Raw genomic sequence first — 57,671 nt, 5'->3', positions numbered from 1 at the left:
CCGCCTCGAAAAAGGGTGAAGTCGCGCAGGGTGACGTTGCGGCAGTTTTTCAGGGCGATCGCCTTGTTTCCTTGGAACGGCGTTTCGGCGAGGTCGTAGTCGTGAAAATCGTCGATGGCGCCGTGGTTTTCTCCCTGGAACGGACTGGGCGGCTCTCCAGGCAGGCCTACGTGGTGAGCGCCGACGAGGGCAAGTCCGTCGATCGTTCCGAATCCCGTGATGGAAATGGAATCCAGATCTTCCCCGTAGATAAGGCTATTGCGAAAGTGACTGTGCCCAAAGTCCTGATACTGCTTTTCTCCTGTCTCGCTAGCTTCGGGCAGGTCGTATCCAGCCTGCTTTTCTGGATTGGGATAGTCCGCGAGCAGCCTTGAGCCAGGTTCCAAGTGGATGGCCACCCGCGAGCGCAGGTGCAGGGTGAAGCTTGGGAAAGTGCCGGAGGGAAAGAGCACGGTGCCGCCTCCCGCTGCTGCCGCTGCGTCGATGGCAGCTTGAATGGCGGCGCCGTCATGGGCTTCACCGTTGCCGAGGGCTCCGAAGGTGCGGACGTTGAAAAAGGCTGGGGACATTGAAGCTTTTTATCGGGCGGAAGTTGGGAGCTTCGAGCCTTTTCAGTCCGTACAGTCTGAAGAAGCGTCGTGAGGATGAAAGGGAAGTGGGATCGGTCGTCGTGCCTAGGCTCGTCTCTGCATCCGCGGTTGCACGATTTGGAGCTTGTATCGCCAGCGAGATTATCGTCCAGGACCCGTCTGCTCGCGAAGCCTGATAGGCGTCGATTTTCTTCAGTGGGTCATTAATAGGTCAATTATTGCCATCTATCTTTTGTTCCCCTCCCGTGGCGCATCAGGTGCTAGGTGCGCGCATGTCGAGTCTGCGCCTGCTTAGCATCATAATTGCAACTGCCATTATCGCGTGTGGAGTTTGCGCCCAGGGCCTCTCCACTTGGCAGGGTTCTCGTTTGGCGGAACCGCCGCGAATCGATGGGATATTGGACGATGTCGCTTGGCAGGGTGTCGAACCCATCGTGTCGTTTTGGCAGGTTGAACCGAGACCTGGGATGGAGCCAAGCATGCAAACTGAAGTGTATATGGCGTTCGACGACGACAAGATCTACTTCGGTTTAGTCGCGAGCGATCCTGAAGCGGAATCGATCGTCGCAACCCAGCTCAAACGCGACTCGGATCTTAACGGTGACGATTTTTTCGCTCTGGTACTCGACCCGTTTCTCGACCTGCGAAATGGCTACTATTTCGCGTTCAACGCGCTCGGGGCGCGTCGCGACGCCTTGATTCGGGGTGGGGCGACATTGAATGCTGACTGGGATGGTATTTGGGATGTGGTTACAAACCGAACCGCAGGAGGTTGGGTGGCCGAGGGCTTCATTCCGTTTTCTACGCTCTCCTTTAAATCGGATGTGGAGGCTTGGGGCTTGAACATGGAACGCGTCATCGCGCGCTCCGGCGAGCGATTGCGTTGGAATGGGACGCAACGGCAATTCGAGGTGAACAACCTCGCGAATGCGGGGCGGCTACGAGGATTGGCTGGTTTGCAGCGAGCGGCCGGTTTCGAGCTACGCCCGTCTCTTTCGATTACCTATTCCGAAGACTCTAGAAGCGATACGGATTTTTCGAACTTCAAACCGAGTTTCGACTTGTTCTACAAGCTCACCGAATCGACCACCGCGGTGGTTACGGTGAATACCGATTTCGCGGATGCTGAGGTGGACGATCGAGTCGTCAACTTGACGCGGTTCCCGGTGAAGTTTCCGGAAAAGCGAGCTTTCTTCCTGCAAGACGCCGGCGTTTTCTCGTACAGCTTGATCAACAACAATCCCTTGCCGTACTACTCGCGTCGCATGGGTTTGGGACGTCGCGGCGAGATCGTCGATATCGTGGCGGGCGCCCGTATTTCTGGCCGAGAGGGGCCGGTAAACTTCGGGGTGCTCGGGGTGCGTACGGAGGCGGCGGGGGAGATCGAAGCCAAAGATCTGGCGGTGGCTCGCGTGTTGCTGAACCTTTCGGACGAGGCGGGAGTGGGGGTGATCGCGACTTCGGGGGATCCGTTGAGCAACGGAAACGCCACGCTGTTCGGGTTAGACTTGAACTACACGACGGGCGACCTGTTTGGACGTCCGGCGAACTTGCTGGATAGTTCGCTGTACTATCAGACGACGAGCTCGACCGGTCGCGACCAAGACAGCGAGGCATACGGCTGGGGCTTCAAGTTCGACAGTCCTACCTGGGGATTCGTGAGCTACTTGGATCGCGTTGGCATCGATTATTTTCCCGCCTTGGGTAGCGTGCGGCAGACGGGCGTTTCGACTTTGACGGGCAGGCTGGATTACGAGTTCAATCCTGAGTCCCTCAAAAGCGTGGTCCCAACGGTGACCTACGTACAGCGTGATAATTTGGTAGACCATGAGCTCGAGCTCGAAACCTATGGGTTTGAGGTGACGGCGGAAACGCAGCGCGGCGAGACGCTATTGCTGCGGGTGCGAGAGGAGTGGGAGCGATTGCCGAGCGCTTTTTCGGTGGGACCGGGCGTTAAGGTCTTGCCGGGCGCGTTTTCTGGGCAACGTATCGAAAGCTTGGTGACAACTTCGAAGTCGCGTCCATTCTCCGGAACGCTGGGCTTTGCCCGGATCCCATACTACGGAGGGTATCAGACCGAGTATTCGAGCAGCTTTACATGGCGCCCAAATCCGCTGTTCAACGTCGACTCAACCTTCGAATATACGGACGTAGCGCTTCCTTATGCTCAATTTCCCGTTCGCTTGGTGAAAGCAGGCGCCACGCTGCAGTTTTCAAAGGAGCTTATCTGGTCTGCCCTCGGGCAGTTCGACAACATCAGCGAGTCGATAGGATTCAATACGCGACTGCGTTGGACTTACGCCCCGGGGAGCGATGTTTATCTCGTTTTCAATCAAGGAATCGATGCTTCCGGAGACCGCTGGGATTACTTCCGCTTTGATCTCAGCGCCAAAGTGGGCGCTACCTATCGGTTTTGATTCCCTTGGAAATTGGCAGTTTTGATCGGGTGAATCGCTGATAGAAGCGTGACGAGCAGGTCCCGCGAAAGCTATATCAGGAAAGCGGATCGATTCGCGAAACGGACGAGGTTCCAACTCAAGTATCAAGGCTGGATGTTTTGCCCTTGGAAAACGATGGTGCAGCTATCGGGACGGATTTCGGGAGGGTCGCGATAGAGGTTGATGCGCCGTTGGATACGAGCTTCCTGGGGGTCGAGGGAGAGTTGAGCTTGGTTCAGCTTCCAGTCGAGCCACGCGGCCTCGCCTTGTAAGGTTCCGTAGTCGGTGGCGTAGTCGATTCTGCAAAGGGCGTAGTTCTTGCGGTCGATCCACAAGGTCATCGATTTGTAGCCCTCGATCTTCAATACATGGCAACGTAGCTTTCCCAGCTTTCTCGTGCCGACGAGTTCTATGTCGTTTGCCAGCAAGTCGCCATGAAAGGATGGATCGAAAAAGTCTCGAAGGACGGCAGTGAAGCGGAAGCTGGAGAACTCTGAATAGTCGATCGCTTGATTGAGGTTTTCGTATTGATCGGGTTCTTCGGTCAGCTCTGGTTTTTGCGGGTATTGATGGGCCAAGATGTAGATGTCCTCTGCGGTGCTGATGCTGCCCGTTCGGGCGATTTGCTGACTTCCGTCGACGATGTTCCAGCGGGCAAAGAGCAGGTCGGGGCGGGTGTATTGTAAGGAGGCAGTATGGACGAGGGTTATCCTTTCAGTCTCGAAGCCGCGCTCGAATTCTATGCTGTTGACGTAAACTTCGACCTCCTCTTGGATTTGCACGTCGCATGAAATGTATCCGGCAGAGCCATACAGGTTTAAGGTGTGGCGGAGAATCTCTTCCCCGTCCTGTTTCGCCGCGGAGAGGGGGTTCGCCGCGAGGCAAGCTAGGCCTAGCCAAACGAGAGCTCGCTGCAGTGGGGGGTGGGTGAGGGGCGATTGGAGCATTTGACAGGAAACCTAGCGATAAATAGCCGATTCGACAAGGTTGGGCTGTCGTTTTCGCTTCCTTCGCCTTCACTGCGGGCAACAACTAGATCTATCCTTCTTATACCCACGGTGGCGAGGTAGGGCGGTCTGGCCCAGACCGCCGTGTTGGGTGGGTGAGTTGGAGTTGGAGTGGTGGGAGGATTTGATCGGGTTGGCGCGGCGGACTGGGCCAGTCCGCCCTACCTTCGGAATTGCCATTCGCTGGGGCTCTGGCAAAGTCCGGCGCGTACGGGGTTGTTCAATACGTAGCTCCATTTTTCGTCGCGTTCGGCTTGGTTGCGGATGCGGTGCTCGAAGTAGTCGTCCTGCCAGCGTATATGCAAGCTACGTGCTGTGAATCGCTTCCAATCTTTGATCGTTTTCTTTATCGCTTGAAAGGACGAGAAGACTACGAACGCGTGTAGGTGGTCGGGCATGAGAAGCATCAAGTGGACGTTCCACTGGAGCAGCTTCTCGCGGTAGGCAACGGTTTCGAATAAGGCGTCTGCTACCTTGGGATTAGCAAGGGTATTGATGTAGCGTTGGGCGCAGTTGATTGTGATGAAGTAGATTGCGTCGTCGGACACCCACGGGGGTGGTGTATGCGGCAGCGTCTTGCGTTGGGGTAACATGGCAAGGTAGGGCGGTCTGGCCCAGGCCGCCGTGTTGGGTGGGTGAGTTGGAGTTGGAGTTGGAGTGGTGGGAGGATTTGATCGGGTTGGCGCGGCGGACTGGGCCAGTCCGCCCTACCTTTTCCCTGTTTTAAAGCGCAAATTCCTTCAAGGTCGCTTCGAGCTCTGCCACGTTGGCTGCTCCACCCATGGCGAAGTCGGGCTTGCCTCCGCCGCGGCCATCGAGCTTGGCGGTGAGGTCGCGGATGATGTCGCCGGCCTTGTGGCCCGCGGATATCGCGCTCTGGCTGCTGAAGGCTACGATGCTGACCTTGCCTTTGACTTCGGCTCCGAGCACGACGACGCCTTCGCCGAGCTTGCCGATGAGGTTGGCTCCGAGCTGGCGCAGGGCATTCGGATCGGAGGCGTCGACCTTGGCGGCGACGAGCTTGAGGCCATTGGAATCCTTGGCTGACTTGAGCAGGTCGTCGGCGAGATTGCCGCTGGCTTTCTGCTGGAAGCTTTTGAGTTGTTTCTCCAGCTCGGCATTTCGTGCGAGCACGGAGTCGATCTTCTTCAAGAGATCGGCTGGCGCCGCCGATAGGCTCTTCGCTGCGGTCGCCAAAGTACTCTCCATGTCGTTGATATGCGAATACAAGCTATCGCCAGCAATCGCTTCGATGCGACGCGTTCCAGCGGCGATACCTGATTCGCTGGTGATCTTGAGCAAGCCGATTTCGCCAGTACCGCGAACGTGGGTGCCGCCGCAAAGCTCCTTTGAGAATCCGCCGATGTCGACCACGCGCACCACGTCGCCGTACTTTTCGCCGAACTCGGCCATGACGCCTTTCGGCTTTTGGTCGAAAGGCGTTTCGAACCAAACGACCTTGCTGTTGTTGAGCAGCTGCTCGTTGCAGAGTTTCTCTACGAGATCGAGTTCGTCGGGCTTGACGGCTTCGAAGTGGGAGAAGTCAAAGCGCAGGCGTTGGTCGTCGACGTAGGAACCGGCCTGACGGACGTGGGTGCCGAGGACCTTGCGCAGCGCCCAGTGCAAAACGTGGGTGGCGGAATGGTGGCGCTCGATGGACTTGCGGCGGTCGTGGGCGACGATCAAGTTCGCTTCGGCCCCGATGGTGATCGAATCGACATCACCGGAAACCTTATGCAGGAAGCGGCCATTGGGATCTTTGATGGTGTCGAGCACGTCGAAGTGCACGTCGTCAAAATTGATTTCGCCGGTGTCGCCCACTTGGCCGCCCATTTCAGCGTAGAAGGGCGTGTGGTTGAAAACCAAATACGAGGCTTCGTCCGTTTTTACGATGTCGATGAGCTCGGCTTCGTCGGCGAGGGTGTCGAAGCCGACGAACTTGGTGGCTTGGGCGGGCGCGTCGGAATCGGCGACGAGGATGTCGGTTTTCTTCTGGGATGCGCGGGCCTTGGTGCGCTGCTTTTCCATCTCGACCTCGAAGCCGGCGGTATCGACGGAGATGCCTTTTTGCTTGGCCATGAGCTCGGTGAGGTCGAGCGGGAAGCCGTAGGTGTCGTAGAGGGTGAAGGCGTCGAGACCGGAGATCTTTCCCTCGTCGGCTGCGATTTTCTCGAAGAGCTGGATGCCGCGGTCGAGGGTCCTCCCGAAGGCGTCTTCCTCGGACTTGATGATCTTTTGGATGATTTCTTGCTGCTGCTTGAGCTCGGGGAAGACGTGCCCGAGTTGCTTGACGACAACCGGTACGAGATTGGCGAAGAAGCCGTTTTCCAGGCCGAGCTTGCGTCCGTACATGACGGCGCGGCGCAGGATGCGGCGCAGGACGTAGTTGCGGTTTTCGTTTCCGGGCAGGATGCCGTCGGCGATGGAGCAGCTGAGGCAGCGTATGTGGTCGGCCAATACGCGGAAGATGACGTCCTTCATTTCGACCTCGGAGATGTTGTCGAGGTCTTCGGGAAGGGTACGTTGGTAGGTGTGGCCGGAGAGCTTTTCGAACTCTTGGAAAAGGGTGTCGAAGAGGTCGGAGTTGTAGTTGCTCGGCGGAGTGGAGAAGTCGGTGAAGTTCTTGGAGGTCGCCATGATGCCGGCGACGCGTTCGAAGCCCATGCCGGTGTCGATATGCTTGGCCTTGAGCGGTACGAACTCGCCGTCGGGGGTGGCGTTGTACTGGATAAAGACGAGGTTCCAGATCTCGATGCAGTAAGGGGAGTCGGCGTTGACGAGCTTGCCTTTGGTGTCGCCGGCGGGAGTGAGATCGACGTGAAGCTCGGAGCAAGGGCCACAAGGACCGGTGTCGCCCATCATCCAGTAGTTGTCCTTCTTGTCGCCGAATACGATGTGGGTTTCGGGATCGAGTCCTTCCTTTTCGAATACAGCTTTCCAGAAGTCGTAGGCTTCCTGGTCGAACTCGCCGGGGTCGCCTTCGGAAGGCTTGTAGACGGAGGCGTAGAGGCGTTCCTTGGGGAACTTCCAGACGTCGGTGATGAGCTCCCAGGCCCATTCGATGGCTTCCTGCTTGAAGTAGTCGCCGATGGACCAGTTGCCCAGCATCTCGAAGAAGGTGTGGTGGTAGGTGTCGAGGCCCACGTCTTCGAGGTCGTTGTGCTTGCCGCCGGCCCGGATGCATTTCTGGGTGTCGGCGATGCGGCGGTTAGCAGGTTCCCGTTCGCCGAGAAAGTAGGGAACGAACTGGTTCATGCCGGCGTTGGTGAAGAGCAGGTTCGGCGCGTCCGGCATGAGAGAAGCGGAGGGCACGACGGCGTGCTGCTTGGAAGCGAAGAAGTCGAGGAATGACTGGCGAATTTCGTTAGATTTCATGCTGGAAGTTTTTTGCCCACGAAGGGCACTAAGGGGCACGAAGGATTGGAAAGTACGGCTAGTTAACTAGCCTTTTCCACTCTAGTTTTCCTTCGGAGCCAAAGTTGATAAGGAGGCCTAGTTTTCTTTTGGTGGCGTTTAAGTAGTTGATGACTTGGGACTCTTCGTTGCTGGTAAGCTTTTCTATTGCTTTGATTTCGACGAGGATGTCGTCATGGACGAGGAAGTCGGCGATGTATTCTTTTTTGAGGACGTACCCTTTGTAGTGGATCTGCAGTGGCTTTTGCGCCTCGAAGGGAATGGATTGGTCTGCAAACTCCAGCTCTAGGGCTTCCTGAAAAACGGCTTCGAGAAATCCGTGTCCGAGCTCTTTGTGGACCTCGATCGCGGCACCGATGATTTTGTAGGTTTCTTCTTTGTAGTATATTGGGGTCATTGGATTCCTTGGGGTTGTGATTGCCGAGAAGGGCAGAAGCAGAGTCGAAGTAACAGATTTCAACTTGGTGAAGCTTCGTGCCCTTCGTGGGCGAAAAAAACTACAGCCTTTCGATGATGGCGGCGGCCATTTCCTTGGTGCCGATGCTGGGCTTGCCGAAGGAGATGTCGCCGGTGCGGAAGCCGTCCATGACGGCTTGCTTGACGGCTTTCTCGATCTTTTCCGCGATCTCGTTTTCGCCGAAGCTGTAGCGAAGCATGAGGGCGGCGGAGAGGATCTGAGCGCAGGGGTTGGCGATGCCTTTGCCTGCGATATCCGGAGCGGTGCCGCCGGATGGCTCGTAGAGGCCGAAGGGAAGGTCGTACTTGTTCTTGCCGGTGCCGAGGGAGGCGGAGGAGAGCATGCCGAGGCTGCCGCAGACGATGCCCATTTCGTCGGAGATGATGTCGCCGAACATGTTTTCGGTTACGATAACGTCGAACTGGTTCGGATCGCGGGCCATCTGCATGGCGGCGTTGTCCACGTACATGTGGCTGAGCTCGATTTCGGGAGCGTGCTTGGCGACGTATTCCGTAGCGGTCTTGCGCCAGAGCACGGAGGTGGTGAGCACGTTGGCCTTGTCGACGGAGCAGATCTTGCCGGAGCGGGCCTTGGCGGAGGCGATGGCGACGTCGAGGATGCGCTCGATCTCGCTCTTTTTGTAGACCATCTCGTCGGTGGCTTGAATGTCGCCGTCGGGCAGGGTTTCGGTGCGCTTGGGTCCGAAGTAGATGCCGCCGGTGAGTTCGCGTACGCAGACCATGTCGATGCCTTCGGGGATGCGCTCGGTCTTGAGCGGGGAGGCGTCGGTGAGTTCCTTGTAGAGGAGTCCGGGACGAAGGTTGGCGAAGAGGTTGAAGTGCTTGCGGATGGGGAGCAGGGCCGCGCGTTCGGGCTGTTCTGCAGGTGGGAGGTTTTCCCACTTGGGGCCGCCGATGGAGCCGAAGAGGATGGCGTCGGCTTCTTCGCATATCTTGATGGTCGACTCGGGGAGGGCCTTGCCTTCGTTGTCGATACCGGCTCCGCCGACGTGGGCTTCGGTATAGTCGAGGGTGATGCCTGCGGGCTCGGTGGCGGCCTTGAGGACGTCGAGCGCGACGGACATTACTTCCGGGCCGATGTAGTCACCGGGGAGAACTGCGAATTTGAGCGTTTTCATGAAGCGGCCCATTGAGGGGGAAAACGCGGCTTTTTAAAGCGTATTTTTAGTGGCTTTGGAAAAGGCGATTTCTCGGCCCCAAGTTGAGCCGGCCGAATGGGGGGCGGCTTACTTGGAATCTGCGGTGAGGAGATACTTGGTCAGGACGGAGATGAGGTCCTTGGGGCTGAAGGGCTTGGAGAGATGCTCGTTGGCTCCGGCTTTTTGGGAGCGCGCGATGTCCTCGCGCATCGCGTAGGCGGACTGGACGATGATGGGGACCGCGGGGGAGACCTCGCGTATCTGTCTGGCGACTTGGTAGCCGTCGACTTCAGGGAGCTTCAGGTCCAGGAGCACAAGGTCGAAGGATCCGTTCTTGAAAACTTCGATGGCTTCGCCGCCGCGGTTGACCCAGCGAATGTTGATGCCGGTTTTTTTGAGTACGCGCTTGATGTACTCGAAGTTCGGAGTCTCGTCTTCGACGACGAGGAGATTGAAATGGGAGAAGTCGGCATGCAGGAAGGACGCCTCGCGACCGGATGGGGTGGAGCCGCCCTGGGAGTCTTCCAGCTTGCTGAAGAAGGGGAAGGTCACGAAAAACTCGGTGCCGACGTTCGGCTCTGACTGCAGGGTGATCTTTCCGTCCATCAAGGAGATTAGGGTGTGGGTGATGGTCAGTCCCAATCCAGTGCCGCGGTAGAGCTTCTTTCCTGCTTCGTCGAGCTTGTGGAACCGATTGAAGATGCGTTGGTGCTCTTCCTGGGGGATGCCGATTCCGGTGTCCTTGACGGCGTACTCGATCTCCAGGCGACCGCCCGGTTCGCTTTCGCGGATGGTGATGCCGAGCCGAATCTCTCCTTCCTCCGTAAATTTGAGAGCGTTAGAGAGGAGGTTCCAGAGGATCTGCTTGAGGCGAAGAGGGTCGGTTACGACGGTGAGCGGGGCGTTGCTATCGAAGGAATCCGGCAGTCTTCTCTCTAGCTTGAAACTGACTTTCCCCTTCTTTTGGGCCAGTACGGATTCGCGGAAGAGGGCGCCGAGCTCTTCGCAGATTTCGTCCAAGTCGCAGGTTTGCAGGGCGATTTCGGCCTCTCCGGCCTCGATCGCCGACAGGTCGAGGATGTCGTCGATGAGGGACATGAGCGACTTGCTGCTTTGGTTGATGATGTCGTGGAAGTGTTGGCGTTCCTCGGGGGTGAGGTCCGAGCTCTCGAGCATGTGCAGGAAACCGATGATGGCGTTCATCGGGGTTCGAATCTCGTGGGACATGTTGGCGAGGAAGGCTGATTTGAGGCGGTCGGAGTGCTCGGCTTTTTCTTTGGCGATCTTCAGTTCCTTGGTCCTTTCGCGTACGGTCTTTTCCAGCAGCTCGCCGTGGGATTGGGTTTTGGCGTTCGCCTCTGCCAACCAGATGTTGGCTTGCTTGAGGTCTTTGGTTCGCTCTGCCACGGCGATTTCCAGCCGCTTGGCTTCGTTGCGGATCGCTTTGATGCGCCAGAAGAAAATGGCGACCGGAATGGCGATGACTAGGAAGACGATCAGCAATCGAAACCAGACGGTGCCCCAAAACGGAGGGGTGATCTGGATGGCCAGCGAATCGCCCTGCTCGTTCCAGTAGCCATCGATATTGGCTGCCTGTACGCGGAAGACGTAGTTGCCGGGGGGAATGTTGGTGTACACGGCTTCCGCCCGCGTGCTGGCTTGGGTCCAGTCGCGGTCAAATCTTTCGAGCTTGTACCTGTACTCGTTCTTGGCGGGATTCTTGAAGTCGATGGCAACGAATTCGAAGACGAGGGCGTTTTGGTCGTGGTTTAGCTTTACGCGAGAGGTGTTGAGCAGGCTTTTGCTCAATGGGCCCTCTTCGTCGACCCGCAGCGGTTCGCCGGAAACGCGTATTCCTGTGATGAATACGTTTGGGATATCGGTGTCGTCGACGATTTCGCTGGGGTCGAATCGAGTGAGCCCTTGGTTTTGTCCGAAATAGAGAATGCCACCTTGTGCCTTGTATGCGCCCGTCTCGAAAAAGTCGTCGCTGACGAGTCCATCCGTCGTGTCAAAGGCCTTGGCTCGCTCGGCGACGGGGTCGAAGCGGGCAAGTCCGCCCAAGGTCCCGATCCAAAGGTATCCTTGCTCGTCTTCGATGATGGACGAGATGGAGCGGTCGGGCAATCCCTCGGCCAAGGAGTAGCTCTTGAAGCTTTGGGTTTCGGGTAGGAAGCGGTTGAGCCCGTCTTTGGTGCCTATCCAGATGCGTCCTTTCGAATCCTCGAAGAGATCGGTTGTGCGTGAGTTTGAGAGAGAGCCTTCGTCGGTGACATCTGCCAGGAAGTGGGTGTAGCTTGAGCGGTCGGAGGCGATTCTCACCACTCCGTTGCGGGCGCTGAGCCAGATGGCTCCTTCACGGTCGATCAGGAGCGTGTTGATCCAGTCGTTTTGCACGTAGAAGCCGGTGCGCTCGCGATTGGATTGCGTGTAGTTGGTGAAGCGTTCGGTGCTCGGGTCGAAACTGACGACGCCGCTGCCGTGGGTGGCGAACCACAGAGTGCCCTCATGGTCCTCCACGATCGCTCTCACGTCGTGGCCACCGATCGAGTAAGGATCGTCCGGATCGTGGTGGAATCCGGCAAGTTCGCCGGTTGTTGGATCGTACCGGTAAAGTCCTCCGCGATAGGTTCCGATCCAGATCTGGCCGCGCGAATCCTCGAAAAGGCTAAGGATGGGTTGGTCGGTGAGGGAGTCTGGGTTCTCGGGGTCGTGCGTAACCTTCAGTACGTCGTCACCGTTTTTAGGATACATGGCGAGTCCTGATTTGGGATGACCGACCCAGAGGTTTCCTTCTTTGTCCTCCAAGAAAGCGAGAGCAGGGGCGAAAGGGCGTACGTCGGTGTTGCGCTCGTGGAGGGCCAAGGTTTCGAAGCGCTTGTAGCTGGTCGCCTTGCTGACGCCGTCGTAGTTGCTTCCCGCCCAGATAGTCCCTTGGTGGTCGACGAAAAGGGTGTTGATTCCGCTCGGTGGCGAGTTGATTTCGCTCTTGTTATCTTGGGGGCTGCTTATTCGCTTGCGGCTGGCTTGGTCGATTAGGGTCAGTCCGGCGTTGTTGGCGACCCAGACGCGACCTTTGGGACCGACTCGGACCTCGTTGGCGTAAGCCTCGGGCTGCGAGTCGTAGGGGATTTCTTCGTAGCTGCCGTCAGAGGGATTGAGCACGACCACTCCTTTCACGGTGGTCGCCAACCAAACCTCGTTGTCATCCACCGCGCAAATCGAGGTTACGTAGTCGATCGTTACCCGGTCTTTCGACGCAACGGCGTCCTTGAACGCTTGGAGTTCGTATGTTTGGGGATTGAAGACGTAGACGCAGTCGCTGGAGCCGATCCAAAGGCGGTCTAAGGAATCTATGGAGAGGGACTTTATGGCTCCGAGTCGGTGCTCGCCGATCTCCGCGAAGTCGCCGAGATCCTCGTCGAACCGGAAAATACGGCCTGCTTCGTTGGCTGCGTAGATGGTCCCTTGGCTGTCGTGGACGATTCCGTTCACCTGGGTCGCGATCGGGATGTCACCCGTGTCCGCAGGTTGCAGATAATGAATAAACTCCTCGGTGTCGGGTTTAAAAAGCGCAGCGCCTTGCTCTGTGCCGATCCACAAGCGCCCTTGCGCGTCGACGTGCAGGGTCGTGACGCTTTCGTTAGGGAGGCTGGATGGGTCGCGCGGATCGTGGAAAAAGGTGCGAATACGACGCCCGTCAAAACGAAAGAGGCCTTGGTGGCTGCCTACCCAGATGAGTCCGTTGTTGGTTTGGGTGATTGTCTGGATACGTCCCGCGGAGCGGTTGCCGAACAAGTTGACCGTTTCCAGGCGCAGGTCGGTGAGCTTCCAGCTGTCGTCGAGTTTGGCGAAGTCCAGGTTTCTCCCGCCGCAGGAGCAGGCGAATGCGAGGCATAGGGCCAGGGACGCGATCAGAGGGCGGAAAGCGGTCGTAATCTTGGGAGTCGTTCGGGAAAGCACTTGAGGGCGGAAAACTGCGGAGAAAACGTGAGTCTGAGAGTCGTGTAACGACGATGGGGGAGAATCCGTAGAGCGCAAGCGCAGCCTCTTGCTTTGGGGTAAAGGATTTGTTGGTGGTTGAATTTAGTCGGCGAGCGCCTATGCCGTGCCTTCATGCCATTGAACGTTAGAATCTTTCCCGCGGGTTCGATCCAAACCAACGCTTTTCTTATAACGGATACTGATCTCGGGGAGGCGATCCTCGTGGATGCTCCCAACGACGTCAGCGAATGGGTGGATCCTGCCTTGGCCGAGGACGCTTGCGAACTGAAGGCGGTGCTGATCACCCACGGGCACTACGACCACATCGGGGGCGTGGCTACCTTTGCGGATCGCGGGATACCGCTCTATGGACACAAGGCCGACCAGGAAATGTTCGAAACCCCGGAGATCATGCGATCCTACGCCTATCCTCCGGACCTGGAGCTAAGGGGCTTCAAGATCGACCATTGGGTGGAAGAGGGGACGCGGCTATCGTTCCTCGGCCTAGAATGCGAAGTTAGGCACGTGCCGGGCCACTGCGCGGGGAATGTCTTGTTCTATTTCCCTAAGGTGAAGGCAGCTTTCGTCGGCGATGCCCTCTTCGCGGGAGGGATCGGGCGAACCGATTTGCCGGGAGGCGACTTCAGGCAGTTGGAACGTTCGATTCGACAGAGAATCTATACCTTGCCCAAGGATACGACTGTGCTGCCGGGGCATGGGCCCAACACTACGGTAGGAGAAGAAATCTCCTACAATCCCTTCGTATCGGGCGAATAGGGCATTGCGCGCCTCAGCAAAATTCGTTCTAAGAGAAGACGTTAGCCGATTCCTCAAGAGTTATGACCCAGTCCGAAAAAGAGACTTTCATGAGAGTTGCCCTCGACGAAGCCCGCAAGGGCTGGGGCAGTACGCATCCGCAATTGATGATCGGGGCCGCCTTGGTCGAGCAAGGCGAGGTCGTGGCAACGTCCTACGTCGAGCAACCGAGCTCTAGCGCGCCGGAAATTCGGCTTTTCGAGTCGCTCGGGCGCAAGCCCAAGCCGGGCGCGTGCCTTTTCCTGACCATGGAGCCCGGGCCGAGCTCGAATCGCCTGGATTCCGGCGTTCGCGCCGTGAAGGAGGCAGGGGTCGAGTACGTGGTGATAGGGGCAAGCGATCCGGTCTCTGAGCATGCCAACAAGGGCGCTGACGCCCTGAAGGAGCAAGGGATCAAGGTAGAGCGCCGCATCCTGATCGACGATTGCGAAGATCTCAATTTGATATCCAACTTCTGGGTACAGAACCGAATTCCCATTTTCGCGGCTAAGTCGGCCACGACCTTGGACGGAAAAATCGCTTGCCGCACCGGCGAGTCCAAGTGGATTACCGGAGAGCAGGCCCGGCAAAACGTGATGAAGTGGCGGCGCCTGTTCCCCTCCATCGCGGTGGGCGCGGGAACCTTGGTCGAGGACGATCCGTGCTTGACCAGCCGTATCGAAGGGCAGCCCGAGTGGTGCGGCATGCGTTTCGTTTTCGACGGCTTGTTGCGAACGGCGATGGAACGTTACCTGCCCACGATATACACGGACGACTTTCGCGACAATACGATCGTGGTGACCACGGACGCGGCGGGAACCGGCTACATCCGCCGTCTGGAAACCGAGGGCGTGAATGTCTGGGTATTGCCAGCCGAGAACATGAAGGTTCCGTTCTCCGTATTCAGAAAACGCTGCGCGGACGTGGGAATCACCGGCGTCTATTTCGAAGGCGGCAGCCGTCTTGTCAGCGAGTTGCTGCACATGCGCGAGCTCAACTACCACTTCAACTATCGCGCCCCTATTCTCATGGGCGACGATAAGGCCAAATCCGTCTATCGCGGCTTGCGCACCGAACGTCTTGCTCAGGCGATCCGGCTCGAGAAAGTGCGGCACGAGGTTTTTGGCGACGACCAACTCATGCGTGGCTTCGTAAACTATCCTGCTCGTCTCGACGTCGATGAAACTGTATTTAGCAACGGGTAACGCCCACAAGATCGAGGAGCTGCGGGCGATGTTGGCCGCGGCAGGCCTCGCGGTAGAAGTGTTTGGCCCTTCGGAAGTCGGAGGCATGCCTGAGGTCGTGGAGGATCAGGATAGCTTTGCGGGGAACGCGTTGAAGAAGGCTCGGGCTCTCGCTGCTCTCTTGCCTACCGGCGCCTACGCCTTGGCGGACGACAGCGGCTTGTGCGTCGATGCCTTGGACGGGGCTCCGGGAGTCTACTCGGCGCGATACGCGGGAGAGGACGCCACCGACGATGACAATACCAACAAGCTGCTGCATATTTTGTCTGCCTTGGGCGATGTCGATCGTTCCGCGGGATTTCAATGTCACCTCGCCCTCGTATCCAAGGGCGGCGACGAGCAAGTGTTCGAAGGCGAATGCCGCGGCAGGATCATCGAGCGCAAAATGGGGGCGGGCGGTTTCGGCTACGATCCCGTTTTCGTGCCGGACGGCTTCAGCGAGAGTTTCGCGCAGTTGACGCGAGCCCAGAAAGCGGGGCTTAGCCATCGGGGCAAGGCCATGGCGAAATTGATCGGCTGGTTGGAAGGCGAACTGGCTTAAGAGTCCGTTTTTCTGATTTTTTGGGGACTTGTCCCTAGCCTAGCTAGGGAGCTTCTTGTGAACTGAAAGATAATCTGACCCAAACCAACAAAGTAGCCTCAGTTAAGGGCAGTCTTGGTCGAATGGGAGTTTACCACTACCTCGGAGCTAGGGGCTCGGAAGGGTGTAATCCATTGATAAGATCAAATGCAACTGACTCTAAAACAGAAACTGATTGGCGGTTTTTTAATCGTGGCCTCGACGGGCTTCGTAATTGGACTCGTGGGACTCTACGGATTGAAGGAGTCGCGCAGAGCCATGACGGAAATCAGCTCAGAAATTTACGAGCGAGGGGTGTTTCTGGTGGACGCTACCGATCTCGCTCGTTCAGCTCAGGTAAACTTCAAGATACAGGTGCAGGAGTGGAAGAATACCCTGCTTCGCGGCAACGACCGGTCCCAGTTCGACAAGTATTGGACGCGCTTTCAGGAGCGAGAGAAGGTTGTGCAGGAAAACTTGAAAGAGCTTCGCTCGTTGCTGGAGGCCAATGGAGTTCCTCATGCGACGGTTGTGGCGGCAGGAAAGACCCATCTCGGTCTCGGCAAGTCCTATCGCGAAGCGATCAAGAGCTATGATTCCGAAAACGTCCTCGCCCATCAGGTGGTCGACAAGCTCGTGAAGGGCATCGACCGGGCCCCGACGCAAGAGATCGACGCTATCGTGGACATGGTTCGCGCTTTCGAAGCGGAAGCGGCTACGGGACGCATTCGGCAGTTCGAAGCGGATGCCTCTCAGCTAGCATGGTTCACTACGGGAACCATGCTGCTAGGATCGGCTTTGGCGGCGGCTTTGGGAATCTGGCTCGGGGGATCTATATCCGGTCAAATCCGACGCATCACGCTCTCGCTGCGTGAAGGAGCCGAAGTGGTCGACACCGCCGCCCGCGAAGTCTCCAGCTATGGCCAGTCCTTGGCTGACTCCACTAACCGGGAGGCTGCGTCCATCCAGGAAGCGAGCGCCTCGCTGGAAGTCTTGGCTGAAAACACCGGTCGCAATGCAGACTCGGCGAACGCTGCGACGAATATCGCCAACCAAACCCGCGAGGCTGTGAACGCCGGCAAGCAGCAAATGGATCAGATGGAAGCGGCAATGACTGCGATTCGCGACTCCAGCGACGGAATCTCGCAAATTCTGAAGTCGATCGACGAGATCGCATTCCAGACGAACATCCTCGCCCTCAACGCGGCCGTTGAGGCGGCCCGCGCTGGCGATGCCGGGTCCGGCTTCGCGGTGGTCGCAGACGAAGTTCGCAACTTGGCCCAACGCAGCGCCAAAGCCGCCCAAGAAACGTCGGTGCGGATCGAAGACTCGATCGCGAAAAGCCAGCATGGAGTGGAGCTCAGCTCTCGTGTCTCCCACAGTCTCGAGGATATTTTAGCCAAGGCGGCGGAGCTGGATGAGCTCGTGGCGAACATTGCCCAGTCGGTTTCGCAAAACCGCGACGGCGTAGGGCAGGTCAACGCTGCCATTCGGGAAATCGAAAACACTTACCAGTCCAACGCGGCGATCACGGAGGAAAGCGCTGCCTCAGCCCAGGAGTTGAGCCAGCAAGCTCTGTCCTTGAACCAGGCGGTCAGCGACCTCGCGGATCTCTGCGGAAACGTCTCCGCCCCCGCTCGCAAGGCGCCAGCCACCCGCTCCGCGCCAGCGCGCCGCTCCGCACCCAGCAATGGGAACGCTTTCGATCGGCCACGCGTGGAGGAGGACTCCGAACTGACGCTTTGGAACTAAGTACCTTTGCAAATAAATCGCAAAAACTGAGGAGGCGACTGGAATTTCCGCGAAACTGGCTTAACTATGTGGCGTCGGCAACGATAGTGGTAAATATGCAAACGGATGATCGGGGTATAAACCCAGAGTAAACCATTAGCATAGCAGCAGTTTTTCTCTAATTTGGACTGCGCGGAAACGCGCTAAGGTTCAGGATCAAGGCAACAATAAAGGGATAGCTGGCTTGGAGGGGGGCCTCCGAGCCAGCACTTTTTTTGGTACATCACCACTTTGCGGGGAGAGGCTCTCGAGCACAGGGCTGGCTCTCTCTATCAGGATATTCGAGATAGGATCTGCAGCACGTCGCCATTCGGCTTCGCTCAAGATCCATGGCAAGCGACGGCCCGGGCCTACTGGCAAACGGCAATACCGCTGCTTTCTGCGATGAACCTCAAGATAGGCTTTTGCATTGCGGACCGGGTGGTGCCGAGCGTAGCGACACAATTACCGGTCCCTCCAGAGCGATTAAAATGGAGCGGCGACCTCCGTGTCGTCCGTGTTGCAGGAGCGACCCACGGAATTTGGTTATGAACCAATAAAAAGGCCTGCTCCGAGCGAGTCGAAGCAGGCCAAAGTACTAAAGGTCCTTCTTAGCGAAGGAGACCGACTAGAAGCTGTGCGAGAAGGAGAGGCCGCCCCAGAGGTTGCCGTCTGGAGAGAAGCCGAGATCCTTGTCGTTTGTGCTGTAGCGTACGCCTACGGCTACGTCGGTGTTGTCGCTGAGCGTGTAAACGTAGTCAGCAGTCGCACCGTAGTAAGCGTAGTGGCCGGCGTTGTCGAAGTCCACGTAGCCAGCTGTGAGGCCCAAGTCCACGCGGGATACTTCCGTTACGTCTACGCTGTGACCGATGGAGCCTTCGAAAGTGAAAGCGTCGAGGTCGAAGTCGTGATAGACGTAGAGGCTAGGAGCGAGGGCCGTATCGAAAGCGGCGCCCACGTAGGCTTCGAAAGTGTCGTCACCTTTGAAGTCTGGGTAGTGGTAGAGCGTGCCTCCGAAGTCGAGCGTCACCGCGTCGTTGAGGGCGTAGCCCCAACCTGCGTAGAAGTCGAATTCGCTGGCGTTGCTTCCGAAGTCGTCGAGAGCTTCGTTAGCCCATACGCCGATGTAGCCATCGCCATAAGTGGCTTCGATGCTGCCTTGGAGGCTTTCGCTTGCGATTTCTACGCCACGGAAGACGTATTCGGACTCGATGCCGTAGCTTACAGAGTAAGCGAGTTCTTGCGCATTCATGCTGGCAGCAGACACGAGGCCTGAAGCCGCCGCTAGAGTAGCGAGGATTCTAGTATTCATTTTCTGATTTGTATTTTGTAGTTTGTTTGACTCGGGCCGATGATAAGGCGGCCCGGGACTTAGTTTCAGAATTTCCACGAAAGTTCCCAGATTTTCTGAAAGTCGACGAACCATGGGCGTTCGAGGTCAGTTTGAAAGTAAAAAATGAACGTATTCATATTTTACTTATCTTCCGTACTAGCCCCTATGGATAGGGGATCCACCTCTCGCTGGAGTTAGTGTTTTCTCGCCTCTAGAAAGGCCTCTAATGACCACTTTCCAGCACTGTAGAACGGAAGCATCGCGCAGACTCCCAGAAGGCAGAGGTTCTTGACGAAATTGCTCCGCTGGAGGGTATCCCACATCCATTGGTCCTCCGGGCAGGCGACGGGCGAAAAGTGGCCTTGCAAGGCTGGAGCGTGAACCAGGGCTGTCACCGCCACGAGGAAGGTCCCTAGGATGAGCGCGGCCGCCTTCAAGCGGTAGCCGATAGCGATCATGCCTCCTCCGACGAAAAGAACGAGTCCGCAGAAAATGGATACGAGCCGCGGACTGGGGACCCACTCGGGCATCAGTTTTTGTATCAAATCGTCGCTTACAAGGTGTTCGCCGCCCAATCCGATGAAGATCAGGCTAAAAAGGATGCGGAATACCAGGTCGGAAAAGTCTTTGCTCATGTTTTTAGGCCTTGCTGTTGGGACCCCACTCCTTGACGCCGGGCAGCGTTCGGTAAAGCAGCTTGTGGTACAGGAAGCGGGGCAGGATGCGCCTCAAGAAGTAGAACAGGATGGCGTCGGGAGTGCCGGCAGCTCGAAGGGGAGGGCGCTTCATTTGGCAAACCTTGTAAATGCGTCTGGCCACGTCCGTGGAGGTGCATGGGGTACGGGTCATTATCTTTTCCACGAAGGCCTTCATGTTTTCGTAGTGGCGGTCGTATTCCTGCGACGATTCTCCGGACGCTTTCTTTTTCGAGAAGAGAACCTTGGTGAAGGCCAGCGAATTTATGAAGCCCGGGCGCACTAGGCTGACATGGATGCCCCAGGGCTTGAGCTCGTACCAGAGCGATTCGCTGGCTCCCTCCAAGGCGAACTTGGAAGCTGAATACGACGCCATGGTGGGCATGGCCATCATGCCGCCTACCGAAGAGATATTCACAATCCGTCCGCTGCGCCGCCGCCGCATGCTGGGCAGGCACTCGCGTACGAGGTGCATGGCTCCGAGATAGTTTACTTGCAGTTGCTTCTGCTCGTCCTCGATCGTCATGTCCTCGACGGTGGAGCGATACGAGATGCCGGCATTGTTGACGAGGATGTCGACCGGGCCGATCTCTCTTTCTACCTTCCGAACCAGAGCTGTGCTGCCGGCGTAGTCCGCGACGTCCAGAGGCTCCACCGATACCTTTTCGCTCTGGGCGACTGGACGCGAGAGGAGCTCTTGCACGGACGACGGCAAAGCAGTCGCGACGATGCGGTAATGACCCTGCTCGAAGAGCTTGATCAATTCATAGCCGATGCCGGAGCTGCAACCGGTGACGAGGACGATGGAGGGAGCGGAACTCAAGTTTCGATTGGAACCCTAATTGATTTTCCGAAAACGTAAAGCCCTCGCTCGCGAGACGCGCAAGCTCGAGAAACGTTCAAAAATAAATGCGATTTTTGTGATAAAAAAGTGTAGTTGAGAGCTTGATACAGGGCGTGTTTTGCGCATCTGGAATCGACCTCCCCTAGGTAGTCTGGAAGGCTTGTCTACGTATAAGCAGGGTGGGCTAAGGCGAAGGCAGTAGGGGGCATTGCGGGATACTGTAAATGGGCTGTTATACGCTTGTAACTATTCTATCAATAGGGGCCTAGGATGTTGAAAATAAGGATTTTGCGGCGATAGTATTAGCACCTCAACGTTCTATGAAAGTGACTCCGAAAAACATAAGAAACAGCCTAGTTTGCCTAGGCTCAGCATTAACCTTTTGTTTTTCCGTTCACGCTCAAAGTACCTTGCATTGTCTTGAGGACGGAGCGTGGTTGCCGGTGTACGAAGTGCGGGGGAACTTTCCGTATTGCTTTATTGGAGACGGGCTTTTGAAGAGCTCCAGCGATAGGGTGACCATGCTATCCAGCAAGGCTTTTGCGGACGGTTACTTGGAGGTGGAGATTTTGGAGAACACGCGTTCTGGCGTAGTGCAGAGCGATGGGGTTCCCCGGTTCACGGCGAACGCAGGCTGGTTCCAGTTTACGGCGCGGGTGACCGCTATGGACGATGTCTCGGACGCCTATTTTGTGATGCGCTACGACAAGCTGGGTGAAGCTGCCTTCAGTTGCCGTTCGATCGGGGATATGAAGGCGGGGCAATCGAAGGTGATCACGCTCTTCAAGAAGCTCCAATACGAAATGCCGGAGCAGCTCCACTTCTATACGGGGATGGAAGAGATCCGAACAAATTTGGTGCCGTCGAGCTACACCTACCGCTTCGGCGACTTTTATCTGGAACCGACGGCTGAGCAAGTGCCCCCTGACATGGTGGCTTCGCTGCATTAGCCGCCAGGGATTAAGGGCTCGTTGGATTGGGATAAAGAAAAGGCGGATCGCCTACCCCTAAGCGATCCGCCATAGTTTTCTTTGTTACCCCATAAGTGGACTCGCTAAGCGATGTCCATCTGCCTTTGTAAGACGTCCTAGGCTTCAAAATGTTCAGTAGAATTCGGACTTTTTTTTTCTCAGAACGGTGAAGCTGGGTAGGAGCACGTACGCCGAAGGCGACGCGGGAGGGTGAATCGCGGTCAAGCGCTAGGGTCGTCTCGGACCGCGGGGGCGAGAGGAGCTCAAGGGCCGCGACCGCAGCGGCGGCGGTCGAATCCGCCTTACTTTTCGGTGAGCTTTACGCCGCCGGGAACGAATTCGATGAGGCGTTGCTTATAAAGGTTTCCGAGAGCTTGCTTGAACGCTTTCTTGCTGACGTCGAAAGCCTCTCGGATGGCTTCCGGGGAGGAGCGATCGTCGAGATCCAGGCTGCCGCCCTTGGCTTTTATCGTATCGAGAATTTGTTCGGCGAGGGGGGCGACTCGAGTGTAGCCGGAGAGGTCGCGGCGCAAGTCGATGTTTCCATCGGGGCGGACTTTGTTGACGTAGCCCTTGAAGCGTTGGCCTACGGAGAGGGGTTCCGACAGTTCGTTGTCGTACAGCAAGCCGATGTGGGAGCTGTTGATGATGGCCTTGTAGCCGAGCGGCGTCTCGCCGACCACGATCAAGTCCACTTGCTCCTGGGGCTTGTAGGTTGCCCGGTACTTGCTGAGGAAGCGGGCGTGCTTTTCGCTGGCGACGATGCGGCCGCTCGCGTCGTCGACATAGATGCGAACCACTCGCGTATCGCCGACTTGCACCCGGCCCTTTTGTTCGCGGTAGGGCAGGAGCAGGTCCTTGCTCAGCCCCCAATCCAAAAAGGCGCCTACCTTTTCGTGGACTTCGACGACTTTGAGGGCTGCAAATTCGTCTACTTCAGCCAGCGGTTCTTCAGTCGTCGCCACGATGCGGTCTTCCGAGTCGAGGTAGACGAAAACGGAAAGCTTCTGGCTGGGCGTAAGGCGCTTTGGAACGAAGGCGTTGGGCAGGAGGATATCGCCGAGCTCCTCGCCGTCGAGATAGAGGCCGTGAGGGGATTCGTTGAGGATGGACAATGTATTCCGTTTGCCGAGTTCTGCCATAGAGGGTTGGGACGGTGAGGAGTCGGGGCCTCGTCTGCAAGCTTCCTCAGCGCCGGCTTTTCGGGCGCAGACCGGACTTCGGATTTTCCCTTGGCCTTCCGGCTGGCGAGCGGCAGATTTCGGATCGGGATGGAAGAGGAGACAGAAGACGAGAAACTGGCGATAATCGGCAGCTACGCTTCGGCGAGAATGGCCCACGAGGCGGGGCTTTCCGTTTTGGCTTGCGGACAGCCGTATTGGGTGAGGATCGTGGAAGGCCGCTACTTGCTGGTGGTTTTGGGGGAGGACGCCCGGCGGCTCAAGCGGGAGGTGGACGAAACGGAGGCGAAAAACCGGTTTTGGCCCCCGCGCGGGCTCGACCTTTCGGCGCCGTCTACGGCGAAATGGCCTACGGCGGGCTTGGTGGGATTGCTGGTTGTTATGTTCGCTTTGCAGAACGAATTTCCCGCATTGGCGGATGCCGGGCTGAACAGTCGCGAGGGCTTGATCGCTGGCGAGTGGTGGAGGGTCTTGACGGCTGTAAGCTTGCACGCGGACGTAGGGCATCTCGCCGGCAACTTGATGGGGCTTTCGCTCTTCGCGTATCTTTCCTGTCGATACATGGGAAGTGGCTTGGCTTGGACTCTGGTCTTGCTCAGCGCTGGCCTTGCGAATCTCAGCAACGCTTTGTTGAGAGCGAGCGAATCCTTCTCCTCCCTTGGCGCCTCCACCGCTGTGTTCGCGGCCTTAGGCTTGCTCGCTGGCTACCCGGTGGGCAGCTACCTGAGAGCTCGCGTGGAGATTCAGACTCGCGATTGGTTGGTTCCGTTCTTTGGCGGGTGCGTGGCCTTCGCTTGGATGGGCGGAGGGGAGTTCCCTACCGATGTCGCGGGGCATGTTTGGTCCTTTGGATACGGCTCCCTATTTGGAGCGGCGGCGGCGTGGAGCGGATTGTCCAAGCGACTGGGCAAAGTTGCCCAAGGAGGCTTGCTGGCGCTTGTCGGCCTTGGCCTGCTGCTTAGCTGGCTGCTCGCTTTGGGGACGATTTAGCCTCGATCAAAAGTCGATGGTGTAGGGTGTGTTCTCTTCAGCCACGGTTACGGGCCAGTTGAACTCCTCCCGGATGCGAGCTTGCAGGGCGTTTGCTGCCTCGGGTTCGCCGTGGGTTAAGTAGACTCGCTTGACCGGCTTGTTGAAGGCCATGAGCCAAGCCAGCATTTCCAAGTAGTCGGCGTGTCCGGAGAAGCCGTCGATCGCGTCGATATGGGCCCTCACCTGGACATCTTGGCCGAACATGCGGATGCTTTTCTTCCCGTCTCGCAGGGCTCTGCCGCGAGTGCCCTCCGCCTGGTAGCCAACGAAGAGGACGGTCGCGAGCGGATTGGGAAGGTTTTGGCGGAGGTGGTGCAAGATGCGTCCGCCGGCGACCATTCCGCTTCCGGCGATAATGATGCAGCGATCCGTGGTTTTGCAGAGGGCTTTCGAGTCACGTTGGTTGGCGATGAGATGAAGCTTTTGGGGGCGAAAGATATCGATCCCGGACAAGGCCTTGGCCCGGCAGCTGAGGTTTAAGTCGCGCAAATGGTTCTGGTGGGTTTCGAGAGCTTTCAGGGCCATCGGGGAATCGAGGTAGATGGGAACGGAAGGGATTGCTCCTTCAGATTCCAGTTCGCGGATGAGAAACAGCAGGCTTTGGGAGCGGCCGACCGCGAAGGAGGGAATCATGACAGGCGCGTTGCGGCTGAAGGCCTTTTCCAGTGCCTCGGCAAGTTCCGACTTGATGTCTTGATGCGAGTGCAGGCGGTTTCCGTAGGTGGACTCCATGACTAGGTAGTCGACGTTGTAGGGCTGGGAGGGCGGCCTGAGGATCGTGTCAGCGGGCCGACCGATGTCGCCGGAGAAAAGCAGCTTCTTGGTCCCGTCCTCGCGGTCCATGGCCTTAAGGCTCAGGAATCCGGACCCAAGGATGTGCCCGACGTCCCGGTATTTGCCGGCAATGCCCTCGATTGGGGAAAACTCGTCGCCGAACGAAACGCCGTAGAGCAGGTCTGCGGCTCTTTCCGCGTCTCGCTGGTTGAAGAGGGGAAGCGCTGGATTGTGTTTGGAGTAGCCTTTCTTGTTGGCGAATTTGGCCTCTTCTTCCTGGAGATGGGCCGTATCGGCTAAAAGGATACGAGCGAGCTCCACAGTGGGATGCGTAGCGTAGATGGGACCTCGGTATCCGTCTTTCACGAGGCGAGGCAAGTAGCCGATGTGGTCTACGTGGGCATGGGTCAGCAGCACGCAGTCTATGGAACGCGGATCTACGGGGAACGGATCCCAGTTCTTCAAGCGGTTTTGCTTGGGGCCTTGAAACAGGCCGCAGTCCACGAGAATCCGCTTTTCTCGCGTTTCCAGGAGGTGTCGAGATCCGGTGACTGTTCCAGCGGCGCCGAGGAAACGAAGGGTGGACTGTGTCGCATTCATCTTGATACAAGCTAGACCGCGATTCGCTATTTTGCGAGCCGACTCGATGTAATTCCCGAATGGAAAACAGCTTGGAACGAACGCGACGATCGCGCGGCGCGGACCGCGAGGTAGTTACCGCCCAGGAACCGGCTAGGCGAGTCCGCAAAAAAGCCGCCGGCTGCGAGGCAGCGGGCGGCAATTTGTTGAAAGGGGGCAGTGGTTTTAGTTGGTGATGTCGAAGGTGGTGCTGCCTTCGCGCACTGGATAGTAGACTTCGTACCACTTTTTCTGGGCGGCGCTGCCCGCGTAGTCCTTGAGGGCTTGCGGATTCTTGAACTCCATCACGAAGGCGTGGCTGCGGTTGCCTTGAGCTTTGATGGTCTTGATCCAGACGCGCTCGATCCCGTCGTATTCCTTGGCGAGGGTGACAACGCCATCGAGAGCCGCTTGGATTCCCTCGTCGGTAGCGTCAGCCTTCCAGGAAACCGTTACCACGTGGATCACGGTGCCGGGGGTGATGGCGTCGTGCTTTTCGTGATGGGCGGCGTTGAGGGTGATTGCTCCGAAAGCAAGGCAAGCGAGACTGATGAGTGTGAGTGCAACTTTTTTCATAATTTGGTGCGTTAAAGGAAGTTAGTCAGAGGCAGGGTCGCCGTTACGGAATGCTAACGCAAGGTTTGGGCCAGTGATTGCCGCAAATTCTCGATTGCGCCGAATGCCCGAGGTCCTCACCCATACCAGCTCTTCATGAACCGAAACCTACACGTTTATCGCAACCTAGGAGTCGCCGTGGCCAGACGGACCTGCGGGCGCTGCCGCTCGGAAACATGCCATAGCATCTATTTCGAAACGGATGCGAACCAACGTAAGCTTTGCTCGATCGGTTGCAACGAGTGCGGCAGCGGCACATCCATTTCGGAAGCCCTCTACGACGAGCTTTACGAACTTAGTTTCGCCTTTGACCAGCTGCAGGACGGAACGCTCTCGCCAGACGCCTTCGACAGGAAGATCCCAGACGCTTCGCGGCGTTTTCTCGCTTCCTTGGCGGAGGAAGGCGTTGGAGATTTAAATGAGGACAAATCTAAAGGGCCCGTCGCTGCAGGCGTGGGGAGCAAGTCCGGACCAGCCTCTTGGCCGAAGCCGAAACAATTGGATTCCCGCCCGCCTGAATTGGTTTTGAGAAACGGTCTGGGCGATACCCTGGGCACTGGCATCTTCATGGCGGTCTTGACTGGCTTGGTGGGGCTGGCCTTTTCTCTCTTTTTCGAATTTCCCGCGTGGATGATGGGCGGGTCAACGGTCGCCGTCGTCGCTTGCCAAGCGGGAGGCGGCTTCCTGGTTGGGACCTGGTTGAGCCGCAAGCGCTTTCCCCGTCGCGTGAAAATCTCGCAATCCGGCTTGCTTATCGAGCCTAGGGGGAAAGGCGATGCCCGACGCTACCCATTTAACGCGGTGAGTCGGGTAAACTTTGGCGAAGGTTCGAAGTACCTGACCGTGTGGCTGGGCGACGGAAACACTTTCGTGGTGCGAGCCGACAAGGCTGCCCTCCCGGCCCTCGACCGCTACTTCGGCAAGTAAGGAGACGGCGCGTGAGGCTCAAGCGTCGCTTTTCCGCTGCAGCGCCTTTTTTCCCGATTCAAGGGTTTCGATGATCTTGTCGACATCGTAGACGCTGCCAGACCAAGTGCCCCCGCTGGCCGACTGCAGCGCGGCCCATAGCTTGGTGTCGGCCGGCAGATGGGGGTGCGGAGCAAAGATGGGGTTTGTCTCGCGGTTCGCCAATACGGCTGCGCCTTCCTCGGGTGTGAGCAACGAATGCGGATCAGTACCGATAAAGTGGATACTGCCTGTGAGCTGGTCGCGATCGACTCGGATTTGAACGATGTCGCCGTCGAGCAGCTTTCCGACTGGACCGCCTGCGAGCGCTTCCGGACCGACGTGACCAATACAGGCCCCGGTGGATACGCCCGAGAAACGGGCATCGGTGAGGATCGGGATATGCTTGCCCCATGGCAGGTGCTTGAGCGCGGAAGTAAGCTGGTAGGTTTCTTCCATGCCGGTGCCGGCTGGCCCGCAACCAGCCAGTACGATGACGTCGCCCTGCTCGATGCCTCCGGACTCTCCCCCCTTGATGGCTCGAATCGCGTCTGATTCGCGAGCGAAGACGCGGGCCTTTCCGGTGTGCTGGTAAACGTTGTTGTCGTCGATCAAGCTAGGGTCGATGGCTGTCGCTTTGATGACAGAACCGTCAGGGGCAATGTTGCCGGTAGGAAAGACGAGAGCGGAGCTATATCCATTTGCCCGAGCTGTTTTCGGGCCGAAAATGACGTCGGAAGCCTTGATCCCGTCGAGCTGTCGCAGCCGCTCCTTGGCAGCGGCTCGAGTTTCGCTTTTCTCCCACCAGTTGAGATTTTCGCCCAGCGTACGGCCGGATACGGTCAAGACGTCAAGATGCAGGAGCCCCATCTCTCTCAGGTGAAGCATGACTTCCGGGACTCCACCCGCCATGAAGACCTGCACGGTGGGATGGTTGCGAGGTCCATTTGGGAGGGCGTCCACGAGTCGGGGCGTCGACCGGTTGACCCGTGTCCAATCTTCAACTGCAGGCTGACGTAGCCCCGCAGCGTGGGCGATGGCGGGGATGTGGAGCAACAGGTTGGTGGATCCGCCGAATGCCGCGTGCGTTACCATAGCGTTTTCGACGGATTTGTCTGTGAGGATCTCCGCGAGGGGCGTTGCCGATTCGGCGAGCTGAAGGAGGGCGAGGGCCGAGCGCTTGGCGAGATCGATCCAAACGGGTTCTCCCGATGGACAGAGGGCACTATGGGGAAGACTGATTCCGAGCGCTTCGGCAACCACTTGCGAGGTGGCTGCAGTGCCGAGGAACTGGCAGCCGCCGCCCGGCGAACCGCAGGCTTTGCAACCCATTTCCACCGCATAGTCGTAGGATATGGTGCCGTGCACGAATCGGGCTCCGATGGTTTGCACTTTTCCGGCGTCTTCCGCCCCCTCAGCTGGCAAGGTGACGCCGCCGGGTACGATCACTCCCGGCAGTTCGCTACAGCCCGCGAGAGCTAGCATGGTGGCAGGCAGGCCCTTGTCGCAGGTGGCGATCCCAAGCACGCCTTTGCGCCTGGGCAAGGAGCGGATGAGCCGCCGCATGGTGATGGCCGCGTCGTTGCGGTAGGGCAGGCTGTCGAACATGCCATGCGTCCCTTGCGAGCGTCCGTCGCAAGGATCGCTGCAGGTAGCGGAGAAGGGTAGAGCCTTGTTTGCGGTGAAGGTCTCAGCAGCGGCTCGGGCGAGCTTGTCGATCTCCCAATGCCCAGTGTGGTAGCCGAGGGCGACAGGGGATCCGTCCGCGTCGCGCAGCCCGCCCGAGGTACTGACGATAAGGAAGGGGTCCCTTCCGATTTCCGAGGCTCGCCAACCCATCCCGGCGTTTTGCGTCAGGCCAAACAGGTCTCCGCTAGGCGAGTCGCGAAGTTGTTCCGCGGATACAGGCAAGCGACCTTCCGGCGCCTGGCCGGAAGTGCGTGTCCTCTCAATGGGCTCGGAGCTGGGGAAAATGTCCGAGAGATCTATTTTTCGGGGCATAAATGAAGGACGGCGTCAGGCGTCTGCCGTCGTCCACTTGCCGTTGACGAGGCGATTGAGCGTGCCAGTGGGGTTCTTCTTTCGCAGAGCCACGGGCAAGCGGTGCTCGCGAACGTTGTCGTAGCTATGCAAGGCGCTGAAGCGAATGACGCTCGCGGGGAAGCCAACTGCGGTGAAGCCCGGGTGTCCAGTTGCTGGATACGGTCCGCCATGGTTCATCGAGGGGCAAACGGCGACGCCGGTGGGTACCTTGTCGTTGAGGAGGCGACCCACTTTAGTGCGTAGCGTCTTGGCGAGGCCTGCGTAGCTGTCGTCATCGCGGCCTTGTGATTCGCTGTAGATGCTTCCGGTCAGGTTGCCTTCTAGGGCTGCGGCGACGGCCTTTAGCTGCTCGATGTCCGTGGCTGTGACGACGAGACATACGGATCCGAAGGCTTCGCTCTGCAGCTCGGAGGGGTTGGCGAGGAAGGTGTCCCCGTCAACGGTCAGCAAAGTAGGCTCGTATCCAAAATGTGCTGTATTGGCTACGTTTCCGCCAGCTGCGACTTTTGCTCCGGCAGCCTTAAGTTGTTCGACTGCGTTGGAGACGGCTTTTACCCCGCCGCCCGTCAGCAGGATGCCTGGAGGGGTTTGGGAGAAGCTTTCCGCCATCTGCTCGATCAATGCTGAAGCCTCCTTGCTCTCCTGAAGGACGACCAGGCCAGGCTTCGTGCAGAACTGGCCTGCCCCGAGAGTGCAGGAAGCGTGGAGCTCCTTGCCGATCTCCGGGCCGCGTTCCTCAAGGGCTCCGGGCAATACGAAGACTGGGTTTACGGAGGACATTTCCAGGTAGATGGGCGTGCCCGCCTTGTCGGCTGCCTCCTTCAGGGCGAGCCCGCCGGGCCGGCTGCCGGTGAATCCGACGGCCGCTACCTTGGGATGGGCCACCAGCTTCAGGCCATTTTCGGGTGCCGTGCCATAGAACAACTGCACGGTGCCGCTGGGCAATCCCATCTCGTTGGCCGCCTCTTGCGCCAGTTCCGCGAGAAGTTGGGTCGTGTACGGGTGGGCTGGATGGGCCTTGGCGATGACGGGGTTTCCGGCGGCGATTGCCGAGGCAAAGTCTCCTCCGGCGATGCCATTGTAGGCGAAGGGAAAGTTGTTCGGACCGAACACCACGACTGGGCCGCCGAGGGGACCGTGCATGGAGTGGATGTTATTTTCGGTGTCCAAGGTGGGACGGGCCCAATCTCCGGAGCGCGCAGCGGCGGCGGCTTGACGGATCTGGTTGATGGTTCGAGGGATTTCCACGCCTGCCAGGCGGGGCGAAACGGGTAGCCCTGTCTCTTCGTGGGCTATGGCTGCGAGACGATCGGTGGCGACTTCGATCTTAGCCGCATAGGTTTCCAGGAAGGCTGCGAGCGTGCTGGGCTCGGTTTCGAGCAGCGCTTGGGCGGCCTCGTAAGCGGCGTCTACGATGGACTCGATTTCTTGCCAGTTCGACTCTGGAAAGGCTCGCTCCTTCAGCTCGGCCTTAGTGCTAGGATTGAAAGCGTGAAACTGTGAACGCGGCGAGCTGGAATCTGTCCAGGCTCCGTTGAAGAGGATCTTCTGCATGATGATTTTGGGGGGAAGTTGGGTTAATAGGCGTGTTTGAGGTCGAGGCTAGATTGAGCGACCTCCCTGTCTAAAGGAAAAACGAGGATTCACCGAGTTAAACGACTGAAACGTTGAGTAGGCAACGACTTCCGAGGCGGGTTAAATAGTGAGAGCGGATTCTAGACGCCTCCGCGTCAGCTTTTTTTAATGGCCTTGCCTCGAATTTTGGGCAGCACTTTAGGGCTTATGAAGTATCGCAGATATGGTCGCACTGAGATTAAGATGCCGGTAATCACCTGCGGCGGGATGCGTTTTCAGCAGAGCTGGTCGGATATTCCGTGGGATGAGGTCAAGCGAGGCGGGCAGGCAAACCTGGAAGCGGCGGTGCGGTTCTCCTTGGAGGTTGGTTCCAACCATATCGAAACGGCCCGCGGCTATGGCTCTTCCGAAATGCAATTGGGCATGATTCTTCCCAAGTTCAATCGGGAAGAACTGATCCTGCAAACGAAGGTGGCTCCGGAGGAGGATCCCAAGGTTTTCCTGGAGAATTTCGAGAAGTCGATGGCGTACCTGAAAACGGACTACGTCGACCTGTTCTCCTTTCACGGGATAAACAATGCGGAGATTCTCGATTGGGTGTTACGCGACGGGGGCTGCATGGAGGTGGCTCGCAAGTTGAGGGAGCAGGGGCGCATCCGGCACATCGGCTACTCCACGCATGCGAGCAACCAGGTGATTTGCGAGGCGAACGCCAGCGGACTGTTCGACTACTGCAACGTGCACTGGTACTTCGTGAACGAGCTCAACTGGGAGGCGATTCAAGTCGCCAAGCAGCAGGACATGGGCGTCTTCATCATCAGTCCGAACGACAAGGGCGGCAAGCTCTACTCTCCTCCGCAAAAGCTGGTGGAGCTTTGCGGCGACCTTCATCCGATGCAGTGGAATGCCTTGTTCTGCCTATCCAGGCCGGAAGTCCACACCTTGAGCATGGGCGTGAGCTGTCCCCAGGATTTCGATACGCACCTGGAAATGCTCGACTATTACGACAAGGCCGAGGAAACGATGAAGCCGGTCGAGGAAAAGCTGCGGGCCGAGATGGTCAAAACCTTAGGAGCGGATTGGTGCGCTGGGTGGTGGAAAGGGATTCCCGAATGGGAGGAGTTGCCCGGCGGCGTCAACGTCAAGGAAATCATGCGACTTTACACCTATGCGAAGGCTCTGGATATCGTGGAATGGGGCAAGATGCGCTACAACTTGCTTGGAAACGCGGGACACTGGTTCCCGGGCCACAAGGCTAAGGATTACGACGAGGGGGAAATGCGCGAGAAGCTGTCCGAAAGTCCGTTTGCCGACCAGGTTCTCGGCCTTCTGGAGGAGGCGCACCAGATGTTCGACGACGCGGAGGTGAAGCGCTTGAGCGAGAGCTGATCGGTCCTGGTCAGGAGGGGGGTGCCCCGGGCAAATACTTCTCGACGATCTTGAGCACCGCGGCGCGGCTAGTCGGCTTTCTGATATACTCATCGAATCCGTAGGCCATGATTTCCTCTTCCTCCGATTGGCTCGCGTAAGCCGTGTAGGCGATGATCGGGAGGTTGGGGCGCTTGCGCTTGAGGATTTGAGTCGCTTCTTTTCCGTCGAGGACAGGCATCTTGATGTCCATCAGGACCAGATCGATGCGGCGCTGCCGGTCTTCGCAAATTTCGACAGCCTTTGCTCCGTTTTCCGCCCGTATCAAACGGAGCCTGGTTTCCTTTAGGATCCTGTCGATCAGTTGATAGTTCGAATCTTCGTCTTCCGCGACGAGCAAGGTCGGCTGGTCTTCCTCCTTCGCTAAGGCGCCGGGGGAGGGGAGCTCGGGCGCTTGATCTGAGGAGTTGTCCGTGGAGGCTAAGCTTCTGACGAGAGGCAAGGTGAAGGTGAAGACTGATCCCTCTCCGTAAGTTGAAGCCACGGATATCTGCCCTCCGAGTTGGTCGACCAAACTCTTCGAAATGGAAAGGCCAAGTCCGGTTCCCCGGAACACTTCGTGCGGGTTGTCCTCGATTTTTTGGAATCGGTTCCAAATGGTGGAAAGGTTCTCCTCGGTGATTCCGATTCCGCTGTCCTCCACTCGAAAGCGGATCTGATCGTTCCGCTCGTCAATTTCGTAGGATACGGTGACGTGTCCCTGAGTCGTAAATTTCAGGGCGTTGCTGACCAGGTTGGTGATCACTTGGGTGAGGCGTTGTTTGTCGCTCACTATCTCGTAGGCTTCGCCGCTGAGGTCGCCCTCGAAATTCAGGCTGACTCCATCTCGCTTCAATCCGCCCGGGTGGGCGACGAAGGCGTTCTCGATATCCCGGAGCAATTGCTTCAGGTCGAACTTCGTCTTGTGGATTCGCAGTTGGCCGGCCTCGAGCAGCGAGATGTCTAGTATGTCGTCGATGATGTTGTTCAGCGAGGCACAGTTGCCTTGTATCAGGGAGATGTATTCGAGCTTTTCCTCTTCGGAAAAGCCGGGAAGGCCGATGAGTTCCGAGAACCCGACGATGGCGTTCATCGGCGTGCGTATCTCATGCGACATGTTGGCCAGGAAGGAAGATTTCAGCCGATCCGATTCTTCTGCCTTCAGCTTGGCTCTCTCCAGTTCGCTCGTACGGTGGGCGACTATCTGTTCTAGGTTCGCTTGGTGGGAGGCGAGCTCTTCGGTCTTGCTGGCCAGCAACTCGTTCGCCTCCTGAAGGTCGGAGGTCCTGTGCTTGACTAGAAGTTCGAGCTGGGCCTGGTGGTGGCGCTGCCGCCGCGTGAGGTAGACATAGAGCAAGCACAGCAAAGCGAGGAGGACGATGCTCGAGGACGCGATAAAAACGGGTTCCTGCCAAAACGGCTTCAATATTTCGAATGTCAGCAGGGGGCCGCTGTTGATCCATTTGCTGGATGGAGTCCGGCCTTCGACGATAAAGCTGTACTTGCCCGGAGCGAGGGCTGTGTAGGTCATGTAGTTTCGCTTTCCACCGTAGATCCAGTCTTTGTCCAAGCCTTGCAGGCGATATCGGAATTCGTTTTGCCCCGGGGCGCTGTAGTCGGTTAGCGAAAAGGAAAGGGTCAGGTAATTCTGGTCGTGAGGGAATTTCAGGGCGACGCTTTGATCGGTCTGGTGTATCCGCTTGTCGAATACCTTGGCGGATGACAATACGACGTTTCTTTGGGTTTCCTGCTTTCTGATGGTCAGCGGATCGAAGGAGTTGAAGCCGCCGTCGCCGCCCGCGTAAATCATCCCGTCCGCCCCCATGGCGATCGCGTTCGGCTCGAACACGTCGCTTTGCAGCCCGTAGTTGCTGTCAAAAGTCTCGAGCGTGTCCTCGCTGGGGTTGAACTTGCTGATGCCCCGATTGGTCGTGAGCCAAAGGTTTCCCCTGATGTCTTCAGCAATGCCGAAGATGGAATGGCCGACCGTTTCCATCTGGCGAGAGAAGCGCTCGAAACTGCGACGCTCCAAGTCGAACAAGTTGAGCCCGTCGAGTCGGGTGCCGATCCAGATGCGTCCGCGCGCGTCCTCGTAGACAGAGCGTATCTTGTCTCCGCTAATCGAGGTCTCGTCTTCCTGGGAAGGCATATAGGCCTCCAAGGTATTCATCTCGGGATCGTAGAGGTAGAGACCGTCGTGATGGGTTCCAATGAAGAGCAGGCCTGTCTTGTTCCGATAGAGGGCTTTGATTTCCTTTCCGGACTGCGGGGAGAGGTCTATCCCGTCGACCTCCGGAAACGCGGTGAAACTTCCGTCGGCGGGGTCGAATATCTGCAAGCCGTAGTTGGTGCCTACGTAAAGCTTGTTGTCTGGCGCTTCGGCAAGTTCGCGCACCACGTAGGTGCTATAGTTTTGGAAGCGTTGTTCCTCTCTGATGAAGCGCGAAACCCCTTTTTCAGTTCCCAGCCAAACTGTTCCGCTGCTGCTTTCCAAGATGTCCTCGATGCGATTGTCGAAGATGTCGCCTTCGCTTTCGCCGCTGTAGTAGTTGGCCAGGTACTGGTCCGAGTTCGGATCGTAGAGATTCAAGCCGCCTCGCTTGGTTCCTACCCACAGCAGTCCCTCGCGGTCGACGAGCAAGGACATGACGTGAGTTCCGAAGAGCCCTCCGTCCCGTTCGATGCTGCCCCGTTGCAGGGGGAAGGTTTCGATGATTTGATCGTAAATGAATATGCCTTCGAACTTCGAACCGATCCAGACCAGGCCGTTTCTGTCTTCATGCAGGGAGCGAATGCTGTTGCTGAGCAGGCCCTCGCTGTTGGAGGGAGAAACGCGGATGCTGCGAATCGAGTTTTGGACTGGGTCGATGATGCGCAGCCCGTCCGAGAACGTGCCGACCCAAATGTAGCCGCGGCGGTCGCTGAGCAGGCATTGGACGTTGGTCTCTTCTTCGTCGGAGCCAGCCTCGTGAAGCTTGATTTCGGTGTACCTGCGTTCGGTCCGGTTGTAACGGCCGATGCCGGTCTGGTGGCCAAACCACAGATTGCCACGGTTGTCTTCGATGATATCGAAGAAGTCGTTGGAGCGCGGGTTTCGTTCGCCGAAGTCGATGAAGGCTGGGGGTTCGAAAATGCCGTCCAAGTCGTTGTAGACATAGGCTCCGTTGCGTGTCGCGATCCAAATGAGGCCGTAGTGATCTTGGTAGACCTTTTGGCAATTCAAGACGGAATTCTCGCTACCGCTGGCGTTGTGCGAAACGCTCACGGACTCGAAGGCGGCGCTGTCGCTTTCGCGAAGGAAAATGCCCCTGTTCGTCGCGACCCAAATCCTCCCGCGAGCGTCCTGCAGGACCTTGAGCACGGAACGTCTACGCGGGTCGGAAGGATCGCTTTCCAATGCGACGCGGTGGATGGCGTTTCGCCTCCGGTCGTAGGTGTTCAAACCTTCTTCCGTCGAAATCCAGAGAAGCCCGCTATCGTCGAAGTACAGGTCGTTGATGTAGTCGCTGTATAGCTCGTCGTAGGCGTTTTCCCCTTTGCTGAACACCGTGAACTCGGATCCGTCGTAGCTAGCGAACCCACCAGCCTCGAAGCCGATCCACATGACTCCGTCGGCATCCTGCACAATGCTTTTGATCGTATTTCCGGGCAGGCCGCTATCCCTTGAAATGTGCTTGAAGGTGAGCTCCTTTTGGAAGGCTTCAGCAGGGGCGCAAAGCTGCAAGCAGGCCACGGCCAACGCCGCGTTCAAGACGAGTCTCGACGCTATCGTCAAAAATTGCGGCGTGTAGGGATGGGTAGCCAAAACTGCGGGGTAGTTACTGGGTACAAACTACTGAATTTCCTTGGCCCTTTTCAATATTCGCCGCCTCGAAACGCCGCCGCCGCTGGTTTTAGATTGTTATTTTACCAATAGGACCGTGTTAAAGCGCTGCGTCGACTGGTTTGGCAGCAGCTCTACTGCTCCCGCAGCCAGAGTATGTTGGTGACGATACGCGGGTAGTAGAGCGAGCCGTGAGCGACGCCGGAACGGAATTGGTCCGAGCAAGCGGAAAGCTTGGACCCTTCGCGCTCCCAGCGGGCGTGTGCTCGGTCAGCCTCGAACTGTCCCTTTCCGAAGTCGAAGCCGAGAATCTCGCGAGCGACGAATTGGCAGAGGTTGATCTTCGACATCCAAGAGTTGTCGGCGGAGGAGGAGAGCTTCCAGCCTCCGTCCTCGTAGAGGCAGATGCCCGTGTCGATAACATGCTTCAAGTGCTTCTTGAGCGTCTTGATGTAATCGCCGTAGGGGCCCTGCTCGCTGGTCACCTCGCTCAGGCCCATAAAGTAGGGATAGACGAGGGCTTCGATGGCTGGAATGATGGCGCTGGTATTGCCTTCTTCCAGTACAGCCGGAATGTATCCAAGATTTGGATCGTAACCTTCGGTCAAGGTCTTGGCTGCGAGGGACGCTGCCTCTCGGGCTTCCTTGGATAGCTCGTCGAGCTCCGAGAGCTCGAAGAGCTTTTCGAGCGCCACGTAGGAGGCCCACATCTTGCCGCCAAGGTAGATGTTGCGTCGTGATTGCCCGAGCGAGTGGTCGAGCGAATCGTAAGTGGTGATCTCGCCGCCGCCCTGGGTGCGCGATGATTCCAGGCTCATGATCCCGTCGCGTTGGGCGGGGTCGTGATGGTCGCGGTTTTGCAGGGAGGTGAAGCATTCGACGAGAATGTGCCGGTAGCGGCGAAGGAATTCCTCGTCGTGCGTTTTGGATAGGTAAGCGCCTGCGCAGAGCACCCAGTTGGTCAATTGCTCGCAGGTCATGTGCGAGAAGCAGGCTCGGTCGAGCCCTCCGACCTCGTAGGAGCTACGGGTCGCCGGGCTCCAATGGTTCATGACGCCCATGTCGTGGGTGAAGGAAATGCCGCCAGGGTAGAGGGTTTCGGGATCCGCTGGGTCGAAAACCTCGTCGTAGAAGGAGTAGCGGTTCACGAATTGCTCGAGTTCGTTGCGCACCGTCCAAGGGTTGAAGCGCATTTCGAAGAACAGCATGTCGACGGTGAGGTCGAAGGTGTTCATCATGAGGTACTCTCCTTCGTTGACGACCCAAACCGATTGGCTGCCGTCCCAAAGCCACTGCGTCGATCCGTAGTAGCTGCGGGTGGCATGGGCGATAAGGAACTTTTGCTCGTCGTTGAGCTTCGAGCTGGCGAGTTCCTCGTCCCGCTCGCGAGCGAGCTCGAGGTACTCTTCGCGGCAGGCTATCCCGTATTCAAGAACTTGAGACAGGTTTGTGAAGTGTTGCGTGTAGTAGTACGACATCGCCCGGTTGTAGGTCGCGGTTCCCGCCTTGAAGAAGCCGAGCGTTATCTCCAGGGTTCGTTCCTCGCCGGGCGGAACGTAGATCTCCAGGCCTGCCGTGGGGCCGAGCAGGAACTCCGCAGTCGAGTGTTTACGGTTGAGGGCCGAGAGCGGGTCGAAGTCCATCCAGCAGCTCGCTTCCTCGTTTTGGGTAGCGAAGCCGATCTCTTCCCGACTCATGGCGCCGGTCAGCGTTCCGTTGGTTCGCTCGCCTAGGCTGCTCCAGCGGTGGTCGATGCCGAGGGCGAAGATGCCTCGGATCCCTTCGGTTCCATCGTTCTTGAAGGTCACGGAAACCTGCACGACAGGGCAGCTTGCGAAGGCGAGTTCGGTGGGAGTCGCATACTTCGGGTCGGGAATGGCGAAGAATGGAGTGACGATTTCAAAGGTGACGCCCGGCGCGGAAATACGGTCCGTGGCCCACAGGTATTCGCGCGTGACGTCCTTAAGCACGCGTTGAGGCCTAGCGGCTTGAAGGGAGCCTTCCACGTACCTTTCCGACTCGGAGGAGTCGTTGTCGGCGAAGAGGGGAAGCAAGTTCAGGGTTCCAGCCGCATCTTGGTAGCCGACCGAAATATCTCCCTGGTAGGGGCCAGATAGCTCGAGGCCCATGCCTCCTTTGGCTCCATGGGCTCCGCAGGTGAAGGATGCGAGAGCCCCCACGGGAGAGTGATGGGCGTGAAAGGATGGGTTTTCTGGTATCATGTCTTGAGAAGTTAGCGAGCGGTCACCCTAGGCCTAATTCTCGATTGGTAAAGTCGTGAGTCAGTCTTGCCTAAGACTGCTGGAATGCCATGGCCTGGACTTCAGGCGCGGCCCGTCCTAGACGCCGAGCTTTACGCCGCAACGATTGAGTCCGCCCGTTGCCCAGACGATTGCGAAGGCGAACGCGAGCGACTTCATAAGGCCGAGGAGGCCTGAGGTGGCGACCTCTGGTAGGCTTAGCCCGGCAAGCTCGAGCAGCGGATAAGCTAAATAGGGCAGCAAGTAGCACGTGAGGGTCGCGGATCCAGCTGGAGCAATGATTGTGTACCAAGCCTTAAGGCGCTGCTGGTCGACGATCCAGTAGATCGCAGTGAAGCTCAGGATAGCGATGCCGGCGCAGATCTGGGTCCAGGATGGGGTGGCGTGGATTTTCGATATGCCTCCCAATGGGCGCAGCAGGAAGCCGACCAGGATGCATGCGCAGCCGATTGAAACGGCGCAGGCGTAGAAGCGAGCCAAGGAAGCCCTGCCTCGGTAGTGCAGGTAGATAAGGGATAGCAAGCAGCCGCACAGGGTGAGCGCGGGAAGCGAGCCGTCGCCTACGATCCAAACGTAGTCCTTGAGGGGAGCCAGCGCGTCGAGCCAGCCCGCTAACCATGCGATATTGAACAGGGACAAGGCCAGCCAACCGACGAGAACCGAGGCAATGTTTTGAGAGGCGAAAAGCGTGTATAGCGAGCAGATCAGGTAGGACCAGCCGATAAGGCCTAAAATTCCCCACCAATGAGGCTCGATCCAATTGTATCCATTCGCGGGGGCGCTGCGGAACGTGTAGAGGAGGACGACGATGAGGGCCCAGCCGAACGCCCGAAGGGCGCGCGCTTTCGTTTTCCAGCTATCGGATTTTGGATACGAATTCCAGATGAGAATAAAGGCGGCGACCATTGTGAGCTGCCATGCCATTTTGGGCAGGAGGGCAGCCTCGGTGTCGTAATTCTCCAGATTGACCATCAAGACGCCCATGAGGATCAGGGCGGCAGAACGGGCTGCTATGTGTTTGCAGACCTGCAGGAGGTTTTCGCCCCGCTGGGCACGGGCTTGCAGCGCGAAGGGAATGGACAATCCGACGATGAACAGGAACACCGGAAAAATGATGTCGGAGAACCCCATGCCATCGGTATCGGCTGAAACGTGGAGCAGCCAGCTTGGCACGTTCGACAGGCTCCAAAAGTCGTTGACCCACACCATGAGCAGCATGGTGAGCGCTCGGAACGCGTCGATGGATCGTATCCGGTTTTCCATACGGCTTTACTCTGCGACAGCCTTGGGGAATATCTCCCTCAAAACCTTGATGGGGCCTAGCGTCCGCTCGTCAGCGTCTCCTGGGGATTCGTAGAGGTCCATGAATCTCTCCGCGCTCGACCAGTAGGTATGAAGAATGCCGCGATGCCGGTCGGCCAAGCGAGGATTGGAGTGGCGGCGAAAGTCGATCGCTTGCCGCAGTTGGGCGCGGGCGACCTCCGGCTTGTTCCAAGGGCAGGCGAGCACGTCGAAGCCCTTCAGGGCGAAGTAGGCGGGAGTCTGTTCCGCTCGCTCGTAGTGCCAGTCGCAGATGACAACGTCTTTGGGAATCAAGTCGACGGCGCGATGGGTGTCGTTGTCGCTGGCTTCCCACATCCCTAGCCCAGTGGTTTCTGCGTCGAGTAGACGGTCGCCCCACATCCAGAGCTCTTTGCCCGTTTTCGCGAGGTGGTCGCGCAGCTTGCGAACCTCTCCGGCGAAGAGCTCTGCCTTGTCCTGGCCCGCGCAGCGCGGACACTGCTCGTGCCCGATGTAGAAAACCTCGTCGAGCCCCGCGTGAAAGGCATCGGCTTCAAAGGCTTCCGTAATCTCGTCGATCAAGGCGAAGACGATTTCATGCAAGTCTGGATGCTGCGGGCAGTAGCTTTTGCAGTAGAGTCCGTCTTCGTTGGGCCACTTGTAGGTACCGGGCTCTGGCAGTTTTATCTGGGGCGTTTCATCGAATTCTGGATATACCGTGAGCAAGCGTCCGAGGGTGCTGTGCCAAGATTGGTGCCCGAGCAGATTGATTTGCGGAACGAGACGAATGCCATTCTCGCGGGCCACGGCCACGATCTTTTTCACCTGTGGCAAGGTAAGCGGCGTTTCGCTGGCGAGCTCTGGGTGGCTTTGGTAGTCGAAGCGGTAGTCTACCCGGAGGACCAGCAGGTTTATTTTCCGGGGCGCGAGTTCATCCTCGATGAAGGCGACGAAACGTTCGGCTTGATTCGTATCGGGCGCCCGAATACTGAGTCCGCGCACGGGAAGCTCCGCAGCTTGGGAAAGGAGCGAAGCGGTGAAATGGACAAGGGCGAATAGCGCCAAAAGCAATCGGGGCGTCGTCATAGCGTAGTGGGGTAGGGTTCGCTATGGTAGCAGAAACAGAAATTGCCCGATTTGCCAAACTTGATCCTGATTTTGACCAAACCGATTATCGGTCAGAGGGGCTCGCTCTACCAGAGCTTGGGCACCAGCACGGGGGTGTTGCGCTTGTAGTTTTCGTAATCCTCTTGGCCGCCCCACTTCTTGTCGGAGCGTTCCTCCAGAAGCGGTATTCCACTCACCTTGCAGAGCAGGATGGCTACGAAGACAGGGGATAGGAGGGTGCCGTGTTCCCAGCCCTCAAGCGAGGGGAAGGCGATCAAGGCGATCCCGCTCCAGAGCACGATTTCTCCGAAGTAGTTCGGATGCCGAGATCGCGACCAGAGTCCCTCTTGGATGAATTGCCCTTCGTTTTTCGGGTCGCTCTTGAATTGCTTCTTTTGCCAGTCGGCGATCGCCTCCACGGAAAATCCGGCTAGCCAAACCAGTCCTCCGGCGATCGCGAATCCGTCGAGCTCAGGGGCCCGAGGCGATGCGATGGAGGCCAGCCCAGCGGCCGCCGTGAAAGTGATCCAGAGCCCTTGCAAGGTCCAAGCTGCCCCGAAGCGAATGAAGGAAGGTTTCATCGCGTCGAAGCGACCGTCCTTCCCGCTTTTGTGGATACGGGAAAAAAGGAACCAGCCAAGGCGCCCCGCCCAAATGAGAATCAAAGCCAGCAGCAAGGTGGAGCGTGGCCCTTGGCTCGCAGCCGTGAGGTAGGCTAAAAGGGTTACGCTGATGTAGCTCAAGCTGCCGACAAGGTCGAAGTAGCGCTCCGTCTGCCAAATAAAAGCCGGCACGAAGGCGAGCCACTGCAAGGCGAAAGCGATGCCAACCGCGATGGCGAAGGGATGGAACTCGCCGCTTGACGTCTGCAAGTTCCCGTTGGAGCCGGCCAAAGCGAATGCGAGTCCGACCAGCAAGATCAGCGGTATTCCAAGTAGGGACGATTTTTCCTCTTTGTTCATGGGAGTAGGTGCAGTCTTCAGTGGGGACGAGCCAGATTCGTGTTTGAAGGCGGCCACAGGGGCTCGCCCGATGCGTCGACTGGTCCTTCAGGCAATTGGCGCCGCGACTGCTATGCAAGGTTCACTGTCCTTTTCTGCCCACTCCAATCCATCCGAGAAACAAAAGGACACCATGCGACTCGAAGTGGAATAACTTCAACCCACCGGATTTTGCCTTGATCGCCAAGGCGGACCAGATGTTGCTCGAGGCGAGACGCTCCCGCGAACGAGACGCTCGGCAGAGAGTCTCATTTTGAAGGTGGGTCGGTTTCTTCGAAAACGACTCGTGGAAATGGACTGGCTATATGCGTCTTCGGAGAAGCCGCACCACCTCTTAGGCGGAAACGGTTTTCAACTTTGAGCGAACGTCCTTGAGCATTTGCTCCGGAGACAGTCCATGGCGTGCCCGCAAATCGGATACGCTGTCGCCATGACCTACGAACTCGTCAGGCCAGGCGATGCGCGCTAGCGGGGTGGAAACGCCTTCGTCCGATAGGGTTTCCGCCACGGCGCTGCCGAAGCCTCCGGACTTGATGCCGTCTTCCATGGTTACGAGCAGCTTGCATTGCTTCGCCTGCGAGAGGAGCAGCTCGGTGTCGAGTGGCTTGACGAAACGAGCATTGACGATGGCGACGCTGAGGCCGTCTTCGGCTTCCAAGGTCTCCTTGATTCTGCGGGCGTCTTTGATCATGGGGCCGAGGGCCCAGATTACCACATCGCGTCCGTCGGCAAGGATTTCTGCTTTGCCGATGGGGAGCGTGCGAGCTTCGTCCTTGATGGCGACCCCTTCTCCGGCCCCTCGAGGGTAGCGGATGAAAGCTGGCAAGTCTTGGGAGAGGGCGGTCTGCATCATGTCGACTAGCTCGTCCTCGTCCTTCGGCTGCATGGCGATCAGGTTGGGTACCATGCGGAGGTAGGCGATGTCGAAGAGGCCGTGGTGGGTTGCTCCGTCGTTGGGCGAAAGTCCCGCTCGGTCCATGCAGAAGACGACCGGAAGTTTTTGCAGGCAGACGTCGTGGATGATCTGGTCGAAGGCGCGTTGCAGGAAGGTGCTGTAGATGCCGCAGACCGGGCGCAGTCCACGCGTTGCCATGCCGGCGGCGAAGAGCACGGCGTGCTCTTCCGCGATGCCGACGTCGTAGAATTGGTCCGGAACTTCGTTGCTGAGGTGAATCAGTCCAGTGCCGGAGGGCATGGCTCCGGTAATTCCGACGATCTTCTTGTCCGCCTGGGCGAACTTGACCATGGCTTTGCCGAAAACGTCCTGGTAGTTGGGCGGTGTCGGCTTGCCGCCGCCGTTGGACTTGCCGGAATCGATCGCGAAAGGGCTCGTGCCGTGGAAGCGCTCGGGGAAGTCGATGGCCGGCTTGTAACCTTTGCCCTTTTTGGTGACGACGTGCACGATGACCGGCTCGTCGGAATCGCGGGCGAATTCCAGGTAGCGTTTGAGCAGGGGCAGATCGTGGCCGTCGATGGGGCCAAGGTAGCGCACGCCGTACTTCTCGAAGAGGGAGGAGGGCACCATCATGCTCTTCCAGCCCTTCTCGGCGGTCTTGCCGAGCTTTATCAACTGGTCGCCGCCGGGCACGTTTTTCAGGAAGGAGCCGAAGTCGTGGTGTAGGCGGTTATAGATGGGGTTGGTGATGAGCTCGTTGAGGTAGCGCGAAATGGCTCCTACGTTCTTGGCGATGGACCACTCGTTGTCGTTGAGAACGATGATGAGGCGCTTGGTCGACTCCGCTACGTTGTTCAAGGCTTCCATGGTGATGCCGCAAGTGAAGGCGGCGTCGCCGCAAACGGCGACTACGTGGTCCTTGGAGTTCAGGGCGTCGCGGGCAGTTGCCATGCCGAGGGCTGCGGACAGGGCCGTGCCGGCATGTCCGGCTCCGAAAGCGTCGTGTTCGCTCTCGTCGCGGGAAAGGAACCCGCTCAAGCCCGAAGAGCTGCGGATCCCCTCGAATTCCGGGCCGTTGCGGCCAGTGAGCAGCTTGTGCACGTAGCCTTGGTGCGAGGTGTCGAAAACGAACTGGTCCTGCGGCGTGTTGAAGACGAGGTGAAGGGCGATGCTCAGCTCCACGACGCCCAGGTTCGGTCCGAGGTGGCCGCCGTTGACGGAGGTTACCTGGATCAGCCGGTCGCGGATTTCTTGGGCTAGCTGCTCAAGCTGCGCAGCGTTCAATTCTCGCAGTTCCGCGGCGCCCTGGATCTTGCTGAGGAGCGGGTAGGCATCGCCGGGAGCGGTGTTCTGTGTGTCGTCGTTCAAAATGGAAGAGGGAAAGGGGGCGAAACTGAAGGGAATACGCTTCGCTTGTCCAACACTTTGATCGGCCGTCTGGCTATTGCTCGGCTTCGAGTTCCTCGAAATGAGCTCCGGACTCGGCTTTGGCCTTGAGAATTTCGATCTTCTTCTCGGCCTCCTTGAGCTTTAGGTCGCACTGGGCCAGCAGCTTGTTTCCTTTTTCGTAGTGGGTGATCAAGGTTTCAAGTGGTAGTTTGGAGTCCTCCATCTCGCTAACGATGGTCTCCAGTTTTTCGAGACCCTCCTCGAAGGTCTTGATCATGTCCTGTTTCTTGGCGCTCACGCAGGGGACTATGGAAGGAAGCTCTTGTGATTCAAGGAAATGAAAGCAGCAATTCCGCGAATTGGCAGCTGTCGGCATTAGGCGAAATCAGCGCTCGACAGGCTGGCGGCTGTTGGGAAGGTTGGTGGATATGACCCTGCTCGAAACGGTTTTTGTGATCGCACTGGCGGCCAAGCTGCTGGCCGAACTCGTCCTTGACGCCCTCAATCGGGCTCAAGTCGCCAAAAACGCGAAATCCATGCCCCCCGCCTTGGAGGGAATCATGAGCGAGGAAAAGTTCCAGAAGGCTAACGAGTACACTCTGGTGAAAAGCAAGTTCGGCACTATCGGCCTGCTGCTTGACGCTGCGATCCTGGCGGTGGTGATCCTCAGCGGAGTCTTGCCGCAGGCTTTTGAGGCTTGGAGCTCGACCTTTGGAGATGCCTCCTGGAGCTCGGCCTTGTTTCTCGTGGTGGTGATGATGGCCCTGAGCTTGCCTGGATTGCCCTTGGAGTACTGGGAACAGTTCAAGATCGAGGAGCGCTTCGGCTTCAATCGCAGCACCAAGGGGCTTTGGATCGGCGACAAGATCAAGGGGACCTTGGTGGGCTTGGTTATCGGATTTCCGCTGCTTTGGCTTTTAATCAGCCTGGTGGGCTGGCTGGGCGATTCCTGGTGGATTTGGGGTTTCGGCATCATGTTCGGTTTCCAGCTGGTCATGATGGTGCTCTATCCAATGTTGATCATTCCGCTCTTCAACAAGCTGACTCCGCTGGAAGATGGGCCGCTGCGTTCCCGGCTGATGGCCATGTCCGACAAGGCGGGGTTCAAGTGCAACGCCATCCAGGTGATTGACGGCAGCAAGCGTTCGGCCCACTCCAACGCCTACTTCACCGGCTTCGGAAAATTTCGCCGTATCGTACTTTATGATACGTTGATCGAGCAGCTCGGCGAAGAGGAAATTGAAGCGGTGCTGGCCCACGAGATCGGGCATTACAAGAAGGGCCACATTCCCAAGATGATCGCCAGTTCCGCGGCCATGATGTTCGCCGGATTTTGGATTATCGGCTATCTGGCCAACAACGAAGCATTTTTCCATGGATTTGGTTTCGAGCAGACCAGTATCGGGATAGCCTTCCTGCTGTTCGGACTCGTGGGCGGACTTTTCACTTTCTGGATGACCCCGCTTTTCAACATCCTGTCGCGGAAGCATGAATACGAAGCGGACGCCTTTGCACGGGACGTGGTTGGCGATTGGAAACCGTTGAGCAACGCGCTGCGGAGCCTGAGCGAAAAGAACCTGAGCAACCTCCAGCCGCATCCGGCCTACAGCGGCTTTCACTATTCGCACCCCACCTTGCTGGAACGCGAGGCAGCCATGGCAGGCGAGGGCGCTCGGTCCTAAAATGGGGCAGTGGCGATTTAGCTTCGTTTTCTGCCTGCTGGCCCTAGCGGTCGCCCTTTATTGCCAGGCGAAACCGGAAACGTATCGAATCGCCACCTACAATATTCGTAACTACCTCTCCATGGATCGTCTCGTGGACGGTCAATTTCGATTGGATTACCCCAAACCGGAGTCTGAAAAGACGGTTGTGCGGGAGGCGATCCTCGCTGCCTCGCCGGATCTATTGGCGCTGCAGGAGATTGGCTCCGCGGCGGAATTGGAGGAGTTGCGAGACGATTTGGAGCAGGCCGGACTGTATTACAAATCATCCCACATACTGGAAGCCGGCGACGAGGTCAGGCGAGTGGGAGCGCTCTGGAATGAACGCGTATCGGCAAACGTCGTTGAACATGACGACCTCGATTTCGAGCTGTTCGGAGAGTCGATGCGAGTGAAGCGAGGGATGCTTCAGCTGGACGTACAGCTGGGCGGTGCCGGATCGATCCAGCTCTTCGTACTGCATTTGAAAAGCAAATACACGACTGACCGGAGAGACCCGCAGTCGACTCTGCGACGGACCAAGGAAGCCCACGCGGCGCGCGAACGAATCCTGCACCTGTTTCCGGACCCGAGCGCGACGCCCCTCCTGATTGTTGGCGACTTGAACGACCACCGCAACTCCAGCCCCGTGCGTCGCTTTCTCGTTCGCGGCGATCTGCAGATCGCGGAGATTCTGGACGCCCGAGACAATAGCGGCTTGATTTGGACCCATTACTACAAGAAGGGAGGCGAGTATTCGCTTCTCGACTACATGCTCGCATCGCCGGGCCTGAGAAGCGCTTTTGAAACGCAAAGCGGGATTGTGGACCTGGAAGACTACTACGAGGGCAGCGACCACCGCCTCGTCTGGACTGATTTGAAGTCCAAGTAAACCAGGAGGGACGACTTCCACGTTGTCCGTGGAGGACTGATCAAAATCGCAGTCGCCCCCGCCTGAATCGTGTCACCGCTCTGCGAGATACTTGGCGATCACTTTGCGCAAGGAGTCGAAGGCCCATTGCTCCTGCGGCACCTTTTCGGGAATCACTAGGTGCAAGCCCGTCACTTCGCCTGCTTGGGCTTCGATACCGTCGAAAGTGTCAACTTGAGCTAGAAAGTAGGTGTCGGTCACCGCATAGCTCACGCCGCGGTAAGTGTAGGTATTTGGAAAGGAGGCGAAGAAGCGCACCGAGTGAATGTCTAGGTTCGTTTCCTCCTTGGTCTCCCGTACGGCAACTTCCTCCAGGCGTTCCCCGAGGTCCGTGAAGCCGCCGGGAATGCCGTATTTTCCCTTGCTCGGCTCATTCGCCCGCTCCACTACGAGCAGCTTTCCATCTCGGTCGAAGATGAGTGCTCCGGCGGAGCAGGTCGGATTGTAGTAGAGCATGAAGGAGCAATCCGGACATTCCACCCGTTTTCCCTCGATCAGGGAGATTGCCTGGGAGCCACAGGAAGGGCAAAACTGGAAATGGTCTAGGACGGGTTTGTTGCTCACGGGCCCGAGGGGAAGCAAGGGCGGCGACGACCGCAAGCCTTCAGTCTGCTCTTTGCGGTCGCGGAAGAAATTTCGCGCATTTTCATTGATTTCGGAAACGACCCCCGTAACGTGCGTCTCTTCATCTGACAGCCTCGTGGTGTAATGGTAGCACTAAGGTTTCTGGTTCCTTCTGTCGGGGTTCGAGTCCCTGCGAGGCTGCCACTTTTCTAAGTTATTGAGGAAAGGTGATTTAAGAATGAAAGAAAGACGCCTCTGGGCGTCTTTTTTGTGCCTTAATAGGTTTCGCAGCGCTCAAAAATACGGTCAAATTGGGTCGTTTTATGTCGTAATCTACACATTCTTACACACTGCTATGGGTAATGTCGAGGCGTACTCCACCCAAGCGAATGAAGAAACCGTCTGTCTATCCGGACAAGCAGTCAGGTAGGTTCATATGCGATTTCCACGTTTTGGTCGATGGCGTGATCAAGCAACGCCGCTTGAAATTTAAGACGAGAGCCAAAGCGGAGGAAGAACAAAAAAAGCAGGAGGCCAAACGCAAGAGGGCTGCAAGGAAGGGCAAGGGGACTTTGACGGCCGCGCAGCATGAAATCGCCGTCTGGCTTTTCCACGAAATCGATAACCTAGACTGGGAAGGGGTCACGGTTAGGGAGATCATGAAGCATTTCCGCTCTACCTACAATCCTGCAGGTTCTCTTTTGTTTTCAGCGGCGATTGAAGATTTCAAAAAGTACAAAGAAGGATCTGGGCTCAAGAAAAGCTCAATGGCTGCGATCACCCCGCGGCTCGAAAAGCTGAAAGAGTCCTTAGGGAACCGAAGAGTTCGAAATTTGGGATCCGGCGACTTGCTGCGCTACGTGAGGGATCAGCCTGAGGGGATGCGGTACAAAATCTATGTGCTGCTCCGAGAACTACTTGATTATGAAAGCAACCCTGGGCGAAAGAGTCCGATCTTGCGCCGCAAAATCTTAGACGAATTCGAGTTTGAGTCGAAGAAGGGGATGATCTTCAAGCAGGCAAGGACAGCAGCGCCAACAATTCTGCATGTCGACGAGGTTGGAATGGCGTTGAGGCGGCTTGTGGATTTCAGGGTCAGAGAAGGAACCGCTGGAGAATGGTTAGGGATATTCATATTGGGTACATACTGCGGGCTTCGACCTCATGAAATTCAAGCCCTCGGGCGCATGCAGCGAGGGCAACCGGGACCGAAGGAAAGCAAGGAGCTACCTCAAGAATACAAGAGCCTAGGAGACGAGGCTGTATGGGTTAAGCACATACAGCTCAGCAAAGGGATCATCGTTTGCGACGGTCAAGTTGGAACAAAAACAGCCGAGAGGCGCAATGTAACGATCCGTCCTAATGTGCTGGAATGGTTAAAGTATATAAAAGAGAAAAACCTTCCGCTTTGCGTTTCGGACCGGCGATATGCTAGGGACGCCAAATATTACAGGATCGCCGTAATGGACGAAGAGAGGCAGAAAGATAAGAAGTGGAATGATGTTTTTCGTCATACCTTTGCGACTTTTCTCTGGAACTTAGAGGGGATCACGGAGTCTGAGTACACCTCCCAGCTTGGCCATTCGATGAAAGTCGCAAAGGATAACTATTTAGGCGATATACACGATACTGAGGATTCAGTTGGGTTCTTTTCACTCACCCCGAGTGCCGTGCTTGGGATCTCAAATTAGCTTCTAGTAGCAATCTTCCAGATACTCTTCAATTTCCTTTTTCGAGAAGTACCACTTGTAGTATTTATTGCGTTTAACCCTTCGAGCCGGAAGGTCGCCTTTCTTCGCACGTCGTGTAACAGTGCTTCGGCTTATTCCCAGCACTTTGATGGCTTGCTTGAGGTCGATCAGGTCTCCATCGGAATTTGAATTCAGTGCTATCGTACTCATTATCCTAATCGCCTCATCCATCTTTTCATGGAGCTCTAGAATCTGCCTCTGTAAATCGTCTAAGCCTAGTGGTGGAAGCGGTCGAGAGTCCTCAGGAGAGGGATGCTCTTCATTCGCATCGAAACGATCCTCATTGGCGTTAGACGACATTTGGTCGTGTTCAGGGTTTTTGTTATATTCATGCTTGTTAGCCATGAATATCCTGCTGGAGCTTTTAGGGTTTTGCGGTAGCGGTTTAGGCTGTTTATTTTAATAATTAGGAGGTTTTATATGCAGTATAAAGACTCCCTGAGTGGCACCGATCGCATCGAAATCCCCACAAAAACAGAGAAACCCCGACGACGAGTCGTCAGGGTTTTTAGAACGGACGAATAGTTACCGTCGCTATGCATCTTGGCCTGGTCCAAAGAGTATAGAGAGGGTTTTGTGTATCTCTCTCAATTGCTCTGTATCGTGATTTCGGATCTGGTCCAGCTTGCCATCGATGAGTGCTTGAGCAAATCCAGCGAGGCTCTCGAGCTTCTCGTAGGCGATCTGCTTTTTGACCTTTCGAATCTGACTATTCAGTTCCTTCAGCTTTTTATCTGGGTCTTTTTTCATGTTATTTCTTTGTGTTGTATTGTCGTGCTACGTTTTCGTAGTACCAAAAGATTTGGTTGATGCAGTGGTAAGTAGTCGATTCGGGTTGCCTCATAATTTCGTGGAGGAACTTGATCCGCTTCCGCATTAGTCGCCGTGATGCAATGTAGGCAGACTGGTCGGTTTTGGCCTTAAGCTGCGATCGCTGCTCTTCTAAATCCTTCTCTCGCTCCTTAAGGGTTTTTAGGTCATTGGTCATAACAGGTTATATGACGTGAATTACTAAATCTCCAAATCTAGAGGGTTTATAGTTCGAAGCTGGGCCCATTGCTGGATTGATCCTGTCCATGCTCCTTCTGGGGTATAGAGTCCGAAATGGTATCTTTCGCAGGAGTGAGAACGTTTAGTTCGGCTAGTAATCGAGCTTCCACTCTCAGCTCCTCAAGAAGCCTGATTGCTCCGGATAGCCCTCGATTCAATCCCTCTGTACATGGATTCAAGAACCCTGACTCCAATTCGCAAAGCATAGAATCAAGGGTTTTCAGCTTCATGGAAAACCGTTTCTTAAGTTGCTTGTCATTCGATTCCTCGGCCGGTTCGATGTCGGTGTCCGGTTGAGTTCTTGGACAATCTTGGAGGGTTTGCTCTCCATCGCATTTTTGCGAAATTTCCGAAATTGACTCCCTGGCAACTCTAATGGCCCGGACTGCGCCCTTCGGGCCCGAAGAGAAGCCTTTAAATAGAGTCAAAATGCTAAGCGAATGTGATAGTCCTATTTGAACTTTGTTCAGCTCATTCAGGATTCTCTGGTCTTCTCTAGAATTCACGCCAAGAGACTGTCCAATAAGTCCTAAATTGCGAGTCTTCTGACCATGAGCCTTATCATTGCCAAGTGTATCATAGCTTCCGAAGAGCAGATTTTGGTCTCGCGATCCACAACCAGTCTGCCCTGCTGCGAGAGCCAAGCGAAGGTCCGCTCGACTACCCAGCGACGTGGCAGCAGCTTGAAGCCCTCAGCCTTGTCGCTGCGACGGATAATTTCCAGCTCGACTTTCCGGTGTCTGGAGATTTCGGATACCCATTGGACCAGCTTTCCGGCGTACCCGCCGTCGGCCCAAACCTTGCGTATCCACCCGAAGGCCGTCTCCAGTTTCGCTAGGACCAGTCGAGCTCCGTCCCGGTCCTGGATCGACGCCGAGTGGACCACGCAGACAAGCACGAGTCCAAGCGTGTCCACGAGTAGATGTCGCTTGATTCCCTTAACCTTCTTTCCTGCATCATATCCGCGAAGGCCGGGGTGGCCAGCAGCTCGCACGCTTTGCGCGTCGATGATCGCGGCAGTTGGAGCTTTTTTTTACCGCTGCGGTAGCGAACGAACCCGCGAAGCTCCTCGTGGAGCTTCAGCCAGATCCCCTCGTCCTTCCATTTCGAGAAGTAGTGGTAGCAAATCCGCCAAGGCGGCAGATCCTTGGGCATCATCCGCCATGCGATACCGCTTCGGACCACGTAGAAGATCCCGTCGAGCACGTGCCTCTTGTCGTAACGCGGGGGACGGCCGAGCTTGGAAGGCCCCGGTATCAGGGGTTCAACTACGCTCCATTCGTTGTCAGACAGGTCGCTTGGATATGAATCTTTTTCCATCGACTCCCTATAGTAGGAAGGATTTTGGAAAAAGCGCTAACAAAGTGCGTGAGAACCGAAAAAAATACCCGTTTTGCGACTTATTGGACAGTCTCTGACGTCATAAGCATCGGTAAGTCGGCACCATATCCATTCATGCGGAATGTCGTGCCTTTTTTCCTCGGAAGCCAGTGCGGGGAGTTTTCTTTGCTTTTTTATTTTGCAGGATTTGATAAGGGCGGCTTTTTCAGTGGCGATTTTTTTGAGGAGTTCACTGGCGGGTTCGTCGTTGGGGTCTTGGGGGACGAGTTTGCCCATGACGGAGAGCTGGAGGATGGTTTGTTTGAGTTGGTCGATGCTGCTTTCGGTGGTGAAGAGGGTGTCGAAGTTGGCTTGAATGCGGGTCCAAGCGGCGGTGAATGCCGTGGCGTCGCTGGACGCAGTTAAGGCGCTGAGGAGGGTTTGAACGAGCGTTTGATGCGCTTCGAGGTGATTGGCTTGTTGCCCTTCGAGTTGGTCGCAAAGCACCATGAGCTCATCGACTTTGGCGACGATGCGGTGTTGCTCCGCGAGGGGAGGGAGTGAAATCACTGCTTCAAGCACATCCTCTCTGGAAATACCCGGTATCGCTATTCCCACGATGTTTGCTCTGAAATGTGAGTTTAGGCTTTTTGCTAGTAGCATCAGAAAATCAGAACTGATTACTACAGGCTGAATCGCCATGAGTTGGCGGCTTATGAAAATCTCACGATCAGCGTAGTTGAGTTTTCCGACTCCGGATCCTTTGCAGGTTATGAGTATATCATCCGTACTTGCTACGGATCGCCTTTCCCTCGTGTACCTGGTTGGAGTGGGGTACTTCTCTCCAAACTCAGCAGGTCCGGTTAGGTAAGGTATTGAACTTTCAACTTCAGAATCAAAGTACTCATTTCCTTTGAGATGTTGACCGGAGATTAGGTTAACTAAATTTCCCAACCGTGAACGAGTCCAACCAATGGGTGTTTGTGTTTCTACATCGGTTTCGATCGGCGGAAGCTTCTTTTGCTTCTTGATTTTTCCATCCCTAACTAGCTTGGCTTTCTCATCAATTATTCGCTTCAAAAGCTCCGACGCTGGTTCATCGTTCGGATCCTGCGGAACTAGCAGTCCTCGAACGGCGAGCTCCAGAATCAGCTCGCGCAGTTTTTTGATGCCGTAGAGCTCTTGCTTGCCGTTGCTTTTGCCGCGGCCGGCTGAGGACTTGGGTTTGACGGTGGACGACCAAGTGTCGAGGTGGTCGGTGATGAGTTGCTCGGCGACGGGCATTATTTGTTTCCGGCTAGAGCGTCGGTGAGGATGGCCTTGAGTTGGTCGCGGAGGGATTGGATTTCGTCTTGCTGTTGTTTGTATTCAGAAAGCAATTCTTCGGGGTCGTGGGTGATTTGCTCGCCGACGTGGGGATTTGATATATCCAAATTGTAATTACGGGCGACAATTTCGTCGATATCGACTTTCCAGGCTTGTTCGGTTTCGACGCGGGTTTTGAAGCCATCGGCTTCGGTGCCCCACCAGTCGCGCTCGGTCTGGAACTCTTCGAAGCGCATGGGCTTGGTTTTATTGTAGCTGGTGACGCCTTCGGGGTAGGGGTGCTCGTAGTACCAGATTTCCTGGGTGGCGGGTTGCTGGCTCTCGGGCTTTTTGGTGAAGAAGAGGATGTTGGTCTTGATGCCGGTGTAGGGGGCGAAGACGTTGTTGGGCAGGCGGACGATGGTGTGGAGGTGGCACTTCTCCAGGAGGTCCTGCTTGAGGCGGGTTTTCATGCCTTCGCCGAAGAGGAAGCCGTCGGGGAGGACGACGGCAGCGCGGCCGTCGTTTTTGAGGAGCTTGATGACGAGGGCCATGAAGAGGTCGGCGGTCTCGCGGGTGCGGTAGGTGGCGGGGAATTGGTTTTCGACGCCGTCTTCTTCGGTGCCTCCGAAGGGGGGATTGGTGATGATGACGTGCTTGCGGTCTTTTTCGCCGTAGTCGACGTAGGCGCGGCGGCTGAGCATGTTGCCGTGCTCGATCTGAGTGGGGGTGTCGATGCCGTGCAGGATCATGTTGGTGGTGCAGAGCATGTGGGGCAGGGCTTTCTTTTCGACGCCGTAGATGCTGGCGACGAGGGTTTCCTCGTGCTTGGCGTTTTTGACGTAGCAGCTGCGTTTGTGGTCGATGGCGCAAGTGAGGAAGCCGCCGGTGCCGCAGGCGGGGTCGAGCACGGTCTCTTTGAGCTGCGGGTCGACTCGGTCGACGATGAACTGGGTGACGGCGCGTGGGGTGTAGAACTCGCCGGCGTTTCCGGCGGACTGGAGGTCTTTGAGGATTTGCTCGTAGATGGAGCCGAAGGTGTGGCGGTCGGCGGTGTTGTTGAAGTCGATCTCGCAAATCTTGTTGATGACTTGGCGGATGAGGGTGCCTGACTTCATGTAGTTGTAGGCATCTTCGAATACATTGCGGACGACTTGAGCGCGTTTGCCGGTGGGGCCCTCGAGGACGAGTTTGTCCTTGAGGGTGGGGAAGAGCTGATCGTTGATGAACTTGGCTAGCTCTTCGCCGGTGTCGCCTTCGGGGTTGGCAGCCCAGTTACGCCAGCGGAGGTGTTCGGGGAGCGGGGATTTATAGTCGTCTCCATCGTCCGCGAGAGTTTCGATTTCCAGTTCGCGATCGTCGTAGATCTTGAGGAAGAACATCCATACGAGCTGTGAGATGCGTTGGGCGTCGCCGTCGACGCCGACGTCTTTTCGCATGATGTCTTGGATGGATTTGATGATGCCGGAGATGTTGCTCATTCGGGAAAAGTGGAAATTTGGAGGTGTTTAAGCTGAAGTTTCTTGATCGAAGAGTTCGCGCTCGAGTTCTTGGAGGGCGGTCTCGTACTTGGCTTTGCCGCCGAACACGTCGTTTATGATTTCGACTGGGGTGCCTATCTTGTCGAAGGGTGTCAGCTTAAAAACCTTGGGACTTTCGATGGTGAGTACGCCTTCATCGGCGTACTTGTCCAGGAGGGCTTCGAGGACGGCTCGGACTTGCTCGCCGTACTTGGCGAAGTAGTTTCGTTTTTTGACCTTATTTGCCCGTTCTTTGCGGGTGAGAGGCGGCTGGTCGTAGGCTATGTGGCAGATGAGGTCGAAGTCGCCGTAGTCTTTGCCGACTTCTTCGGCAAGCTTGGGGAGCTCGATGCCATATTCTTCGAGCTCTTTGACGATGGCCGCCTTTTTCTTGGCGGTGTTCCAGGTGGTTATGAATTCGTCGAGGGACGCGTACTCTTCGCGGATGTGCTTGCGGCTGTAGTCACGGTAGGACTCGGTGATGAGCTTGCCGTCTTCTCCAAGGTAGGAAACCCGCTTGGAGAGGATCTTCACGTCGACTCCGCTGACGCGGATTTTCTTGGCTCCGTAGTCGCCCGGCTCCTCGTCGACGATTTCGCCGGGTTCGGGTTTGGGATCTGGGGGAACGGGATCGTCGTCGTTTCCTGGCTCGTAGATAACGACGGGAGCTCCGTCGAATTCGGGGTCTTCAAAGAGATTGGTGGCCCGTTTGAAATCCATGACCGTGAAGAAGAACTTGCCTTGTTCCTCTTCGATGCGCGTTCCACGACCGACGATCTGCTTAAAGGTCGTCATAGAGGTGATGTTCTTATCGAGGACGATAAGCTTGCAGGTCTTGGCGTCGACTCCGGTGGTGAGGAGTTCGGAGGTGGTGGCAATGACGGGGAACTTGGACTCCGGGTCTATGAAATTGTCGAGCTCGGCCTTGCCCTCGACGCTGTCGCCGGTGATGCGCATGACGTACTTGGGATTGTCGATGGCGAGCTTGCCAGCGGCGTTTGTAATGGCGACGCGCATACGTTCGGCGTGATCGATGTCGTCGCAGAAGATGATGGTTTTGGAGAAGGGGTCGGTGGCTCGGAGGAGCTTCATGACGCACGTGGCGACGAGCTTGGTGCGTTGGTTGAGGACTAGGATTCGGTCCATGTCCTTCTGGTTGTATTCGCGACGCTCGATCTCTTTGCCGAGGTCATCGGTCATGCCGGGGGGCGGGGTCCAACCGATGAGGTCTTTGTCGAGGTCGTACCGGACGACCTTGTACGGAGCGAGGAAGCCGTCTTCTATTCCTTGCTTGAGGGTGTAGGTGTAGATGGGGTCGCCGAAGTAAGTGATGTTGGAGGTGTACTTAGTCTCCTTAGGGGTGGCTGTAAGGCCGAGCTGGATGGCCGAGGAAAAGTAGTCGAGAATCTCGCGCCAGGCGGAGTCTTCGGAGGCGGAGCCGCGGTGACACTCGTCGATGACGATGAGATCGAAGAAGTCGCGGGATACGGATTTGAAGATCTTATCTTCTTCGTCGGGACCGGTGAGGGCTTGGTAGAGGCCGAGGTAGACTTCGTAGGCCGGGTCGATCTTGCGGTTTTTGATCTTCGTCATGACCGAGCCGAATGGCTTGAAGTCGTTTACCAGCGTTTGGTCGGCGAGGATATTTCGGTCGACGAGGAAGAGGATGCGTTTGGCTTGTTTCGACTTCCAGAGTCGCCAGATGATTTGGAAGGTGGTGTAGGTCTTTCCGGTGCCGGTGGCCATGACGAGCAAGAGTCGTCTCTGGCCTTTGGCAACGGCTTCGATGGTACGATTGATCGCTTCCGCTTGGTAGTAACGAGGAGATTTGCCGCTGCCGTCCTCGTAGTACGGTTCGAGAACGAGCGCTTCCTCGTCGTCTTCGATGTTGCGGTGTTTTTTATAGCGTTTCCAGAGCTCCTGTGGTGGAGGGAAGGAATCGAGCGGGAATTCGCACTCGATGTCTTCGCCGTCTTCAGGGACTTTGTTGTGCGAGGCAAAGGCGTCTCCATTTGAGCTAAACGCACTCGGAAGATCTAGGATCTCAGTGTAGCCGAGTGCCTGCTGCATGCCGTGGCTAACGCTGTGGTTGTTGTCCTTGGCTTCGACGATGGCGATAGGGACGCCTGTTTCCCATTGCAGGACGTAATCGGCGAATTTCTTTTTCTTCTTGTTCCGTGAAGAGAGGTTGCCCCTGACGATAACGGGACCGGGAGTGAGGGTAACTTCTCGGCGCACTTGTTTCGGCTGATCCCACCCCGCCTTGAGGATTGCGGGTGTGATGAAGAGGTCGCAGATGTCTATTTCGCTGAGTTCCTTTTTCTCTTTCGGATCCATGGGTGGAGGTCAGGGACTGTACAAGTGGCGGAGATAGAACGCTTTGGCGAGCTAAGGGTTTTTACGTAGGAGCGATTTCTTCGATGTGAAGAAAATCGAATCTAGCAAATGGGGTGTGGCAGAGGATTTCTGAGGCTGGGGGGTAATGTCGGCTTCCATTTCACGAGCGATAGCCCGACCGGCGGTCTCTTGATCAAAATTGGTGACCGGGAAGCTTTTTCGGTCGTGCCTGGCGACACCAATCGGCACAAGCTGGAGATTAGTTTTAACAGCGATTACAATGTTGCTCTTTTTCGTTTGGACTCAGCGAACGGCGGGCCTCATAGAGAACGCATTGGATACGGTTCGAATGGGCTACCTGATTTGGATGGTCCGATAACCCTGACGACCTTTGGCGACGAGGATTACGAACTTACCATCGATAGCTTTTACGGGACTCAATACACCGGTATTTACACTCCAACTTCGGTTTCACCCGCCTCAACTACAATCATAAATACGACCACTACTCCCGGTTCAGAAACGGTTACGGTAACTGAGAGTACGAAGACGAATTTCGGAAATCTGGCTGATGCAACCGACCTCGATTCCGTTGCATTGGATACTGTAGGAGGCGCTCTGGAAGAGGTAGCAAACTTCCGAGCAGACAATGGAGCGAAGCGGAGCCGCTTCGAATTCGCCTCCAAACAGCTTACGACGAATGAAACGAACCTGAAGGAAGCGAATAGCCGAATCGTGGATGTTGATGTAGCCGAGGAGTCAACGCAGTTAGCGAGAGCGAACATCCTCGTGCAAGCAGGCTCGGCGATGCTGGGGCAAGCGAACGCATCCGTTCAAATCGCGCTGAAGCTGGTCGCGTAGGGTTCTAGATTCTGGTCAGCCTGGTAATTTTCTCTGCCAAGAGTAAGCGTTCCAATCGGGAAGACTACTTCGCAAGAAGTGCAATTAGTATTTGAAATATGGAAACGGGGGCGGGTTGCGGCTTTTTCGCTGTCATTCAAGACTGACGACAAGCCTCAGGAAGAGGTCGCCTTCAATCTGTTGGTCGTTCCTTAATCCGATTCGAACGATGTCGCCATCTGCCTCAATCAATGCACTTTCGTGATTTAGGTGCCAGGATGCCACAGCGGGGTCCAATGTCGCTAGCGGAGCCCATGAGCTAGTCAGGTCTGTGCTGAATTCCACCTTGTAGGTGATGTCGAGGGGGCGTTGCTCCGGTAGTTGGAGCTCCAATACTGGGACTGAGTAAGTCTCAGAGAACTTTATGATTGGGCTATAATCGTTCAAGGTCTCAACTAGCGACATCCCAAGTGCGTAAGCTAAGCCGTTTGAGAGCCCGTCTCTGTTGAGGTCATCTTGAAAGCCGGAATCTCGTAGTGGGTAGCCTTCGCTCAAAATAAATCCTACATACCCAACGTTTGAACGATTGTTGAAGTAGTTGAGCTTGTAGGTGCCGGTGAGTTCAGGAGCGTTGGCGTTGCCATTTTCGACGGAGACGACGTATTTGCCGGCTTGCTCGGCTTCGAGGAACACCCTTGCATTGCTGCTATCCGAATCCCATCCAGCGGTGGTTCCGTCTGGATTGAAGACGATGACGTAGGGCGAGAAGTTTCCGCCGATTTCAGCGAAGCTTATGTTGATGGGATCTCCGACCTGCGCCTCGAAGGTCCACAGGTCTACGTCGCCGGTGTCGATGGCGCCGGAGGTTCTCGCCCCGTTCTGCAAGGGGCCTCCCTCGTCGCCTTCGGAAATGGTGAACTCCTCGAGCATGTTGGAGTAGTAGAGGTCGTAGGTTCCCGAGAGCTCCGGGAACACGTTGTCTCCGTTCTCGACGGCCACCACGTAGGTTCCTGCTTGCTCGGCGTAGAGGAAGACCTTGGCGTTGTCGCTGTCCGAGTCCCCCGTGACGAAAGTGCCGTCGGGGGCGAATACGTTCAGCAGCGGTGAAATGCTTCCGCCCGTTCTGGCGAAGCTTATGTCGATGGG

At 56.8% G+C, this 57,671-nt stretch carries 43 protein-coding genes and 1 tRNA gene (1 of these 44 running past the window's edge); 14 read left to right on the top strand and 30 right to left on the bottom strand.

Annotated elements, in window-relative coordinates:
- On the bottom strand, nucleotides 1-569 hold the start of the coding sequence (locus IEN85_RS10460) for a rhamnogalacturonidase (protein WP_191617038.1). 1,072 nt of this gene lie to the left of the window's left edge; only the first 569 of its 1,641 coding nucleotides appear in the window; the start codon lies at nucleotides 567-569; its stop codon lies off the left edge, out of view.
- Nucleotides 570-1,069: 500 nt separating this feature from the next.
- On the opposite strand from IEN85_RS10460, the gene IEN85_RS10455 reads away from it, so the two are divergent.
- Entirely contained in the window at nucleotides 1,070-3,007 is a 1,938-nt protein-coding gene (locus IEN85_RS10455) for a carbohydrate binding family 9 domain-containing protein (protein ID WP_191617037.1), read from the top strand.
- 125 nt (nucleotides 3,008-3,132) lie between these two features.
- Here the strand turns inward: IEN85_RS10455 and IEN85_RS10450 are convergent, their stop codons facing one another.
- From IEN85_RS10450 to IEN85_RS10425, 6 genes are all read right to left on the bottom strand, one after another.
- Complete coding sequence (locus IEN85_RS10450; protein WP_191617036.1) at nucleotides 3,133-3,975, bottom strand: hypothetical protein; 843 nt, start codon at nucleotides 3,973-3,975, stop codon at nucleotides 3,133-3,135.
- A 221-nt stretch (nucleotides 3,976-4,196) separates the two neighbouring features.
- Complete coding sequence (locus IEN85_RS10445) at nucleotides 4,197-4,628, bottom strand: REP-associated tyrosine transposase (protein WP_191617035.1); 432 nt, start codon at nucleotides 4,626-4,628, stop codon at nucleotides 4,197-4,199.
- Between the two features lie 130 nt (nucleotides 4,629-4,758).
- Nucleotides 4,759-7,410 (bottom strand): alanine--tRNA ligase, encoded by a 2,652-nt coding sequence (gene alaS, locus IEN85_RS10440; protein ID WP_191617034.1) that lies wholly within the window; start codon nucleotides 7,408-7,410, stop codon nucleotides 4,759-4,761.
- Nucleotides 7,411-7,468: 58 nt separating this feature from the next.
- The gene (locus tag IEN85_RS10435) at nucleotides 7,469-7,846 is read right to left on the bottom strand and encodes a GxxExxY protein (RefSeq protein ID WP_191617033.1); all 378 of its coding nucleotides are present in this window, start codon (nucleotides 7,844-7,846) and stop codon (nucleotides 7,469-7,471) included.
- 100 nt (nucleotides 7,847-7,946) lie between these two features.
- Nucleotides 7,947-9,044 carry a 3-isopropylmalate dehydrogenase gene (gene leuB, locus IEN85_RS10430; protein WP_191617032.1) on the bottom strand — a complete coding sequence of 366 codons (1,098 nt, stop codon included), beginning with the start codon at nucleotides 9,042-9,044 and terminating at the stop codon, nucleotides 7,947-7,949.
- A 108-nt stretch (nucleotides 9,045-9,152) separates the two neighbouring features.
- Nucleotides 9,153-13,028 carry a two-component regulator propeller domain-containing protein gene (locus tag IEN85_RS10425; RefSeq protein ID WP_191617031.1) on the bottom strand — a complete coding sequence of 1,292 codons (3,876 nt, stop codon included), beginning with the start codon at nucleotides 13,026-13,028 and terminating at the stop codon, nucleotides 9,153-9,155.
- Between the two features lie 153 nt (nucleotides 13,029-13,181).
- On the opposite strand from IEN85_RS10425, the gene IEN85_RS10420 reads away from it, so the two are divergent.
- The 4 genes from IEN85_RS10420 (at nucleotide 13,182) to IEN85_RS10405 (ending at nucleotide 17,399) form a co-directional block, all read left to right on the top strand.
- The gene (locus IEN85_RS10420; protein ID WP_191617030.1) at nucleotides 13,182-13,826 is read left to right on the top strand and encodes an MBL fold metallo-hydrolase; all 645 of its coding nucleotides are present in this window, start codon (nucleotides 13,182-13,184) and stop codon (nucleotides 13,824-13,826) included.
- A gap of 62 nt (nucleotides 13,827-13,888) precedes the next feature.
- Entirely contained in the window at nucleotides 13,889-15,049 is a 1,161-nt protein-coding gene (gene ribD / locus IEN85_RS10415) for a bifunctional diaminohydroxyphosphoribosylaminopyrimidine deaminase/5-amino-6-(5-phosphoribosylamino)uracil reductase RibD (RefSeq protein WP_224772562.1), read from the top strand.
- On the top strand, nucleotides 15,024-15,629 hold the full coding sequence (gene rdgB / locus IEN85_RS10410; RefSeq protein ID WP_191617029.1) for an RdgB/HAM1 family non-canonical purine NTP pyrophosphatase: 606 nt from the start codon (nucleotides 15,024-15,026) through the stop codon (nucleotides 15,627-15,629). Before ribD ends, rdgB begins: the two co-directional genes overlap by 26 nt.
- Before the next feature lie 186 nt (nucleotides 15,630-15,815).
- The gene (locus tag IEN85_RS10405; protein ID WP_191617028.1) at nucleotides 15,816-17,399 is read left to right on the top strand and encodes a methyl-accepting chemotaxis protein; all 1,584 of its coding nucleotides are present in this window, start codon (nucleotides 15,816-15,818) and stop codon (nucleotides 17,397-17,399) included.
- A gap of 646 nt (nucleotides 17,400-18,045) precedes the next feature.
- Here the strand turns inward: IEN85_RS10405 and IEN85_RS10400 are convergent.
- The 3 genes from IEN85_RS10400 to IEN85_RS10390 all read right to left on the bottom strand — a co-directional run bounded on the left by IEN85_RS10400 (nucleotide 18,046) and on the right by IEN85_RS10390 (nucleotide 20,268).
- Entirely contained in the window at nucleotides 18,046-18,729 is a 684-nt protein-coding gene (locus tag IEN85_RS10400) for a TorF family putative porin (protein WP_191617027.1), read from the bottom strand.
- Nucleotides 18,730-18,944: 215 nt separating this feature from the next.
- Nucleotides 18,945-19,385: a DoxX family protein gene (locus tag IEN85_RS10395; RefSeq protein ID WP_191617026.1), complete on the bottom strand. Its 441-nt coding sequence runs from the start codon at nucleotides 19,383-19,385 to the stop codon at nucleotides 18,945-18,947.
- 4 nt (nucleotides 19,386-19,389) lie between these two features.
- Nucleotides 19,390-20,268, bottom strand: a complete 879-nt coding sequence (locus tag IEN85_RS10390; protein WP_191617025.1) for an SDR family oxidoreductase — start codon at nucleotides 20,266-20,268, stop codon at nucleotides 19,390-19,392.
- A gap of 542 nt (nucleotides 20,269-20,810) precedes the next feature.
- Between IEN85_RS10390 and IEN85_RS10385 the strand changes: the two genes are divergently transcribed.
- The gene (locus tag IEN85_RS10385) at nucleotides 20,811-21,239 is read left to right on the top strand and encodes a hypothetical protein (RefSeq protein ID WP_191617024.1); all 429 of its coding nucleotides are present in this window, start codon (nucleotides 20,811-20,813) and stop codon (nucleotides 21,237-21,239) included.
- A gap of 323 nt (nucleotides 21,240-21,562) precedes the next feature.
- Here IEN85_RS10385 and IEN85_RS10380 read toward each other — a convergent pair whose 3' ends face one another.
- Complete coding sequence (locus IEN85_RS10380) at nucleotides 21,563-22,402, bottom strand: CvfB family protein (RefSeq protein ID WP_191617023.1); 840 nt, start codon at nucleotides 22,400-22,402, stop codon at nucleotides 21,563-21,565.
- A gap of 129 nt (nucleotides 22,403-22,531) precedes the next feature.
- On the opposite strand from IEN85_RS10380, the gene IEN85_RS10375 reads away from it, so the two are divergent.
- Nucleotides 22,532-23,431: a rhomboid family intramembrane serine protease gene (locus IEN85_RS10375; protein WP_191617022.1), complete on the top strand. Its 900-nt coding sequence runs from the start codon at nucleotides 22,532-22,534 to the stop codon at nucleotides 23,429-23,431.
- Between the two features lie 6 nt (nucleotides 23,432-23,437).
- On the opposite strand, the gene IEN85_RS10370 is transcribed toward IEN85_RS10375, so the two are convergent.
- The gene (locus IEN85_RS10370) at nucleotides 23,438-24,847 is read right to left on the bottom strand and encodes an MBL fold metallo-hydrolase RNA specificity domain-containing protein (RefSeq protein ID WP_191617021.1); all 1,410 of its coding nucleotides are present in this window, start codon (nucleotides 24,845-24,847) and stop codon (nucleotides 23,438-23,440) included.
- Between the two features lie 204 nt (nucleotides 24,848-25,051).
- Nucleotides 25,052-25,441: a Dabb family protein gene (locus IEN85_RS10365; protein ID WP_191617020.1), complete on the bottom strand. Its 390-nt coding sequence runs from the start codon at nucleotides 25,439-25,441 to the stop codon at nucleotides 25,052-25,054.
- Nucleotides 25,442-25,576: 135 nt separating this feature from the next.
- On the opposite strand from IEN85_RS10365, the gene IEN85_RS10360 reads away from it, so the two are divergent.
- Nucleotides 25,577-26,407: a hypothetical protein gene (locus tag IEN85_RS10360; protein ID WP_191617019.1), complete on the top strand. Its 831-nt coding sequence runs from the start codon at nucleotides 25,577-25,579 to the stop codon at nucleotides 26,405-26,407.
- A gap of 18 nt (nucleotides 26,408-26,425) precedes the next feature.
- Here IEN85_RS10360 and IEN85_RS10355 read toward each other — a convergent pair whose 3' ends face one another.
- Together IEN85_RS10355 and IEN85_RS10350 are read right to left on the bottom strand one after the other, a co-directional pair.
- Nucleotides 26,426-28,426: a YjhG/YagF family D-xylonate dehydratase gene (locus IEN85_RS10355; RefSeq protein WP_191617018.1), complete on the bottom strand. Its 2,001-nt coding sequence runs from the start codon at nucleotides 28,424-28,426 to the stop codon at nucleotides 26,426-26,428.
- Nucleotides 28,427-28,441: 15 nt separating this feature from the next.
- Nucleotides 28,442-30,022 (bottom strand): aldehyde dehydrogenase (NADP(+)), encoded by a 1,581-nt coding sequence (locus IEN85_RS10350; protein WP_191617017.1) that lies wholly within the window; start codon nucleotides 30,020-30,022, stop codon nucleotides 28,442-28,444.
- 228 nt (nucleotides 30,023-30,250) lie between these two features.
- On the opposite strand from IEN85_RS10350, the gene IEN85_RS10345 reads away from it, so the two are divergent.
- Nucleotides 30,251-31,432 (top strand): aldo/keto reductase, encoded by a 1,182-nt coding sequence (locus tag IEN85_RS10345; protein WP_191617016.1) that lies wholly within the window; start codon nucleotides 30,251-30,253, stop codon nucleotides 31,430-31,432.
- A 10-nt stretch (nucleotides 31,433-31,442) separates the two neighbouring features.
- Here the strand turns inward: IEN85_RS10345 and IEN85_RS10340 are convergent, their stop codons facing one another.
- From IEN85_RS10340 to xseB, 7 genes are all read right to left on the bottom strand, one after another.
- Nucleotides 31,443-35,255 (bottom strand): hybrid sensor histidine kinase/response regulator, encoded by a 3,813-nt coding sequence (locus tag IEN85_RS10340; protein WP_191617015.1) that lies wholly within the window; start codon nucleotides 35,253-35,255, stop codon nucleotides 31,443-31,445.
- Between the two features lie 152 nt (nucleotides 35,256-35,407).
- Nucleotides 35,408-37,495: a glycoside hydrolase family 52 protein gene (locus IEN85_RS10335; protein ID WP_191617014.1), complete on the bottom strand. Its 2,088-nt coding sequence runs from the start codon at nucleotides 37,493-37,495 to the stop codon at nucleotides 35,408-35,410.
- A gap of 117 nt (nucleotides 37,496-37,612) precedes the next feature.
- Nucleotides 37,613-38,797 carry a heparan-alpha-glucosaminide N-acetyltransferase domain-containing protein gene (locus IEN85_RS10330; protein WP_191617013.1) on the bottom strand — a complete coding sequence of 395 codons (1,185 nt, stop codon included), beginning with the start codon at nucleotides 38,795-38,797 and terminating at the stop codon, nucleotides 37,613-37,615.
- Nucleotides 38,798-38,803: 6 nt separating this feature from the next.
- Nucleotides 38,804-39,901, bottom strand: a complete 1,098-nt coding sequence (locus tag IEN85_RS10325) for a family 20 glycosylhydrolase (RefSeq protein ID WP_191617012.1) — start codon at nucleotides 39,899-39,901, stop codon at nucleotides 38,804-38,806.
- Between the two features lie 107 nt (nucleotides 39,902-40,008).
- Nucleotides 40,009-40,884, bottom strand: a complete 876-nt coding sequence (locus tag IEN85_RS10320; RefSeq protein ID WP_191617011.1) for a DUF1295 domain-containing protein — start codon at nucleotides 40,882-40,884, stop codon at nucleotides 40,009-40,011.
- 373 nt (nucleotides 40,885-41,257) lie between these two features.
- A complete protein-coding gene (gene dxs, locus IEN85_RS10315) occupies nucleotides 41,258-43,186 on the bottom strand; it encodes a 1-deoxy-D-xylulose-5-phosphate synthase (RefSeq protein WP_191617010.1) in 1,929 nt (642 codons plus the stop codon).
- Nucleotides 43,187-43,259: 73 nt separating this feature from the next.
- Complete coding sequence (xseB, locus tag IEN85_RS10310; RefSeq protein WP_191617009.1) at nucleotides 43,260-43,505, bottom strand: exodeoxyribonuclease VII small subunit; 246 nt, start codon at nucleotides 43,503-43,505, stop codon at nucleotides 43,260-43,262.
- A gap of 130 nt (nucleotides 43,506-43,635) precedes the next feature.
- Here xseB and IEN85_RS10305 point away from each other — a divergent pair, with 130 nt between their 5' ends.
- Both IEN85_RS10305 and IEN85_RS10300 read left to right on the top strand, forming a co-directional pair.
- Entirely contained in the window at nucleotides 43,636-44,889 is a 1,254-nt protein-coding gene (locus tag IEN85_RS10305) for a M48 family metallopeptidase (protein ID WP_191617008.1), read from the top strand.
- Nucleotide 44,890: 1 nt separating this feature from the next.
- Entirely contained in the window at nucleotides 44,891-45,799 is a 909-nt protein-coding gene (locus IEN85_RS10300) for an endonuclease/exonuclease/phosphatase family protein (RefSeq protein ID WP_191617007.1), read from the top strand.
- A 72-nt stretch (nucleotides 45,800-45,871) separates the two neighbouring features.
- Here IEN85_RS10300 and IEN85_RS10295 read toward each other — a convergent pair whose 3' ends face one another.
- Entirely contained in the window at nucleotides 45,872-46,402 is a 531-nt protein-coding gene (locus IEN85_RS10295) for an NUDIX hydrolase (protein WP_191617006.1), read from the bottom strand.
- A gap of 130 nt (nucleotides 46,403-46,532) precedes the next feature.
- On the opposite strand from IEN85_RS10295, the gene IEN85_RS10290 reads away from it, so the two are divergent.
- A tRNA-Gln gene (locus IEN85_RS10290) sits at nucleotides 46,533-46,606 on the top strand.
- Nucleotides 46,607-46,791: 185 nt separating this feature from the next.
- The gene (locus tag IEN85_RS10285; protein WP_191617005.1) at nucleotides 46,792-48,093 is read left to right on the top strand and encodes a site-specific integrase; all 1,302 of its coding nucleotides are present in this window, start codon (nucleotides 46,792-46,794) and stop codon (nucleotides 48,091-48,093) included.
- A 3-nt stretch (nucleotides 48,094-48,096) separates the two neighbouring features.
- On the opposite strand, the gene IEN85_RS10280 is transcribed toward IEN85_RS10285, so the two are convergent.
- From IEN85_RS10280 to hsdR, 6 genes are all read right to left on the bottom strand, one after another.
- On the bottom strand, nucleotides 48,097-48,498 hold the full coding sequence (locus IEN85_RS10280) for a helix-turn-helix domain-containing protein (RefSeq protein WP_191617004.1): 402 nt from the start codon (nucleotides 48,496-48,498) through the stop codon (nucleotides 48,097-48,099).
- Between the two features lie 189 nt (nucleotides 48,499-48,687).
- Nucleotides 48,688-48,903 (bottom strand): hypothetical protein, encoded by a 216-nt coding sequence (locus IEN85_RS10275; RefSeq protein ID WP_191617003.1) that lies wholly within the window; start codon nucleotides 48,901-48,903, stop codon nucleotides 48,688-48,690.
- Between the two features lie 829 nt (nucleotides 48,904-49,732).
- Nucleotides 49,733-50,523 (bottom strand): IS5 family transposase gene (locus IEN85_RS10270; RefSeq protein ID WP_224772561.1). Its coding sequence is split into 2 segments (ribosomal slippage): nucleotides 49,733-50,232 and nucleotides 50,232-50,523, totalling 792 coding nucleotides; the frame shifts between segments, so codons are not numbered across the junction.
- A gap of 36 nt (nucleotides 50,524-50,559) precedes the next feature.
- Nucleotides 50,560-51,807, bottom strand: coding sequence for a restriction endonuclease subunit S (locus IEN85_RS10265; RefSeq protein ID WP_191617002.1), 1,248 nt, complete (start codon nucleotides 51,805-51,807; stop codon nucleotides 50,560-50,562).
- Nucleotides 51,807-53,309, bottom strand: a complete 1,503-nt coding sequence (locus tag IEN85_RS10260) for a type I restriction-modification system subunit M (protein ID WP_191617001.1) — start codon at nucleotides 53,307-53,309, stop codon at nucleotides 51,807-51,809. The genes IEN85_RS10265 and IEN85_RS10260 overlap by 1 nt, the downstream gene beginning before the upstream one ends.
- Nucleotides 53,310-53,336: 27 nt before the next feature.
- On the bottom strand, nucleotides 53,337-55,685 hold the full coding sequence (hsdR, locus tag IEN85_RS10255; protein WP_191617000.1) for an EcoAI/FtnUII family type I restriction enzme subunit R: 2,349 nt from the start codon (nucleotides 55,683-55,685) through the stop codon (nucleotides 53,337-53,339).
- Nucleotides 55,686-55,982: 297 nt separating this feature from the next.
- Between hsdR and IEN85_RS10250 the strand changes: the two genes are divergently transcribed.
- Complete coding sequence (locus IEN85_RS10250; RefSeq protein WP_224772560.1) at nucleotides 55,983-56,546, top strand: flagellin; 564 nt, start codon at nucleotides 55,983-55,985, stop codon at nucleotides 56,544-56,546.
- A gap of 132 nt (nucleotides 56,547-56,678) precedes the next feature.
- Here IEN85_RS10250 and IEN85_RS10245 read toward each other — a convergent pair.
- Nucleotides 56,679-57,671, bottom strand: a 993-nt coding sequence (locus IEN85_RS10245) for a pre-peptidase C-terminal domain-containing protein (RefSeq protein WP_191616998.1), incomplete at its 5' end; no start/stop codon positions are given.

Origin of the sequence: Pelagicoccus enzymogenes, from assembly GCF_014803405.1 — a bacterium.
Lineage (GTDB): Bacteria > Verrucomicrobiota > Verrucomicrobiia > Opitutales > Opitutaceae > Pelagicoccus > Pelagicoccus enzymogenes.
Note: the sequence above shows the minus strand (reverse complement) of the source record. Positions and strands in the feature narration are given on the sequence as shown.

What these genes read in the sequence shown, in the direction of transcription:
- IEN85_RS10455 (WP_191617037.1), top strand. Translation starts at nt 1,070, where the DNA reads ATGCAAACTGAAGTGTATATGGCGTTCGACGACGACAAGATCTACTTC.
- IEN85_RS10450 (WP_191617036.1), bottom strand. Translation starts at nt 3,975, where the DNA reads ATGCTCCAATCGCCCCTCACCCACCCCCCACTGCAGCGAGCTCTCGTT.
- IEN85_RS10445 (WP_191617035.1), bottom strand. Translation starts at nt 4,628, where the DNA reads ATGTTACCCCAACGCAAGACGCTGCCGCATACACCACCCCCGTGGGTG.
- alaS (WP_191617034.1), bottom strand. Translation starts at nt 7,410, where the DNA reads ATGAAATCTAACGAAATTCGCCAGTCATTCCTCGACTTCTTCGCTTCC.
- IEN85_RS10435 (WP_191617033.1), bottom strand. Translation starts at nt 7,846, where the DNA reads ATGACCCCAATATACTACAAAGAAGAAACCTACAAAATCATCGGTGCC.
- leuB (WP_191617032.1), bottom strand. Translation starts at nt 9,044, where the DNA reads ATGAAAACGCTCAAATTCGCAGTTCTCCCCGGTGACTACATCGGCCCG.
- IEN85_RS10420 (WP_191617030.1), top strand. Translation starts at nt 13,182, where the DNA reads ATGCCATTGAACGTTAGAATCTTTCCCGCGGGTTCGATCCAAACCAAC.
- ribD (WP_224772562.1), top strand. Translation starts at nt 13,889, where the DNA reads ATGACCCAGTCCGAAAAAGAGACTTTCATGAGAGTTGCCCTCGACGAA.
- rdgB (WP_191617029.1), top strand. Translation starts at nt 15,024, where the DNA reads ATGAAACTGTATTTAGCAACGGGTAACGCCCACAAGATCGAGGAGCTG.
- IEN85_RS10405 (WP_191617028.1), top strand. Translation starts at nt 15,816, where the DNA reads ATGCAACTGACTCTAAAACAGAAACTGATTGGCGGTTTTTTAATCGTG.
- IEN85_RS10400 (WP_191617027.1), bottom strand. Translation starts at nt 18,729, where the DNA reads ATGAATACTAGAATCCTCGCTACTCTAGCGGCGGCTTCAGGCCTCGTG.
- IEN85_RS10395 (WP_191617026.1), bottom strand. Translation starts at nt 19,385, where the DNA reads ATGAGCAAAGACTTTTCCGACCTGGTATTCCGCATCCTTTTTAGCCTG.
- IEN85_RS10385 (WP_191617024.1), top strand. Translation starts at nt 20,811, where the DNA reads ATGCTATCCAGCAAGGCTTTTGCGGACGGTTACTTGGAGGTGGAGATT.
- IEN85_RS10380 (WP_191617023.1), bottom strand. Translation starts at nt 22,402, where the DNA reads ATGGCAGAACTCGGCAAACGGAATACATTGTCCATCCTCAACGAATCC.
- IEN85_RS10375 (WP_191617022.1), top strand. Translation starts at nt 22,532, where the DNA reads ATGGAAGAGGAGACAGAAGACGAGAAACTGGCGATAATCGGCAGCTAC.
- IEN85_RS10370 (WP_191617021.1), bottom strand. Translation starts at nt 24,847, where the DNA reads ATGAATGCGACACAGTCCACCCTTCGTTTCCTCGGCGCCGCTGGAACA.
- IEN85_RS10365 (WP_191617020.1), bottom strand. Translation starts at nt 25,441, where the DNA reads ATGAAAAAAGTTGCACTCACACTCATCAGTCTCGCTTGCCTTGCTTTC.
- IEN85_RS10360 (WP_191617019.1), top strand. Translation starts at nt 25,577, where the DNA reads ATGAACCGAAACCTACACGTTTATCGCAACCTAGGAGTCGCCGTGGCC.
- IEN85_RS10355 (WP_191617018.1), bottom strand. Translation starts at nt 28,426, where the DNA reads ATGCCCCGAAAAATAGATCTCTCGGACATTTTCCCCAGCTCCGAGCCC.
- IEN85_RS10350 (WP_191617017.1), bottom strand. Translation starts at nt 30,022, where the DNA reads ATGCAGAAGATCCTCTTCAACGGAGCCTGGACAGATTCCAGCTCGCCG.
- IEN85_RS10345 (WP_191617016.1), top strand. Translation starts at nt 30,251, where the DNA reads ATGAAGTATCGCAGATATGGTCGCACTGAGATTAAGATGCCGGTAATC.
- IEN85_RS10335 (WP_191617014.1), bottom strand. Translation starts at nt 37,495, where the DNA reads ATGATACCAGAAAACCCATCCTTTCACGCCCATCACTCTCCCGTGGGG.
- IEN85_RS10330 (WP_191617013.1), bottom strand. Translation starts at nt 38,797, where the DNA reads ATGGAAAACCGGATACGATCCATCGACGCGTTCCGAGCGCTCACCATG.
- IEN85_RS10325 (WP_191617012.1), bottom strand. Translation starts at nt 39,901, where the DNA reads ATGACGACGCCCCGATTGCTTTTGGCGCTATTCGCCCTTGTCCATTTC.
- IEN85_RS10320 (WP_191617011.1), bottom strand. Translation starts at nt 40,884, where the DNA reads ATGAACAAAGAGGAAAAATCGTCCCTACTTGGAATACCGCTGATCTTG.
- IEN85_RS10305 (WP_191617008.1), top strand. Translation starts at nt 43,636, where the DNA reads ATGACCCTGCTCGAAACGGTTTTTGTGATCGCACTGGCGGCCAAGCTG.
- IEN85_RS10300 (WP_191617007.1), top strand. Translation starts at nt 44,891, where the DNA reads ATGGGGCAGTGGCGATTTAGCTTCGTTTTCTGCCTGCTGGCCCTAGCG.
- IEN85_RS10285 (WP_191617005.1), top strand. Translation starts at nt 46,792, where the DNA reads ATGAAGAAACCGTCTGTCTATCCGGACAAGCAGTCAGGTAGGTTCATA.
- IEN85_RS10280 (WP_191617004.1), bottom strand. Translation starts at nt 48,498, where the DNA reads ATGGCTAACAAGCATGAATATAACAAAAACCCTGAACACGACCAAATG.
- IEN85_RS10275 (WP_191617003.1), bottom strand. Translation starts at nt 48,903, where the DNA reads ATGAAAAAAGACCCAGATAAAAAGCTGAAGGAACTGAATAGTCAGATT.
- IEN85_RS10265 (WP_191617002.1), bottom strand. Translation starts at nt 51,807, where the DNA reads ATGCCCGTCGCCGAGCAACTCATCACCGACCACCTCGACACTTGGTCG.
- IEN85_RS10260 (WP_191617001.1), bottom strand. Translation starts at nt 53,309, where the DNA reads ATGAGCAACATCTCCGGCATCATCAAATCCATCCAAGACATCATGCGA.
- hsdR (WP_191617000.1), bottom strand. Translation starts at nt 55,685, where the DNA reads ATGGATCCGAAAGAGAAAAAGGAACTCAGCGAAATAGACATCTGCGAC.